This window comes from Burkholderia sp. IT-111MI5, from assembly GCF_949752865.1.
Taxonomy (GTDB): domain Bacteria; phylum Pseudomonadota; class Gammaproteobacteria; order Burkholderiales; family Burkholderiaceae; genus Burkholderia; species Burkholderia pyrrocinia_C.
On record NZ_CATKIF010000071.1, the window covers coordinates 1 to 57,187 of the forward strand.

At 66.2% G+C, this 57,187-nt stretch carries 48 protein-coding genes and 2 pseudogenes; 30 read left to right on the forward strand and 20 right to left on the reverse strand.

Features of this window, described 5'->3' with window-relative positions; genetic code table 11:
• A partial coding sequence (locus tag ACM6JT_RS31365; protein WP_414857877.1) for a hypothetical protein occupies positions 1–568 on the reverse strand: 568 nt, incomplete at its 3' end.
• 160 nt (positions 569–728) lie between these two features.
• Positions 729–1,580, reverse strand: coding sequence for a WYL domain-containing protein (locus ACM6JT_RS31370; RefSeq protein ID WP_414857878.1), 852 nt, complete (start codon positions 1,578–1,580; stop codon positions 729–731).
• Between the two features lie 215 nt (positions 1,581–1,795).
• Here ACM6JT_RS31370 and ACM6JT_RS31375 point away from each other — a divergent pair, with 215 nt between their 5' ends.
• The 4 genes from ACM6JT_RS31375 to ACM6JT_RS31390 all read left to right on the forward strand — a co-directional run bounded on the left by ACM6JT_RS31375 (position 1,796) and on the right by ACM6JT_RS31390 (position 5,004).
• Positions 1,796–2,041, forward strand: coding sequence for an AbrB/MazE/SpoVT family DNA-binding domain-containing protein (locus ACM6JT_RS31375; RefSeq protein ID WP_124595155.1), 246 nt, complete (start codon positions 1,796–1,798; stop codon positions 2,039–2,041).
• Positions 2,038–2,433 (forward strand): PIN domain-containing protein, encoded by a 396-nt coding sequence (locus tag ACM6JT_RS31380; protein WP_060330910.1) that lies wholly within the window; start codon positions 2,038–2,040, stop codon positions 2,431–2,433. The genes ACM6JT_RS31375 and ACM6JT_RS31380 overlap by 4 nt, the downstream gene beginning before the upstream one ends.
• Before the next feature lie 358 nt (positions 2,434–2,791).
• On the forward strand, positions 2,792–3,514 hold the full coding sequence (locus ACM6JT_RS31385; RefSeq protein WP_034185037.1) for a response regulator transcription factor: 723 nt from the start codon (positions 2,792–2,794) through the stop codon (positions 3,512–3,514).
• A complete protein-coding gene (locus ACM6JT_RS31390; protein ID WP_105391471.1) occupies positions 3,511–5,004 on the forward strand; it encodes a sensor histidine kinase in 1,494 nt (497 codons plus the stop codon). Before ACM6JT_RS31385 ends, ACM6JT_RS31390 begins: the two co-directional genes overlap by 4 nt.
• Before the next feature lie 25 nt (positions 5,005–5,029).
• On the opposite strand, the gene ACM6JT_RS31395 is transcribed toward ACM6JT_RS31390, so the two are convergent.
• On the reverse strand, positions 5,030–6,130 hold the full coding sequence (locus tag ACM6JT_RS31395; RefSeq protein ID WP_414857879.1) for an AraC family transcriptional regulator: 1,101 nt from the start codon (positions 6,128–6,130) through the stop codon (positions 5,030–5,032).
• A gap of 344 nt (positions 6,131–6,474) precedes the next feature.
• On the opposite strand from ACM6JT_RS31395, the gene ACM6JT_RS31400 reads away from it, so the two are divergent.
• On the forward strand, positions 6,475–8,109 hold the full coding sequence (locus ACM6JT_RS31400; RefSeq protein WP_414857880.1) for an AMP-binding protein: 1,635 nt from the start codon (positions 6,475–6,477) through the stop codon (positions 8,107–8,109).
• On the opposite strand, the gene ACM6JT_RS31405 is transcribed toward ACM6JT_RS31400, so the two are convergent.
• A complete protein-coding gene (locus ACM6JT_RS31405; RefSeq protein ID WP_414858021.1) occupies positions 8,093–8,305 on the reverse strand; it encodes a hypothetical protein in 213 nt (70 codons plus the stop codon). The two genes, ACM6JT_RS31400 and ACM6JT_RS31405, sit on opposite strands and share 17 nt — an antisense overlap.
• Here ACM6JT_RS31405 and ACM6JT_RS31410 point away from each other — a divergent pair.
• The 5 genes from ACM6JT_RS31410 to ACM6JT_RS31430 all read left to right on the forward strand — a co-directional run bounded on the left by ACM6JT_RS31410 (position 8,208) and on the right by ACM6JT_RS31430 (position 15,274).
• Positions 8,208–9,269, forward strand: coding sequence for an AraC family transcriptional regulator (locus ACM6JT_RS31410; RefSeq protein WP_349686816.1), 1,062 nt, complete (start codon positions 8,208–8,210; stop codon positions 9,267–9,269). The two genes, ACM6JT_RS31405 and ACM6JT_RS31410, sit on opposite strands and share 98 nt — an antisense overlap.
• A 375-nt stretch (positions 9,270–9,644) precedes the next feature.
• Complete coding sequence (locus ACM6JT_RS31415; RefSeq protein WP_131946068.1) at positions 9,645–11,435, forward strand: acyl-CoA dehydrogenase; 1,791 nt, start codon at positions 9,645–9,647, stop codon at positions 11,433–11,435.
• An 81-nt stretch (positions 11,436–11,516) separates the two neighbouring features.
• Positions 11,517–13,145 carry an electron transfer flavoprotein-ubiquinone oxidoreductase gene (locus tag ACM6JT_RS31420; RefSeq protein WP_374955234.1) on the forward strand — a complete coding sequence of 543 codons (1,629 nt, stop codon included), beginning with the start codon at positions 11,517–11,519 and terminating at the stop codon, positions 13,143–13,145.
• A 42-nt stretch (positions 13,146–13,187) separates the two neighbouring features.
• The gene (gene bktB, locus ACM6JT_RS31425) at positions 13,188–14,381 is read left to right on the forward strand and encodes a beta-ketothiolase BktB (RefSeq protein ID WP_034184640.1); all 1,194 of its coding nucleotides are present in this window, start codon (positions 13,188–13,190) and stop codon (positions 14,379–14,381) included.
• 38 nt (positions 14,382–14,419) lie between these two features.
• Positions 14,420–15,274, forward strand: a complete 855-nt coding sequence (locus ACM6JT_RS31430; RefSeq protein WP_034184639.1) for a 3-hydroxybutyryl-CoA dehydrogenase — start codon at positions 14,420–14,422, stop codon at positions 15,272–15,274.
• A 65-nt stretch (positions 15,275–15,339) separates the two neighbouring features.
• On the opposite strand, the gene ACM6JT_RS31435 is transcribed toward ACM6JT_RS31430, so the two are convergent.
• Complete coding sequence (locus ACM6JT_RS31435) at positions 15,340–16,005, reverse strand: TetR/AcrR family transcriptional regulator (protein ID WP_034184638.1); 666 nt, start codon at positions 16,003–16,005, stop codon at positions 15,340–15,342.
• Between the two features lie 96 nt (positions 16,006–16,101).
• On the opposite strand from ACM6JT_RS31435, the gene ACM6JT_RS31440 reads away from it, so the two are divergent.
• Positions 16,102–16,926: an NmrA family transcriptional regulator gene (locus ACM6JT_RS31440; protein ID WP_414857881.1), complete on the forward strand. Its 825-nt coding sequence runs from the start codon at positions 16,102–16,104 to the stop codon at positions 16,924–16,926.
• 2 nt (positions 16,927–16,928) lie between these two features.
• Positions 16,929–17,414: a DUF1772 domain-containing protein gene (locus tag ACM6JT_RS31445; protein WP_414857882.1), complete on the forward strand. Its 486-nt coding sequence runs from the start codon at positions 16,929–16,931 to the stop codon at positions 17,412–17,414.
• A 284-nt stretch (positions 17,415–17,698) separates the two neighbouring features.
• On the opposite strand, the gene ACM6JT_RS31450 is transcribed toward ACM6JT_RS31445, so the two are convergent.
• Both ACM6JT_RS31450 and ACM6JT_RS31455 read right to left on the reverse strand, forming a co-directional pair.
• Entirely contained in the window at positions 17,699–18,280 is a 582-nt protein-coding gene (locus ACM6JT_RS31450) for a hypothetical protein (RefSeq protein WP_414857883.1), read from the reverse strand.
• Between the two features lie 31 nt (positions 18,281–18,311).
• Positions 18,312–18,902, reverse strand: a complete 591-nt coding sequence (locus ACM6JT_RS31455) for a dimethylsulfonioproprionate lyase family protein (protein WP_414857884.1) — start codon at positions 18,900–18,902, stop codon at positions 18,312–18,314.
• A 558-nt stretch (positions 18,903–19,460) separates the two neighbouring features.
• Between ACM6JT_RS31455 and ACM6JT_RS31460 the strand changes: the two genes are divergently transcribed.
• The 3 genes from ACM6JT_RS31460 (at position 19,461) to ACM6JT_RS31470 (ending at position 24,736) form a co-directional block, all read left to right on the forward strand.
• Positions 19,461–22,916, forward strand: a complete 3,456-nt coding sequence (locus tag ACM6JT_RS31460; RefSeq protein WP_414857885.1) for an adenylate/guanylate cyclase domain-containing protein — start codon at positions 19,461–19,463, stop codon at positions 22,914–22,916.
• A gap of 92 nt (positions 22,917–23,008) precedes the next feature.
• The gene (locus ACM6JT_RS31465; RefSeq protein ID WP_414857886.1) at positions 23,009–24,058 is read left to right on the forward strand and encodes a patatin-like phospholipase family protein; all 1,050 of its coding nucleotides are present in this window, start codon (positions 23,009–23,011) and stop codon (positions 24,056–24,058) included.
• Between the two features lie 138 nt (positions 24,059–24,196).
• Positions 24,197–24,736: a hypothetical protein gene (locus ACM6JT_RS31470; protein WP_414858015.1), complete on the forward strand. Its 540-nt coding sequence runs from the start codon at positions 24,197–24,199 to the stop codon at positions 24,734–24,736.
• Between the two features lie 70 nt (positions 24,737–24,806).
• On the opposite strand, the gene ACM6JT_RS31475 is transcribed toward ACM6JT_RS31470, so the two are convergent.
• Entirely contained in the window at positions 24,807–27,233 is a 2,427-nt protein-coding gene (locus ACM6JT_RS31475; protein WP_414857887.1) for a hypothetical protein, read from the reverse strand.
• A 38-nt stretch (positions 27,234–27,271) separates the two neighbouring features.
• Complete coding sequence (locus ACM6JT_RS31480; protein ID WP_235212579.1) at positions 27,272–28,834, reverse strand: SLC13 family permease; 1,563 nt, start codon at positions 28,832–28,834, stop codon at positions 27,272–27,274.
• A gap of 156 nt (positions 28,835–28,990) precedes the next feature.
• Here ACM6JT_RS31480 and ACM6JT_RS31485 point away from each other — a divergent pair, with 156 nt between their 5' ends.
• From ACM6JT_RS31485 to ACM6JT_RS31495, 3 genes are all read left to right on the forward strand, one after another.
• The gene (locus ACM6JT_RS31485) at positions 28,991–29,776 is read left to right on the forward strand and encodes a GntR family transcriptional regulator (protein ID WP_414857888.1); all 786 of its coding nucleotides are present in this window, start codon (positions 28,991–28,993) and stop codon (positions 29,774–29,776) included.
• Positions 29,777–30,144: 368 nt separating this feature from the next.
• Complete coding sequence (locus ACM6JT_RS31490; protein ID WP_034184630.1) at positions 30,145–31,500, forward strand: MmgE/PrpD family protein; 1,356 nt, start codon at positions 30,145–30,147, stop codon at positions 31,498–31,500.
• Positions 31,497–32,828, forward strand: a complete 1,332-nt coding sequence (locus ACM6JT_RS31495; protein WP_414857889.1) for an LLM class flavin-dependent oxidoreductase — start codon at positions 31,497–31,499, stop codon at positions 32,826–32,828. The genes ACM6JT_RS31490 and ACM6JT_RS31495 overlap by 4 nt, the downstream gene beginning before the upstream one ends.
• Before the next feature lies 1 nt (position 32,829).
• On the opposite strand, the gene ACM6JT_RS31500 is transcribed toward ACM6JT_RS31495, so the two are convergent.
• The 4 genes from ACM6JT_RS31500 to ACM6JT_RS31515 are packed head-to-tail and all read right to left on the reverse strand — an operon-like array spanning position 32,830 to position 36,004.
• Positions 32,830–33,669: an amino acid ABC transporter ATP-binding protein gene (locus ACM6JT_RS31500; RefSeq protein WP_034184628.1), complete on the reverse strand. Its 840-nt coding sequence runs from the start codon at positions 33,667–33,669 to the stop codon at positions 32,830–32,832.
• Positions 33,656–34,441, reverse strand: coding sequence for an amino acid ABC transporter permease (locus ACM6JT_RS31505; RefSeq protein ID WP_006481076.1), 786 nt, complete (start codon positions 34,439–34,441; stop codon positions 33,656–33,658). The genes ACM6JT_RS31500 and ACM6JT_RS31505 overlap by 14 nt, the downstream gene beginning before the upstream one ends.
• The gene (locus ACM6JT_RS31510) at positions 34,431–35,165 is read right to left on the reverse strand and encodes an amino acid ABC transporter permease (RefSeq protein WP_046423283.1); all 735 of its coding nucleotides are present in this window, start codon (positions 35,163–35,165) and stop codon (positions 34,431–34,433) included. The genes ACM6JT_RS31505 and ACM6JT_RS31510 overlap by 11 nt, the downstream gene beginning before the upstream one ends.
• On the reverse strand, positions 35,162–36,004 hold the full coding sequence (locus ACM6JT_RS31515; RefSeq protein WP_414857890.1) for a transporter substrate-binding domain-containing protein: 843 nt from the start codon (positions 36,002–36,004) through the stop codon (positions 35,162–35,164). Before ACM6JT_RS31515 ends, ACM6JT_RS31510 begins: the two co-directional genes overlap by 4 nt.
• 414 nt (positions 36,005–36,418) lie before the next feature.
• On the opposite strand from ACM6JT_RS31515, the gene ACM6JT_RS31520 reads away from it, so the two are divergent.
• From ACM6JT_RS31520 to ACM6JT_RS31555, 8 genes are all read left to right on the forward strand, one after another.
• Positions 36,419–36,619: a hypothetical protein gene (locus ACM6JT_RS31520; protein ID WP_243567052.1), complete on the forward strand. Its 201-nt coding sequence runs from the start codon at positions 36,419–36,421 to the stop codon at positions 36,617–36,619.
• A gap of 14 nt (positions 36,620–36,633) precedes the next feature.
• Positions 36,634–37,551, forward strand: coding sequence for an AEC family transporter (locus ACM6JT_RS31525; protein ID WP_034184623.1), 918 nt, complete (start codon positions 36,634–36,636; stop codon positions 37,549–37,551).
• Positions 37,552–37,874: 323 nt separating this feature from the next.
• A complete protein-coding gene (locus tag ACM6JT_RS31530; protein ID WP_414857891.1) occupies positions 37,875–38,678 on the forward strand; it encodes a transporter substrate-binding domain-containing protein in 804 nt (267 codons plus the stop codon).
• Positions 38,679–38,682: 4 nt separating this feature from the next.
• Positions 38,683–39,417, forward strand: coding sequence for an ABC transporter permease (locus ACM6JT_RS31535; protein WP_414857892.1), 735 nt, complete (start codon positions 38,683–38,685; stop codon positions 39,415–39,417).
• The gene (locus ACM6JT_RS31540) at positions 39,414–40,181 is read left to right on the forward strand and encodes an ABC transporter permease (protein WP_414857893.1); all 768 of its coding nucleotides are present in this window, start codon (positions 39,414–39,416) and stop codon (positions 40,179–40,181) included. The genes ACM6JT_RS31535 and ACM6JT_RS31540 overlap by 4 nt, the downstream gene beginning before the upstream one ends.
• 27 nt (positions 40,182–40,208) lie before the next feature.
• Positions 40,209–41,591 (forward strand): LLM class flavin-dependent oxidoreductase, encoded by a 1,383-nt coding sequence (locus tag ACM6JT_RS31545; protein ID WP_414857894.1) that lies wholly within the window; start codon positions 40,209–40,211, stop codon positions 41,589–41,591.
• 357 nt (positions 41,592–41,948) lie between these two features.
• Positions 41,949–43,457: a sugar ABC transporter ATP-binding protein gene (locus ACM6JT_RS31550; RefSeq protein ID WP_414858016.1), complete on the forward strand. Its 1,509-nt coding sequence runs from the start codon at positions 41,949–41,951 to the stop codon at positions 43,455–43,457.
• A 15-nt stretch (positions 43,458–43,472) separates the two neighbouring features.
• Positions 43,473–44,531: an ABC transporter permease gene (locus ACM6JT_RS31555; RefSeq protein ID WP_407972664.1), complete on the forward strand. Its 1,059-nt coding sequence runs from the start codon at positions 43,473–43,475 to the stop codon at positions 44,529–44,531.
• A gap of 24 nt (positions 44,532–44,555) precedes the next feature.
• Here the strand turns inward: ACM6JT_RS31555 and ACM6JT_RS31560 are convergent, their stop codons facing one another.
• The 4 genes from ACM6JT_RS31560 to ACM6JT_RS31575 are packed head-to-tail and all read right to left on the reverse strand — an operon-like array spanning position 44,556 to position 49,069.
• Entirely contained in the window at positions 44,556–45,515 is a 960-nt protein-coding gene (locus ACM6JT_RS31560) for an ABC transporter permease (protein ID WP_034184617.1), read from the reverse strand.
• Positions 45,508–46,545, reverse strand: a complete 1,038-nt coding sequence (locus ACM6JT_RS31565; RefSeq protein ID WP_034184688.1) for an ABC transporter permease — start codon at positions 46,543–46,545, stop codon at positions 45,508–45,510. The genes ACM6JT_RS31560 and ACM6JT_RS31565 overlap by 8 nt, the downstream gene beginning before the upstream one ends.
• A complete protein-coding gene (locus ACM6JT_RS31570; RefSeq protein ID WP_131946864.1) occupies positions 46,542–48,101 on the reverse strand; it encodes a sugar ABC transporter ATP-binding protein in 1,560 nt (519 codons plus the stop codon). Before ACM6JT_RS31570 ends, ACM6JT_RS31565 begins: the two co-directional genes overlap by 4 nt.
• Positions 48,098–49,069: a sugar ABC transporter substrate-binding protein gene (locus tag ACM6JT_RS31575; protein ID WP_131946873.1), complete on the reverse strand. Its 972-nt coding sequence runs from the start codon at positions 49,067–49,069 to the stop codon at positions 48,098–48,100. The genes ACM6JT_RS31570 and ACM6JT_RS31575 overlap by 4 nt, the downstream gene beginning before the upstream one ends.
• A gap of 291 nt (positions 49,070–49,360) precedes the next feature.
• Here ACM6JT_RS31575 and ACM6JT_RS31580 point away from each other — a divergent pair, with 291 nt between their 5' ends.
• Together ACM6JT_RS31580 and ACM6JT_RS31585 are read left to right on the forward strand one after the other, a co-directional pair.
• Complete coding sequence (locus ACM6JT_RS31580) at positions 49,361–50,437, forward strand: substrate-binding domain-containing protein (protein ID WP_034184614.1); 1,077 nt, start codon at positions 49,361–49,363, stop codon at positions 50,435–50,437.
• 72 nt (positions 50,438–50,509) lie between these two features.
• Entirely contained in the window at positions 50,510–51,040 is a 531-nt protein-coding gene (locus ACM6JT_RS31585) for an OsmC family protein (RefSeq protein ID WP_034184613.1), read from the forward strand.
• A 390-nt stretch (positions 51,041–51,430) separates the two neighbouring features.
• On the opposite strand, the gene ACM6JT_RS31590 is transcribed toward ACM6JT_RS31585, so the two are convergent.
• The 3 genes and pseudogenes from ACM6JT_RS31590 to ACM6JT_RS31600 form a co-directional block, all read right to left on the reverse strand.
• Complete coding sequence (locus ACM6JT_RS31590) at positions 51,431–52,522, reverse strand: IS5 family transposase (protein ID WP_034184612.1); 1,092 nt, start codon at positions 52,520–52,522, stop codon at positions 51,431–51,433.
• Positions 52,523–52,663: 141 nt separating this feature from the next.
• A pseudogene (locus ACM6JT_RS31595) lies at positions 52,664–52,777 on the reverse strand (IS5/IS1182 family transposase); the annotation flags it as partial.
• A gap of 52 nt (positions 52,778–52,829) precedes the next feature.
• Positions 52,830–53,270, reverse strand: coding sequence for an RICIN domain-containing protein (locus ACM6JT_RS31600; RefSeq protein ID WP_034184611.1), 441 nt, complete (start codon positions 53,268–53,270; stop codon positions 52,830–52,832).
• Positions 53,271–53,619: 349 nt separating this feature from the next.
• On the opposite strand from ACM6JT_RS31600, the pseudogene ACM6JT_RS31605 reads away from it, so the two are divergent.
• Together ACM6JT_RS31605 and ACM6JT_RS31610 are read left to right on the forward strand one after the other, a co-directional pair.
• A pseudogene (locus ACM6JT_RS31605) lies at positions 53,620–54,574 on the forward strand (IS5 family transposase).
• 1,198 nt (positions 54,575–55,772) lie between these two features.
• The gene (locus tag ACM6JT_RS31610; RefSeq protein WP_235212576.1) at positions 55,773–56,717 is read left to right on the forward strand and encodes a GlxA family transcriptional regulator; all 945 of its coding nucleotides are present in this window, start codon (positions 55,773–55,775) and stop codon (positions 56,715–56,717) included.
• Positions 56,718–57,187 lie beyond the last annotated feature (470 nt).

The following is a 57,187-nucleotide window of genomic DNA, read 5'->3' on the forward strand; positions in this document are numbered from 1 at the left end:
CACGTTTGCTAAGCCAGCCGATGTGCTTGGTCGTGCCAGTGGAGGTCTCTTCGCGGAGTACCTCGATGTCGAAGTCGAAGAACTCGCGATAGTCGTCCAGGGGGGACTTCATCGCGGCCGCCCCGGTGACCGTCTTTTCGCGCATCAGCTCTTCGAACTCCTTGGGCAGCTCTCCGGCACCGCCGAGCAAGTCCTCGGTCGGGCCGTATTGGGCGACGTCCTTGATGAACTTCAGCAGCACGGCGAAAGCGGGTCGCACATGTGAGCGGAACTGGTAGCGTTCGTTGTTGGTGAACATCGGCGCCAGGCGCAGGGCCTCGTTCATTCGGTTGACGGTGTCGCTCAACCACTCAAGGTGCTCGTGCAGAGCCACCGCAACGTCGTTGCGGAAGGTGCTCTTGGCGGCGCTCAGGGCATCTTCCATCCGAGCCTTATTTTCGCGCAGGCCCGTCTCGGTTAGGACTATGACCCGTGCGTCCAGCCAAGCGCGGGCGCTGCGCCAGTCGTCCTGGGTCCCGGCAGGCATGAACTCGTTATGCCTGACAAGGAACGCCGACAGCTTCTGCATGGCACTGGACCATTTCTGACGGGAGTCAGTCTCAGCGCGGTTGCCGCGGTGTTTGCAATCGGCGACGATCTCATTGAAAGACAGGCCCTGGCGTGTCAATAGCCTTTCCCATTGGTCTGATGCGTAGTCGGCGTCGTAGCCGTCAACCGCACGTGCTGCTTCAGCGATTCCGTTCTGGGTAGGTCATGAACAGCCATTGCTGGCACTCCTCCGTGTTCTCAACCGCCATTTGATAGTCGGGGGGCATCTGTCGATCGATGTCCGTCGCTGCCATGAGTTCCTGCACCATGTATTTCAGGAGGGCTGCTCTGCAGCTTTCGATTCGCGCCGAGGCCCCATTGAAGTATTCATTTCTGACAACCAGTTGCTGCGATGGGGCTAGGCTAGGGTGAGCGGTAATCCTGACCTGAAGAACTGTGGACCAGGCGACGTCGGTCGAGACATCTATCAAGCTGGGATCTGAGAGCAGTTTGATATTGCTCATTCGCCCTAATACGAAGTCACGGAAATCTTGCCGATGCAGACAGTAGCCGCGAACATGCCACCGTCGTCCCGCTCGTAACAGGCTGTGAGGCTCGACGATTCGCTCGTGTGGCTCCGGGTTATTCATGGAGCAATAGAGGAACTTCACTCTGAGGTGATCCGCGATGGCCAGGCTTAACCGGGAGAAGATACGTGGCGAGGTGTGGGCAAAGTCCCACGAAATTGAAAGTGGCTTGCCCGGCGCGTTCAGGGCATGTGGGACCAGCATGGCGCTAATGGCGCTTGACCGCGAGGCGTGCGCGGCGCGTTCGGCGTCCGAGTATGCCATGGAGGTCGCCACGTCCGCCTTGCGCTTGCTGTCCCAGGTCACCCAATCCGGATACGACTCACGGAAGTCGCGAAGCCACTCGCTGGCTCGTATAGGACTCAATCCAAACTCAGTGACGAGCCTGCCGCGACTGACCCGACCTTCCCAGAGAAGGATCCGGCCAACTTTGGCCTCTCTTTCCTGACGGCCCTCAATAGACATGTCGACGTTGTCTCCTACTGGTCATCGATATGGTATGCAAAAACATATGATATGTAAATCCATATCTTGTATGACTGGAGAGTGAGCGATCTAGGCATGGAGGTGGAAATAATGATCCAGGCTGAGGATTTAGGGTTGGCGGTCCGGTACGTATGGAAGTCATTCTTGCTTTTTGGTTTTCCTTACCATAAAGTAAGGAATTGGGAGGTGTCACCATGGCAGCAGCAACTATTACTTCAAAGGGGCAGGTCACGATCCCGGTGGACGTGCGTAATCAGCTTGGCTTGGAGGCCGGCGACCGGATCGAATTTAGCTTCAATGAGGCGACAGGCCGGTACGAGGTCTATCCAGCGACGCGCTCGCTCGTGGAGCTCAAGGGCGTTGTGAAGAAGCCTGAGAAACCGGTGTCGATTGACGACATGAATCAGGCCATCGCCGAGCAGGGGGCGTCAGCGCGATGATCGGACTGGATACAAACGTGCTAGTTCGCTACTTCGCGCAAGACGATGAGGTTCAGTCGAAGAAGGCGACGGCACTGATGGAGTCCCTGTCGCCCGAGCGGCCGGGATATGTTTCGCAGGTCGCATTAATCGAGGTTGTCTGGGTACTTGGGTGCTGCTACGGTGTCGAACGAGAGCAGATGAAGGACATCGTCGAATCAATGATCGGGACCAAAGAACTGGTCGTCGAAAGTGCTGACACGGTACGCAAGGCACTTCGCGTTTTCGCATCTTCAAAGGCGGATTTCGCGGACTGCCTGATCGAGCGTTCTGGGCATGTAGCCGAGTGCGAGTACACGGCTACTTTCGACGTGTCTGCCTCGAGGGTCGCGGGGATGCAGTTGATCAAGTAATCGTACCGATCACTAATGCACGACGAGTAGTTCGGATGCTGCCGAGAACGCTGCCGATTTCCCGCGCTCGCCGGATCTGGGGCTTCGTCGGGTCCGCTTTTTAGTGTTTTTTTAGTGTTCGGACTAGGGTAAGGGAAGTTCGATTTTTGGGGGCGGAGCGTAAAGCCTTACTGGCATTGCCTCGGGACACAGCCATGATCCAAAGTTAAATGATTTGTGATCACTCGCCGCCGCAAAATTTTGCACAATGGCGGCAGCGCGGCGTTGCGCCGCGATTCGCCCCCGGCAACCGACAATCCCGACAACCGTTGTCGCAACCGTTACCGAACCCGAGCCCGACCTGCCGCCGCCCACCGCCATGGACCATCCGAAACGCATCCTGATCGTCGAGGACGACGCCGACATCGCCGACGTGCTGAGCCTGCACCTGCGCGACGAGCGCTACGAAGTCGTGCACAGCGCGGACGGCGCCGAAGGGCTGCGCCTGCTCGAACAGGGCAACTGGGACGCGCTGATCCTCGACCTGATGCTGCCGGGCGTCGACGGCCTCGAAATCTGCCGGCGCGCGCGTGCGATGACGCGCTATACGCCGATCATCATCACGAGCGCGCGGTCGAGCGAGGTGCACCGGATCCTCGGCCTAGAGCTCGGCGCCGACGACTATCTGGCGAAGCCGTTCTCGGTGCTCGAACTCGTCGCGCGCGTGAAGGCGCTGCTGCGGCGCGTCGATGCGCTCGCGCGCGATTCGCGGATCGACGCGGGCACGCTCGACATCGCCGGGCTGTCGATCGACCCGATCGCGCGCGAGGCGAGCGTCGACGGCGCGCGCATCGACCTCACGCCGCGCGAATTCGACCTGCTGTATTTCTTCGCGCGGCACCCGGGCAAGGTGTTCTCGCGGATGGACCTGCTCAATGCCGTGTGGGGCTACCGGCACGAAGGCTACGAACACACGGTCAACACCCACATCAACCGGCTGCGCGCGAAGATCGAGGCCGATCCGGCCGAGCCCGTGCGAATCCTCACCGTGTGGGGACGCGGCTACAAGCTCGCCGCGCCGGGCCAGCGGGACGCGTCATGAAACTCACGCTCACCCAGCGGCTGTCGCTCGTGTTCTCGATCCTGCTGCTCGCATGCTCCGGCGCATCCGCGTGGCTGCAGATCCGCGCGAACGACATGCGCGAGAAGGAAGTCGTGCAGGGGCTGTCGCGCGACCTGGCCGCCAACATCGCCAACAGCGCGCCGCTGATGGACGCGAACGGGCTGCGCCCCGACGCCGTGCGCACGCTGTTCGGCCAGCTGATGGGCGTGAACCCGAGCGTCGAGGTGTACCTGCTCGACAACGCGGGGCGGATCAAGGGCGACGATGCGCCGCCTGGCCACGTGAAGCGCGATCGCGTCGATCTTGCTCCCGTGCAGCGGTTCATCGCGGGCCAGCCGCTGCCGATCCTCGGCGACGATCCGCGCAGCCCCGACGCGCGCAAGGTGTTCAGCGCCGCGCCGCTGCAGCGCGCCGGGCAGCCGCCGTCGGGCTATATCTACGTGGTGCTGCTCGGCGAGGCGCACGACCGGCTGGCCGCGCGCGTCGACGCCGGCAACGTGCTGCGCACGACGCTGTGGTCGATGGCGGTTGTCGCGCTGCTCGGCCTGCTCGCGGGCCTCACCGCGTTCAGCTTCATCACGCGCCCGCTGCGCCGTCTGACGGACGCGATGCGACGTTTCGACGCGAACGGCGTGCCCGACACGCAGCCGCCGGTGCCGCGCTCGCCGCCGGGCCGGCGCGGCGACGAAATCGCGGTGCTCGAATCCGCGTTCGCGCAGATGGCCGACCGGATCGGCGACCAGTGGCGCGCGCTGACGCACCAGGACCAGCAGCGGCGCGAACTGATCACGAACATCTCGCACGACCTGCGCACGCCGCTCACGTCGCTGCACGGCTATCTGGAGACGCTGTCGCTGAAGTCCGACGCGCTCGCCGAACCCGAACGGCGGCGCTACCTGTCGATCGCGCTCGCGCAGAGCGCGAAGGTCGGCCGGCTCGCGCAGGCGCTGTTCGAGCTCGCGCGGCTCGAATCGGGCGGCGTGCAGGCGGAGCGCGAGCCGTTCTCGCTGGTCGATCTCGTGCAGGACGTGTTCCAGAAATTCGAGCTGGCCGCGCAGGCGCGCGGCATCGTGCTGCATGCGCGGATCCCGCCGCGCGTGCCGGTCGTGTCGGCCGATCTCGGGATGATCGAGCGCGTGCTGACCAACCTGCTCGACAACGCGCTGCGGCACACGCCTTCGCACGGCGAGGTCGAGGTCGCGCTGGAGCCGCGGGGCGACCGCGTGGTCGTGACCGTGTCGGATACCGGCGAAGGGATTCCGGCGGCGCGCCGCGAAGGGCTGTTCCAGCGGCCGCAGCGGCCGATGAGCGGCGGCACGGTGACGAGCGGCGGGCTCGGCCTGCTGATCGTGCACCGGATGCTGGCGCTCAACGGCAGCAGCATCCGGCTCGTCGACCGGGCCGGGCGCGGCGCGGTGTTCGAGTTTGCGCTGGCGGTCGCGTCGCCGGCGGCCGGCGACGCGCGCTGAAATTCGTCAGCGTCGTCGTCCGCGTTCAGCCGCCGCGCTTGCGCCGCACGTCGCTCGGCGTGGTGCCGGTCCAGCGCTTGAACGCGTGACGGAATCCGACCGCATCGCTGAAGCCGAGCGTCAGCGCGATGTCCTCGATGCTGAGCGTGGTGGTGCTGAGATAGTCGATCGCGAGCGCCTTGCGCACGCTCGTCAGCAGTTCGCTGTACGACGTGCCTTCGGCTTCGAGCTTGCGGCGCAGCGTGCGTGACGTGATGCAGAGGAGGTCCGCGATCGCGTCGATGTCCGGGAAGTGTCCGGGCGTGCGGATGAGCTCCTGGTAGACGCGTCGCGTGATGCCCGACTGGCTGCGCAATTCGTCGAGCAACTGCGCGCAGTGCGACGATACCTGCGCGGCCGTGATCGGATTCGCGAGCTGCGGCGCGCGTGTCAGCCACGCGGCCGGATAACTGAGCGTGTGGTGCGGCTGGTCGAACGCGAGCGGGCATTCGAGCGCGTCGGACAGCAGCGCCGCGTGCGGCGGCTGCGGCTGCGCGAATTGCGCGCGCGCCGGCACGCACCACGCGCCCATCACGTCCTTGATGATCGTCACGTGCAGCGCGAACTGCATGTCGATCAGGAAGCGGTACAGCGCTTCGTCGAGATCGGGCAGCGCGACTTCGTGCCGGTCCGGAAACAGCCACGACGCGGTGTCGCCCTGTTCGACCCAGCGGATCGCGAGCATGCCGTTCGCGAGCCGGTGATACTTGACCGCCGAGTCGAACGCGTGCGCGAGCGATTCCGAACACAGCATCGCGTAGCCGTACATCCCGTAGCTCGACACGTGCAGCAGGCGGCCGACGCGCACGCCGAGATCCGTGCCGTCGTAACGGCCGATCGCATTGCGTGCGGCGCGCAGGAACTGCTCGGGCGACGTGAGCGTGAACGGATCGGCGACGGCGGCCGGATCGAGGCCCGTGCCGTCGAGCACCGTGGCCGGGTCGAGGCCGGCCTCCGCCGCGACCGCGACGAGCGCGGCCAGCTTGGCCGGCGAGAAGCGCTTCTCGCGCAACGCGTGGGCGGGCGGGGCGTCCGGCAGGCGGTCTGCGCGGGCAGCCGTCGGGTTCAAGAGCGCACTGCGCGGCATGACGGGTCCTGCGTCCGAATCGATATCGTTGACGGAACGTAATTCTGAGCGGGAACGGTTCCGGGCGCCACAGGGTTCACCCTGATGCCGGCCGGCGCACGTGGCCTGCCAGGGGCGGGCGGCTTGACGGATGGGGCTGGAGACCGGCCGGCCAGCGCCTATCGTGTCCGTTTCGATCATCTTTTCGGCCGGCCGGATCATTTTCAAAGCGCGTCGCGCGGGCGATAGTCGCCGATCAGGCGACGGCCCGCGCCACCCAGGCGTGCAGGCCGCCGTGCGAACGGCGCGAGGCCGGCCCGGGGCGGTTCCCGGCCGGGCGGTGCGCCGTCCCCCAGGAGCGAGACATGACGAACAGACACTGGACCGGGTCGTATGGCTCGATCCCCGCCGAGATCGACGCCGATCGCCATCCTTCCGTCAGCGCGCTGCTGGACGACGCGATGCGCCGCTTCGCCGATCGTCCCGCGTTCCATGCGTTCGGCCGCACGCTGACCTATGCCGATGTCGACCGCCTGTCGAGCGCGCTGGCCGCGTATCTGCAGCAGGTCGTCGGCGTGCGCAAGGGCGATCGCGTGGCCGTGATGCTGCCCAACGTGCTCGCGTTTCCTGTCGTGTTCGTCGCCGTCGCAAGGATCGGCGCGATCCAGGTCAACGTGAACCCGCACTACACCGCGCGCGAGCTCGAGCATCAGCTCAACGACGCTGGCGTCGAGGTCGCCGTGGTGTGCGGCGGGTCGATGGGCACGTTCGCCGACGTGGTCGGCGGCACGCGCGTGCGCTCCGTGCTGAGCGTGGGGCGCGGCGATCTGGGCGTGGTCGATGCGCCGGCCGGTGCGTGCGACGCGCTGCCGCCCGGTTCGATCGCGCTCGCGGACGCGATCGCCGCAGGCGAATCGCTCGCGTGCGAGCCGGCCGCGCTGGGCGGCGCGGACCTGCTGCTGCTGCAATACACGGGCGGCACGACCGGATTGTCGAAGGGCGCCGCGCTGTCGCACCGCAACCTCGTCGCGAACATCGAACAGTTCGCGGCGATCGTCGCGGACGCGCGGGTGCCGGGCGAGGAAGTCGTCGTCACCGCGATCCCGCTGTACCACATCTTCGCGCTGACGGTGAACTTCCTGTCCTACTTCGCGATCGGCGCGCAGAACTGGCTCGTCGCGAACCCGCGCGACATGGACGCGTTCATCGACGTGCTGAAGGCCGCGCGGCCGACCGTGTTCGTCGGCGTGAACACGCTGTACGCGGGGCTCGCCGGCCATCCGCGCCTGAAGGAAGTCGACTGGTCGCGGCTGAAGCTGTCGGCCGGCGGCGGCGCGGCGGTGATCGACGTGATCTCGTCGCGCTGGAAGGCGGTGACGGGCAATTTCATCCGCGAGGGCTACGGACTGTCGGAAACGTCGCCGGTCGTGTCGTTCAACCCGCAGTCGATCGACGCATTCACGGGCAGCACCGGCCTGCCGCTGCCGTCGACCGACGTGAAGCTGCTCGACGACCAGGATCGCGAGGTCGCGATCGGCGAAGCGGGCGAGATCTGCGTGAAGGGGCCGCAGGTGATGACCGGCTACTGGCAGAAGCCGGAAGCGAATACGGCCGCGTTCACGGCGGACGGTTATTTCCGCACCGGCGACGTCGGCGTGTTCGACGCAGCCGGCTTCCTGCGGATCGTCGACCGCAAGAAGGACATGATCATCGTGTCGGGCTTCAACGTGTACCCCAACGAGGTGGAAGCCGTCGCGACCGCGCTGCCGGGCGTCGCCGAATGCGCATGCATCGGCGTGCCGGACGCGCGCACCGGCGAGGCCGTCAAGCTGTTCGTGGTGCCGGCGCCGGATGCCGACGTGACGGAGGCGCAGCTCGTCGCGCATTGCCGCGAGAGCCTCGCGGCCTACAAGGTGCCGAAGCTCGTCCGCTTCGTCGACCGGCTGCCGAAGTCGACGGTCGGCAAGATCCTGCGCCGGGAACTCAGCCGTACCGACTGATGGCGCCGAAGCGCCGCGCGGCCGCGGCGGCGCGGCCCGGCGCGCCGAAGGCCCCGAAGCAGGCGCGCGGGCCGCTCAAGTACAATGCGAGCGGATCGATCGACGGGGACGCGATGACCGGCTCAGATTCACTTTCCGCCCAGCCCGGGCGTGCGCTGCCGTCGCCGAGCGCGACGGTGCCGATCTCGCTCGTCAACGGTTTCCTCGCGAGCGCGGGTGCGCAGCGCGACGTGGTCGAACGCTACCTGCGCGGGGCCGGCATTCCGATCGAGCTGCTCGGCGAGCCGCATGCACGCGTGACGGAGGAGCAGTTCTCGACGCTGTACCGCACGCTCGCGATCGACCTCGACGACGAGATGCCCGGCATCTTCTCGCGCCCGCTGCGCGGCGGCACGCTGAAGTATCTGTGCCTGAGCCTGCTCGATGCGCGCAACCTCGAAACGGCGCTGCATCGCTTCGGCCAGTTCTTCCATATCCTGCTCGACGACTTCTTCGTCGAATCGAAGCGCGACGGTCTCGTCGCGCAGGTGCTGCTGCGCCCGAACGACGCCATCGGCCCGATCGGCGCGCTCGGCCAGGAGCTGATGCTCAAGCTCGTGCACGGCGTATGTTCCTGGCTGATCGGGCAGAAGATCCCGCTGCTGCGGATCGAGTTCGCGTGCCCGCGGCCGCGCCATGCGGTCGACCACCTGTACTTCTTCACCGGCTCCGTGCAGTTCGACTGCGAGCGCACGCTGATGCGCTTCAGCGCGGACTACCTCGATGCGCCGATCCGGCAGAGCAAGCGCAACCTGCGCAAGTTTCTCGCGCGCGCGCCCGGCGACTGGATCTTCGAATCGTTCAGTGAACAGCTCGTGTGCCATCGCGTGCGGCAATACCTGTCGGCGGCGCTGCCCGACCTGCCCGTGATCGACCAGGCGGCCGAGCACCTGCATTGCTCGGTGCGCACGCTGAGCCGCCATCTTGCCGCCGAAGGGACGACGTTCCAGGCGCTCAAGGACGAACTGCGGCGCGACATCGCGATCCAGCGGCTGATCGGCACGCCCGACACGATCGCGGCGATCGGCGCCGATATCGGCTTCGACGATCCGAGCGCGTTTCATCGCGCGTTCCGGCACTGGACGGGGAGTACGCCGGGGACGTATCGGCGGCGCGCGTAGCGCGTCTTTTTTTTTCAAGCCGGTTCCCATAACCGGCTTCCTTCGTTCGCTCCCATGGCCGGCTCCCATAGGCGATTCCCATAACCGGCTCCCGTTGCCGCCGGCATGCTGCGCCGCTTCGACCCCATCGGCCGGCACGTCGATTGCTCACCGTTTTCATCGAAACCGGCTCCGGCCAAACCCTTATCCAGCCGGCCGTTTCCGGCCGCGCCCACGCAACCCGTGGCCGATTTTGTCACCATGTGGGCCGGATATGACAACGGGAACCGGCCATTGCGGCATTACGATGGGTCACGTCGTCGCCCGGGGCCGGCCGGTCTTGCCGTACCGGCCCGGTAGCGCGCCTCATTCACCGCCTGATTTGGAACATCGACCATGAGCTATAACGCCCCCGTCAAGGACATGCTGTTCGTGCTGAAGGAACTCGCGGGTATCGACGCCGTCGCGCAGTTGCCGGGTTTCGAGGATGCCGGTTACGACACGGCGCAGGCCGTGCTCGACGAGTCCGCGAAATTCTGCGGCGAGGTGCTGGCGCCGCTGAACGTCGAAGGCGACCGCAACCCGAGCAGCTGGAAGGACGGTGTCGTGACCGCGACGCCGGGCTTCGGCGACGCGTTCCGCCAGTTCGTCGAAGGCGGCTGGCAGGGGCTGCAGCATCCGGCCGAGTACGACGGCCAGGGGCTGCCGAAGCTGATCGCGACGCCGTGCATCGAGATGCTGAACGCGTCGAACCTGTCGTTCGCGCTGTGCCCGCTGCTGACCGACGGCGCGATCGAGGCACTGCTGACGGCCGGCACCGACGAGCAGAAGCAGCGCTACGTGCCGAAGCTGATCTCCGGCGAATGGACGGGGACGATGAACCTGACCGAGCCGCAGGCGGGCTCCGATCTGGCGCTGGTGCGCTCGCGCGCCGAGCCGCAGGGCGACGGCACCTACAAGGTGTTCGGCACGAAGATCTTCATCACGTGGGGCGAGCACGACATGGCGGACAACATCGTCCACCTGGTGCTGGCGCGCACGCCGAACGCGCCGGAAGGCGTGAAGGGCATCTCGCTGTTCATCGTGCCGAAGTTCCTGGTCAACGATGACGGCTCGCTGGGTGCGCGCAACGACGTGCACTGCGTGTCGATCGAGCACAAGCTCGGGATCAAGGCGAGCCCGACCGCGGTGCTGCAATACGGCGACCACGGCGGCGCGATCGGCTACCTGATCGGCGAAGAGAACCGCGGCCTCGAATACATGTTCATCATGATGAACGCGGCGCGCTTCGGGGTCGGGATGCAGGGGATCGGCGTGGCCGATCGCGCGTACCAGAAGGCGGCGGCGTTCGCGAAGGAACGCGTGCAGAGCCGTCCGGTGGATGGTTCGGCGAAGCAGTCGGTGACGATCATCCATCACCCGGACGTGCGCCGCATGCTCGGCACGATGCGTGCACTGACCGAAGGCGCGCGGGCGCTGGCGTACGTGGCGGCCGCGCACAGCGACATTGCCCACCGCCATTCGGACGAGGCGACGCGTGGCCGTCATCAGGCAATCTACGAGTATCTGGTGCCGGTCGTGAAGGGCTGGAGCACGGAGATGGTGAACGACGTGGCGAGCCTGGGCGTGCAGGTGCACGGCGGGATGGGCTTCATCGAGGAGACGGGCGCGGCGCAGTACTACCGCGATGCGCGGATCCTGGCGATCTACGAAGGGACGACGGCGATCCAGGCGAACGACCTGGTCGGCCGCAAGACGATGCGCGACGGCGGCGCGGTGGCGAAGGCGCTGATCGCGGAGATCGGCGACACGGTGGCGGCGCTGGGCAGGCTGGACGGCGCGGCGGCCGCATCGATGAAGGTGCAGCTGGAACAGGGCGCGCGCGCGCTGTCGTCGGTGGTGGACTACGTGGTGGCGAACGCGAAGCAGGACCCGAACGCGGTGTTCGCGGGCAGCGTGCCCTACCTGAAGCTGGCGGGCGTGGTGCTGTGCGGCTGGCAGATGGCGCGCGCGCTGGTGGCCGCGCAGGCGAACCGCGCGAGCGACCCGGCGTTCTTCGACGCGAAGATCGCGATCGCGCAATGCTATGCGGAGCACATTCTCGTGCAGGCCGGCGCGCTCGAAGCGTCGATCGTCGGCGCGAGGGGCAACGAGAGCGTGCTCGCGTTGACGGAAGACCAGTTCTGATCGGCTGACGGTCGGGACGCAGGAGGAGACAGGATTTTGACCATACAGGACTTGCTCGCGCAATACGGCCCGCGCGAATCGATGGAATACGACGTCGTGATCGTCGGCGGCGGCCCCGCCGGGCTGTCGGCGGCGATCCGGCTCAAGCAGCTGGCCGCCGAGAAAGGCACCGAGATCGGCGTGTGCGTGCTCGAGAAGGGTTCCGAGATCGGCGCGCACATCCTGTCGGGCGCGGTGATGGACCCGCGCGCGATCACCGAACTGTTCCCCGACTGGAAGGAACGGGGCGCGCCGCTCACCGTCGAGGTGACGGAAGACCGCTTCCTGTTCCTGTCCGAGAAGAGCGCGGTGACCACGCCGAACTGGGCGCTGCCCGAGAACTTCAAGAACCACGGCAACTACGTGATTTCGCTCGGCAACGTCACGCGCTGGCTCGGCCAGCAGGCCGAAGCGCTCGGTGTCGAGATCTTCCCGGGCTTCCCGGCCGCGGAGATTCTCTACAACGACGACGGCTCGGTGAAGGGCGTCGCCACCGGCAACATGGGCGTGGGCAAGGACGGCGAGCCGACCGAGAACTTCCAGCTCGGCATGGAGCTGCACGCGAAGTACACGCTGTTCGCCGAAGGCTGCCGCGGCCACCTCGGCCGCCAGCTGATCTCGAAGTTCAAGCTCGACGCGAACGCCGATCCGCAGGCGTACGGGATCGGCATCAAGGAGCTGTGGGAAATCGATCCCGCGAAGCACAAGCCGGGCCTCGTGATCCACACGGCCGGCTGGCCGCTGAAGTCGGATACCTACGGTGGTTCGTTCCTGTATCACATGGACAACAACCAGGTCGTGGTCGGCTTCGTGGTCGGCCTCGGCTACACGAACCCGTACCTGTCGCCGTTCGAGGAATTCCAGCGCTACAAGACGCATCCGTCGATCCGCGCGTTCCTGGAAGGCGGCAAGCGCGTGTCGTACGGTGCGCGCGCGATCACCGCGGGCGGGCTGCTGTCGCTGCCGAAGACGGTGTTCCCGGGCGGCGCGCTGATCGGCGACGACGCGGGTTTCCTGAACGCATCGCGGATCAAGGGCAGCCACGCGGCGATCAAGACCGGCATGCTGGCGGCCGACGCCGCGTTCGACGCGGTGCAGGCCGGCCGCCAGAGCGATGAACTCAACGCGTACCCGGACGCGTTCAAGCAGTCGTGGCTGTACACGGAGCTGTACCGTGCGCGCAACTTCAAGCAGTGGATGGCCAAGGGGCTGTATCTCGGCACGCTGATGGTCGGGCTCGAGCAGAAGGTGATGGGCGGCAACGTGCCGTGGACGCTGCATCACCAGCACGCAGACCACGAGACGCTGAAGCCGGCGTCGCAGTGCGAGCCGATCGAGTATCCGAAGCCGGACGGCAAGCTGACGTTCGACCGGCTGTCGTCGGTGTTCATCTCGAACACGAACCACGAGGAGAACCAGCCGGCGCACCTGACGCTGAAGGATGCGAACGTGCCGGTGAACGTGAACCTGCGCACGTACGCGGGGCCGGAGGGGCGCTTCTGCCCGGCGGCGGTGTACGAGTTCGTGAAGAACGACGACGGCAGCGATCGGCTGGTGATCAACGCGCAGAACTGCGTGCACTGCAAGACCTGCGACATCAAGGACCCGACGCAGAACATCGTGTGGGTCACGCCCGAAGGCGGCGGCGGGCCGAATTATCCGAACATGTAACGCATCAGCGCGCATGCGTGCGCGAACGAACCGGAGCAGACGATGAGCAATGCAGCGAAAGAAGTCGTGGTGGTGAGCGGTGTCCGTACCGCGATCGGTGATTTCGGCGGCAGCCTGAAGGATTTTTCGCCGACCGAGCTCGGTGCGAAGGTCGTGCGCGAAGTGCTGTCGCGCGCGAACGTGCCGGGCGATGCGGTTGGGCATGTCGTGTTCGGTCACGTCGTGAACACGGAGCCGAAGGACATGTATCTGTCGCGCGTCGCGGCGATCGACGGCGGCGTCGCACAGCACACGCCCGCGATGAACGTGAACCGGCTGTGCGGCTCGGGCCTGCAGGCGATCGTGTCGGCCGCGCAGACGATCATGCTCGGCGATGCCGACGTCGCGATCGGCGGCGGGGCGGAGAGCATGAGCCGCGCGCCGTATACCGTGCCGGCCGCGCGCTTCGGCCAGCGCATGGGCGACGGCAAGCTCGTCGACATGATGCTCGGCGCGCTGCACGACCCGTTCCAGACGATCCACATGGGCGTGACGGCCGAGAATGTCGCACGCAAGTACGACATCTCGCGCGACGCGCAGGATGCGCTCGCACTCGAATCGCATCGTCGCGCGGCGCGCGCGATCGCGGAAGGGCGCTTCAAGGATCAGATCCTGCCGATCGCGATCCGCACGAAGAAGGGCGAGGTCGCGTTCGACACCGACGAGCACGTGCGTCACGACGCGAGCGCGGACGATTTCACGAAGCTGCGCCCGGTGTTCGCGAAGGAGAACGGCACCGTGACGGCCGGCAACGCATCGGGCATCAACGATGCGGCCGCGGCCGTGCTGATGATGAGCGCCGACGCCGCCCGCGCGCAGGGCGTGAAGCCGCTCGCACGCCTCGTCGCGTATGCGCACGCGGGCGTCGACCCGGCCTACATGGGCATCGGCCCCGTGCCGGCCACGCAGAAGGCACTCGAACGCGCGGGCTTGAAGATCAGCGATCTCGACGTGATCGAGGCGAACGAGGCGTTCGCCGCGCAGGCCTGCGCGGTCACGCAGGAACTCGGCCTCGATCCCGCGAAGGTCAACCCGAACGGGTCGGGCATCTCGCTCGGTCACCCGATCGGCGCGACCGGTGCGTTGATCACGGTCAAGGCGCTGTACGAGCTGAAGCGCATCGGCGGGCGTTACGCGCTCGTGACGATGTGTATCGGCGGCGGCCAGGGGATTGCTGCGATCTTCGAGAACATCTGATAATCGGACACTCAGCACCCGAACACACAGGAAATTTCATGGCCATCGAAATCGTCGGCGTCGTGGGCGCCGGAACCATGGGCAACGGCATTGCGCAGACCGCCGCCGTTGCGGGATTCAACGTCGTGATGATCGACGTCAGCGACGCTGCGCTCGACAAGGGCATCGCGACGCTGAAGGGCAGCCTCGAGCGGCTCGTGTCGAAGGACAAGCTCGACGCGGCCGCACGCGACGCGGCGCTGGCGCGCATCACGACGTCGACCGACTACGCGAAGCTCGCGTCGGCCGACATCGTGATCGAAGCCGCGACTGAGAACGTCGAGCTGAAGGGCCGCATCCTGAAGCAGATCGAGGCCGTCGCGCGGCCCGACGCGATCGTCGCGACCAACACGTCGTCGATCTCGATCACCGCGCTCGCGGCGCCGCTCGCCGATCCGGCGCGCTTCGTCGGCATGCACTTCTTCAACCCGGTGCCGCTGATGCCGCTCGTCGAAATCATCCGCGGGCTGCAGACGAGCGACGCGACCGCGTCGGCCGTGCGCGAACTGACCGAGCGTTTCGACAAGTCGCCGATCGGCGTGCGCAATTCGCCGGGCTTCGTCGTGAACCGGATCCTCGTGCCGATGATCAACGAGGCGTTCTTCGTGCTGGCCGAAGGCATCGCGTCGGCCGAGGAGATCGACGCGGGGATGAAGCTCGGCGCGAACCACCCGATCGGGCCGCTCGCGCTGGCCGACCTCGTCGGCCTCGACGTGTGCCTCGCGGTGATGGACGTGTTCGTGAAGGACTTCGGCGATCCCAAGTATCGTGCTTGCCCGCTGCTGCGCGAGATGGTGTCGGCAGGGCGGCTTGGGCGGAAGGCGGGGCGCGGGGTGTACGACTACAGCAAGTAAGCGGCACACCATGCCACTTCGTCGCGCGGCCGCCTCAGGGCGGCCGCGTGCATTGAGCGGTGCGATTACGCGTCCAGCACCGCCAGATCCCGCGGCAACATGCGCTTGAACATCGCGAGGATCTGCCGCGCCGCCTTCGGCGGCAGCGTGATCGCGTGGCGCACGGCCGCTGCGATCTGGATCATCATCAGCTCGGCGAACGCGCGCCGCTGCGCGCGTGTCGTGTCGGGCGCCACGTCTCCCAACGCATCCGCGAACAGCGCGGCCAGGAACTCGCCGTCCGCCCGGTCGAGTTCCTGCAGCGCGCGGTCGGCCTGCGTCGCGCGCCAGATGTCGCGCATCAGCGGCTCGTCGACGAACATCCGGTAGTAGCTGTCCGTGATGCGCGCGAGCGTGCCGTGCAGGTCGTCGAGCGTCTTCATCGCGGCGAGATCGCGCCGCACGCAGTCGTGCCCGACGGCGTTGTAGCGCTCCGCGAGCGTGCCGATCACGGCAGACTTGTCCGGAAAGTACTGGTACAGCGAACCGAACGAGATGCCCGTGCGTTCGACGATGTCGCTCATCCGGAACGCGTCGCAGCCTTTCTCGATCATCACGTCCGACGCGCACGCGAGGATGCGCTCGAACCGCTCGCGGCTGCGCTGCTGCGTCGGCACGAGCCGCGCGCGCGCCGGCGCGTCCGCTGCCGCCGCTTCGGGCTCGTCGTTCTGCCCCGATTTTTGTCGGCCCATGCCGCCTCCGGAAAACTTGACGTTGCAAATGCGAGAGTCTATCGTGTTTTTCAAACGCGAGACATTCTCGCATTCAAGAGAGAAAAGGAGACGCACATGTCGGCACTTCCCATCCTCATCGTCGGCGGCTCGGGCAAGACGGGCGCCCGCGTCGATGCACGGCTGCGCGCACGCGGCATCGCTACCCGGCCCGTGTCGCGCACGTCGGCCGTCCGCTTCGACTGGACCGAGCCCGCGACCTGGCCCGCCGTGCTCGACGGCGTGTCGGCCGCGTACGTGACCTACCAGCCCGACATCGCCGTCGAAGGCGCGGTGGAAGCGATCGCCACATTCGCACGGCTCGCGCGTGAAAGCGGCGTCGAGCGGGTGGTGCTGCTGTCCGGGCGCGGCGAGCCCCGCGCGCAGGCCGCCGAGGCCGCGCTGCAGGCGTCGGGCGTGGGCTGGGGTGTGGTGCGCGCGAGCTGGTTCAACCAGAACTTCTCCGAGGGCTACCTGCTCGACGGCGTGCTGGCCGGCGAGGTCGCGCTGCCGGCCGGTGCGGTGCGCGAGCCGTTCGTCGATTCGGACGACATCGCGGACGTGGCCGTGGCCGCGCTCACCGATGCCCGGTGCGAGGATCGCGTGATCGAGGTCACGGGCCCGCGCGCACTGGCGTTCGCCGAAGCCGTCGGCGAAATCGCGCGGGCCGCCGGCCGGCCGATCGTGTATCGCGAGATTCCGCCCGATGCGTTCGTCGCGGGGCTGCGCGCGGTCGGCGTGCCGGAGCCGGTCGTCGAGTTGCTCGACGAATTGTTCGGCACGGTGCTCGACGGGCGTAACAGCGCGGTGGCGCACGGCATCGACGACACGCTCGGGCGGCCGGCGCGCGATTTCGCCGACTATGCGCGTGCGACGGCCGCAACCGGCGTGTGGAGCGCGTGACCATGATCGCTTTCGCGACTTCCGCATTGCTGTGGGGTTCGGCCATCGGCTGCGGGCTGATGGCCGGCGTGTACTTCGCGTTCTCGACGTTCGTGATGACGTCGCTCGGACGGATCGCGCCGCAGGCCGGCGCGGCCGCGATGAATGCGATCAACGTCGACATCGTGCGTTCGCCGTTCATGCCGCTGTTCCTCGGCACGACGCTGATGGCGCTCGCGCTGACCGTGCTCGCGCTGTTCGATCGCGATCGGCCGGGCGCGATGGCGGCGCTCGCGGGCGGCGTGCTCTACGTGTTCGGCATGTTCGCGGTGACGATGGCCGTCAACGTGCCGCTCAACGATGCGCTCGCCGCGGCCGATCCGGCGACCGCGCAAGGCGCGGCGCTGTGGACGCGCTACGTGCACGACTGGACGATGTGGAATCACGTGCGCACGGTGGCGTCGGCGGCCGCGTGCGTGTTTTTTATCGCGGGGATTGCGGCGCGGTAGTGTCGCGCTGGGCACGATGACGTTCCGATTCGCGCCGCGGTTCGAACGGCCGCTGCCTGATGTCGCGCAAGCCGTGCCGGAAGCGAAAACACCGGCGGCCTGCATGGCCGATGAAGGACGCCGGGAATCGGGGCCCGCGATACAGCGATTTCGTTTTCTTCATCCCGGCGTCCTGGACTCGCCGACGTGACAAGTGCCATGGAAGCTGCATATATTTCAGGTTTTCCGGAAATTTATTTTAATAAGACCCCCGGTTGCCGGAAGGAATGCAGCCCGGCCGACTTTTAGCTGATCGAGCCGATGACGACGAAGCTGAAATTCCGGTCGGTATATTTTCCGTTTGCGTCGCCGGTTTGAATCGTGGCTCCGCTGCCGGAAAGTGCCGGAAAGATCACGTTGTCCAGCGTGTTTTGTCCGCCGCCGTATCCCCATTGCGAGCCGACGATCGCGGGCGTTTTGATGAATGCGGTATTGAACGAAAGCTGGTACGTTCCGGTGCTTTCGCGTTTCACGGCGAATCCGCCCGAGCCATCCACGACCGTGCCGTTGCCCTGCACGCTGCCCCACAGTGTAACTTGAGCCATGATCGTTTCTCCTTCGCTATTTTTCTGAAACAATATCGGGAATTGAAACGGAATGTCGATCGTGTGTGGTCGGGATTCCCCGGATCGACAGCTGTATTGTATGTGATGGATTTTTAAAGTCAGGATCGACGGTAAATAATTTATTCGGGTTTCTATTTTAAATAAATCGAATTTGTAATGAGTGATGCGAATCGTTGCGAAATATCGGCGCGTGGCGTCGGCAACCGATAAAAGCCCGCATTTATCGGGCGCGGGCCGTGGTATGCCGATCGCGGCGGGCAATCCGCGAGCGGCTGCGAACCCGACGCCCGGCTCAAGGCAAGAGGCACCACATCGCGAGAAACGGCGCGCTGCCCGAGCGCATCGCATGCACGATATTGGGCGTGTTGTGCAGCCCGCCGCCGATGCCCGGATCGAACCAGGCGCCATCCCGCTGGCGAAATTCGCCTGCGGACAGCAGCACGTACGCCTCTTCCGGCAGATGCTGGTGATCGGGGTAGCGGGTAAAGGACGCGATCAACGAAAACCCCAGTTGAACGTCGTGACGGCTCTCCATCCCGCCCGGCCCGCAGATCATCCCGTTCACATGCTTCTCGACGTAATCTTCGCTCCCGTTCAACCCCGACGTTCGTCGTTGCCAGCCCAGCGAGGGTTCGAGCGTCTTGAGCGCGCGTGCCGCGGCGCGCAGGTCGGACGAATCGTCGAGAAGGGGCGCGAGCGCGGAATCGAGGAGGTCGCAGGCCGGATATCGTTTCGCGGCACGCATGCCGTCGTGAGACGGATGCTCGAGGCGAGCGAAAACTTGTGCCGCTGCGTGGCGGGCCGCATCCGGCAACCTGGGCGACTGAAACAGGGCCCGGGCGATGGCGATGAAATGTTCGAGGTCTTCGTTGCGCGTGTACATGGTGCTCCATGAATGCGGTGACGGCCGTGTCGCATGCGTTGCGACGCGTTGAGTGCGTGGCGATTTCCCGTGAATGCCATTGCACGCTCCCGGGCGTTGCCCTCGGCCCGAATCATAGGCCAGGCGCGCCATGTCCGGCACGGCTGCCGTGTCGCGTTCGGAAAGTCGATGCGGAAAACGGGCGGCTTTTCAGGATTTTCCCTTGATCCCGCGCTGTGTCGCGCTCGGGCGGAAAGCGCTCGTGCAGCAGCACCTCTCTCGCCGCGAAGCTCCGCCGCTATTGGCGTTGCGCGCCGGTCGGCACGCCGTCCGGGCGCCATCTCAACCCGTTGATCGACGGCGGCGCCGAATGCGGGCGTTCGGCCATGCGCCGATCGTCGAGTGTCGCATGCCGCGCCTTTCGAACTGGCGCTGACGTTTCTCGACCACCGCATCGACTACCGTCGAGCCGTTGGTTTCTTCTCTTGTCGGCATGCATGATCACGCCCGCCGGCCTGAATACCCGCAGATAGTGGCGCATAATGTTTTGATATCGACCCTTGGCTGGAAGAGGGTTTTATGCGCTGCACAACATGCGGATCCGAGAATCCTCCCGGTGCGAGGGTCTGCCAGGAGTGTCAGGCCGTGCTGCCCCGCACTTGTCCGCAATGCGGACATGAGGCCGAGCCGGCAGCCCGCTTCTGCAGCAATTGCGGGGCGTCGCTGGCTACACCCGCCGCCGCGCCGTCGTTTTCTCGACCATCGGGTCGGGAGCCGCCGCCAACCCCCATTCATTACACGCCCGATCATCTGGCCGAGCGGATCCGTGCCGAACACGCGGCCATGGAAGCGCGCGGCGAGCCCGCCGGCGAGCGCAAGACCGTTACCGCGCTGTTTGCCGACATGGCCGGGTCGACCGCGTTGATCCACGATCTCGATCCCGAAGTGGCGCATCGCCTGATCGTGCCCGTGGTCAAGCTGATGATGGAAGCGGTCCACTACTACGAAGGGTACGTAGCGAAATCGCTCGGCGATGGCATCCTCGCGCTGTTCGGCGCACCGATCGCCCACGAAGATCATGCGCAGCGAGCGCTTTTCGCGGCATTGCGCATGCAGCAGGCGATGCGGCAGCACGGTGACCGCATTCGTCTGCAGGAAGGCATTCCTCTGCAAATTCGCGTCGGCGTTCATACGGGCGAGGTCGTCGTCCGTTCCATCCGCACCGACGACTTGCACACCGAATACGATCCGCTCGGGCATACGATCCACATCGCGTCGCGGATCGAGGGAATCGCCACGCCCACGTCGATTCTCGTCAGCGAGTCCACCCATAAGCTGGCCGAAGGCTATTTCGAGTTCAAGGCGCTCGGGGCGACGCAACTCAAGGGAATTCCGGCGCCGCTGTGCGTATACGAAGTGCTTGGCCTGGGAGCGTTGCGCACGCGGCTGCAGCTGGCGGCGCATCGCGGTCTCGCGCGGTTCGTCGGCCGTGAAACGGAAATGGACCATCTGAACCGGGCGCTGGAGGCAATGAGGGGCGGGCATGGGCGCGTGGTCGGCGTGGTGGGGGAAGCGGGCGTCGGAAAGTCTCGCCTTTTTCACGAGTTCAAGGAGCGTTCACGGCGTGGCGCGCTGGTGCTGGAAACGTTTTCGGTCTCGCACGGCAAGGCGTTTCCCAATTTGCCGCTCATCGAACTCCTGAAGAACTATTTCCAGATCACGACGCAGGACGACGAGCGGCGCTGCCGGGAAAAGGTCATCGGCAAGGCGCTCACGCTCGAGCGCAGTTTCGAGGACCTCGTGCCCTACATCCTCTATCTGCTTGGAATCGGCGAGGGCGGGACGATACTGGTCGAGATGGATCCGCAGATCCGGCGCGACCGTACGTTCGACGCGATCAGGAATCTTCTCGCGCGAGAGAGCCGGAATCAGCCGGTCCATTTGCTGTTCGAGGATCTGCAATGGCTGGACCGTGAGACGGAAGCCTTCCTCACCTACCTGGTCGACCACGTGCCGGACGAGCGAATACTCCTGTTGGTGAACTACAGGCCCGAGTATCGGCCCGCGTGGGACCGCGCGGGTCATTGCAGCAAAATCCGTCTCGAACCGCTTGGTCCATCCGATGCTCAAGGACTGCTTACGGCGCTGCTCGGCGAAGATCGCACACTCGTGCCTCTCAAGCAGCTCATTCTGGAGAAGACGGAGGGCAACCCGTTTTTCATGGAGGAAGTGGTCCAGACGCTTGTCGAAGAGAAATCGCTGCTCGGCGATGCCGGGCATTACCGCATCGTGGAGACCCCGGCGACGCTGCACATTCCCACCACCGTGCAGGGCGTGCTGGCTGCCCGGATCGATCGGCTGCCCATCGAGGAAAAGGAACTGCTACAGGCGCTCGCCGTCATCGGCCACGAGTTTCCGTTCAGCCTGATCCGGCGAATTTGCAGCGAAGCGCCGGCGCGGGACGATGAACTGCGTCGTCTGCTCGCTCATCTGGAAGCCGCGGAGTTCATCTACGAGCGACCCGCCTTTCCCGAGGTTAATTATTCATTCAAACACGCGCTGACTCAGGAAGTGGCCGGGCGCTCGTTGCTCACGGAGCGGCGTACCACATTGCACGAGCGCACTGCGCAGGCGATCGAGGTGCTGTTCCCGACGCGCATCGCCGATTACTGCAGCGAACTTGCGCACCACTACAGTCAGAGCGGAAACGTTACCAAGGCCGTCGAATATCTGCATCGGGCAGCGCAGCAGGCGCTACGGCATGCCGCCCACCTCGATGCAATGAATCACCTCGGAGCGGCGCTTGCGCTGCTCGAGCGTTTGCCGGATACGCCGATGCGTGCGCATTGGGAACTGACGCTGCTGCTTTCCCTCGGGCCGGTCTTGATGGACGTCCGTGGGTATGGCGCGACGGAGGTGGGCGTGACATACAGGCGCGCGCTCGAGTTATGCGAGCGGACCGGTGAGGCATCGCAACGCTTTGCGACGCAGTTGGGCTTGCGGATACACCATGTGGTGCGCGGAGAGTATGCAATCGCGACCGATCTGAGCAACCAGATGCTCGGTATTGCCAGGGATGCGAACGATCCGGGCTTGCTCGTGGAGGCATATGGTGCGCTGGGCGTGTGCTTTTTCCTGCAGGGCGATTTCGGCGCTGCTCGCGCAAACCTGGAACAGGCCTGTGCGATCTACGATCCGAAGCAGCATCAGGCACACGTCTTCGCACACGGAGTGGATCCTGGTATTCGGGCGCTCAATTACCTCGTATTGACTTTGTGGTTTCAGGGCTATCCGGAACAAGCGCTCAAACGCAGCGCTGAAGCACTCACGCTCGCGCAGGGCCTTGCTTATGGGCCGTCTCTGGCGTTCAGCCTTACCTACGCAGCCCACTTGCATCAACTGCGGAGGGAGCCGGTGCTTGCCGGCGAGCGTGCCGATGCGGTCATTGCGGTATCGACCGAGCACGGATTGCCTTACTGGCTCGCGTGGGGGACGCTTCTGCGCGGCTGGGTGACGAGCGAGCAAGGAAACATCCACGACGGAATCGCGCAGATGCGGCTGGGCCTCGACGCGCAGCGGGCAACCGGCGGCGCAGACCTGCGGCCATATTCTCTCGCGTTGCTCGCCGACAGTTACTGGCGTGCGGGTGACAAGAGGGCAGCACGAGACACGCTGGAAGAGGCAATGGCGATCGTCGAGAAATCCGGCGAGCATTGCTACGAAGCCGAGCTCTGCCGGCTCACGGGAATCTATCTGGCTGGAGAGGCGATCAAGGACGGCACGGCACCTGCACGCGATAACGAAGCCCTGGACTGTTTTCACCGAGCGATCGCGCGAGCGCGCCGGCAGGGTGCCAGGGCGCTGGAATTGCGCGCGGCGTCGGACCTTGCGAGGCTGTTGCAACGGCAGGGGAAGACCGTGGAGGCAAAGCGGGCGCTGTCCGAGGCGTACAGCTGCTTCACGGAAGGATTCGACACGAGCGACCTGCGAGAGGCGAAAGCGCTGCTGGATGCTTTGGACGCGCGCGCAGGATGAATGGGCCTGCGGCGCACGACGACGTGTCGCATGACGAAGTATCGTCCATTACTTGCCGCTGCTCCGCATGACGGAGAGCTGGGGAGACGGGCATGACAACCACGCACGCAAGACGCCGCAATGATGGACCGCGCAAACAGATCGCACTGGCTTTGCAGGGGGGCGGGATGCACGGCGCCTTTACCTGGGGTGTGCTTGACAGTCTGCTCGAAGACAGCAGGCTCGAAATAGAGGGCGTCAGTGCAACCAGCGCCGGCGCGATGAACGCGGCTGTACTCGCATACGGGCTGCAAAAAGGCGGCGAAGACGGTGCGCGCCAGGCACTGCACGACTTCTGGCGGGCAGTCGCGCAATCGGCGGAACGCTACAACCCGCTGCGTTGGGTGCCCTGGCTGAAGGGCACGCACAGCTTCGGGCTCGATCATTCGCCGCTGTATGCATTCGCCGACATGATGCTGCGCGTTTTTTCGCCCTATCAGTTCAATCCGAACAACCTGAACCCGCTGCGCGAAGTGCTCGAAAGCCAGGTCGATTTCGACGCGCTGCGCAAGCACTGTCCGATCCGGCTGTACCTGTGCGCAACCAATGTCGAGACGGGGAAAATACGCATCTTCACGGGACAGGATGTCAGTGCAGACGCGGTACTTGCATCGGCATGCGTGCCGACACTGTTCCAGGCGGTCACGATCGATGGCGAGTACTACTGGGATGGCGGTTACATGGGTAATCCGGCCATCTATCCTCTCATCTACAATTGCGCGACGCGCGACGTCGTGATCGTGCACATCAATCCGCTCGTGCGCCGCGGCGTGCCGGTCACGGCTGCGGAAATTCTCAACCGTATCAGCGAGATCAGTTTCAACTCGTCGCTGATGCGCGAGATGCGAGCCATCTCGTTCGTCACCGACCTGATCCGGCAAGGCACGATAAAACGCGGCGAGATGAAGGAAATGCTGATCCATTCCATTCGTGCCGACGACGCTCTGTGCGCGTTGAGCGTATCGAGCAAGTACAACGCGGATTGGGGATTTCTCAGCGAACTGCATGACTACGGGCGACGCGAAGCGGATACGTGGCTCGCGCATCACTACGGAAACATCGGACAGCGGTCGAGTATCGACATCCGCAGTGAATTTCTCTGAGCGCATCGCGCTAATGTCGGCACCGGGCGATCATGCGCAGCCGTCCCGGGCCAAGGAGCGAACGTGAACCGGACGCGGGCGCGGTTCGTCGCGTTGTGGTCGTGCAGCGGCGGGACACATGCCGAGGATGTCTATCGCATGCTGGCGCGATGCTATATGGAGCCGGCGCGCCATTACCATACGCTCACGCATGTACGGCGATGTTTGCGTCATCTCGACCTGGCGCGCGACTCGATTCCCGAACCGGACGCCGTCGAGCTCGCGCTCTGGTTCCATGACGTGATTTTCGTTCCGGGCGCACAAGATAACGAGCCGCGTAGCGCGGACTGGTTCAGACGCCAGGCAGGGGAGCGAATCCGCGCGTGCGACCGTATCTGCGCGATGATTCTCGCGACGACCCACTTGGGGCTTGCCGCAGAACTGGATACCCGTTTCGTGTGCGATATCGACCTGGCAGTGCTAAGCGCTTCTCGCAGCCGGTTTCGCGAAGACGGCCGGCGCCTGCGGGCAGAGCGCCCCGATCTTGACGACCGGGCTTACGACCTTCATGAACGGACGATTCTTCGCGGGCTGCTCGCACGCCCGCGCATCTATCTGACGGATTTCTTCTACACACGCTGCGAGACGCGAGCGCGCAGAAATTTGAGCTGGCGGCTGGGCTTGCCGAGTCCGGAATAGCCAGGACAAGCTGCGGCGAACCAACGAAGGGGGCTAGCAGCGCATGCGGCTGGTTAACCGCCCCCTCAAATCATTTTGTTGGAGCTTCCTGGTCGAACGTGATGAACTGCGCCGACGACCACGCCTTGCTGTCGTTGCGCTGCCGTCCGAAGAAATACACGGGACGGCATCCGAACGGCGCATTGCCGGGCGCCACGTCGATGCTGCCCGCGAGATCGACGGGCAGCGGCCGGTCGGTCAGCCGCTCGACCGCGACGAACAGCTCGGTGCCGCCGAGCGCATGCGTTGCCGCGCCGCGCGCGAGCAGTTCCGCGCCGCTGATTTCGAAACGGAACGCGGGCGCATGCACGAACGGATTGCGCTGCAGCGGATCGCCGACCTTGGCGAAGCCGTCGATCGTGCCTTCGACCACGATCGTCGCGGCGGCGAGATTGCCGACGTCGAGTTCGATACTGTCGGCATCGCCGTAGGTGTCGCTGCGGAACTCGACGTCGGTCGCGCCGGTGCGCCATGCCGATTCCTCGACATGCTCGAACCCGTTCGATCCGAACCGATGGATCGTGCCGTTGACGATGCGGATCCGGCCGCGCCATGCGGCCCAGCGGTAGCGATCGCGAATGCGCGCGCCGCCCCAGCGGACACGAATCAGGCGCTCGGCGTAACCGAGTTCGGCATGCAGGTCGCGCTCCCACAGCAGGCCGTCGTGATCGTAGGCGGCCACGTATTCCCAGCCCGACTGGCCGAGCAGCCGGTAGTCGAGCCGCGCGGGCCCGCGGTGCGTAAACGCGTCGCCTTGCCAATGCTCGCCGCAGCGCACGAGCAGCGCGCTGTGCTCGCCGGTGGTCGCCCACGTGCGGCGCGCGCGCAGCGCTGCGCCGACGCTTTTCCGGTCGAGCGCGGGCGCGAGCACGCCGGTCAACCCGCCGTGCACGCCGAACACCTGCACGCCGGGCGCGCCGCCGCCCGGCCGGCCGCGATGCTCGTCGCCGCTGGCCGCTACGCCAAGCCGGTAGCCGCGCGCGATCACGTCCTGGTACAGCCAGCCGAAATGCCCCCATGAGGACGCGATCTCGACGAGCCGCTCGAGCTCCGGATGGTGCCAGTCGGGGATGTAGCGGCGGCCGCCGACATGCGGCATCACCAGATGCTGCGCGGCATCGTCCGCATAAGCGTCCCACAGTTCCTCGACGGGCCAGCGGCCGAGTTCGACCGCATGGCCTTTCATGTCCTCGTTCCAGACGAGCGTGCGGTTGTGTTCGCCGCGCGCGTTGTACGGGAAATCCGGCCGCGCGTCGCCGAGGAACACGACGTTGTGGTCGCCGCCCGCGGTCGAGCTGCCGCACCATTCCTGCACCGGATAGACGACGAAGCGGCCGGGCTCGTTGAAGCGCTCGACCGCATCGACGCCGAGCTGCCAGTTCTCGTCGGTGATCTGGAAATCGTTCGCCGTGTAGCCGAGCACGTCGATGCCGCCGATGTCGCGCGCATAGCGCGCGTTGTATTCGGGGCTGTTGGTGCCGACCGTGTCGTGCGCATGGACGTGCAGGTCCGCATACAGCGCGCGCGGCGCAGGCAGCGACGCGTCGACCGTGAGCCACGCTTCGGCCGCGCGCACGTCGGGCCGCGCGGGCATGTCGGCCACGATGCGCAGCGTGCCCGCATCGGTCGGGAGGTCGTCGAGCGCGCCGCTCGCGAACCCCGCGTCGGGCAGCGCGTGCTCGCGCCGGTAGACGGCTTCGCCGCGCGCGTCGTACGCGGTCACGCGTACCGCGCCGCCGACGTCGCGGCACGCATTGCCCCAGCGGTCCTGCAGCGACAGCCGGAACGGCGCGCGCGTGCCCGGCTGCACGAAGCGCGGGCCGTTCAGCAGCACGTCGGCCGGCGCGCCGGCGCGGATGTCGATCGATACGTCGCCGGGCACCGCGACGAAGCGCGACGTGCCGAGCGGATCGACGTAGAGCCGGAAGCGGAAGTTGTCCTCGGCGAAGGTCTGCACGCGCGTGCCGGGGCCGCGGCGGCGGTCGCCGAGGCGGATCACGATCCGGTCGCCCGCATTGACGTAGCCGTCGACGACATCGACGATCACGGCTTTCTGGAACGGCCGCTCGTGCCCCTTCTGGTCGAAGCGCACGTTCAGCGCCTGCACCGTGGCCGGGCTCTGGCCGGGCACGAGCGGCGCGGCGTGGTATTCGGCGCTGATGTAGTTGGCCGCGCTCGGATCGCTCGTCTGGAACAGCGCCCAGTCCGAATAGAACTTGAAGGTGGCCTTCAGCCAGCCGCCGTCGGCGATGCCGGACGAGCCGACCTCGTAATCGAGCACGATCTCGCTCCATTCGCCGGCTTCGACGCGCGCGACATTGCATTGCACGCGCCCGGCGAACGGCAGGCGCTTGTGGCGTTCGTACAGGCCTGCGGGTGCTACGTGCGGGCCGAGGCGGTCGCGCAGCGCGGCGGCGCGGGCATCAACGGTATCGAGGACGTCTTTGGATTCGTTCATCTGGAATGCAAAATGATGTCGATGGAAAGCGGCGTGCTTCAATGCGCGAACGGCCAGGGCGCGCTCGCGTCCCAGACCGGGACACCCATGTACGCGTACCACGGCGCGATCACGCAGAGGCCATAGACGATCGCGATCAGCACCGACACCACGCCGACCTTCGCGTAGTCGGCCGTCGAGAATGCGCCGCTGCTGTATGCGATGACGCCGGCGGTGATCTGCGTCGGCAGCAGGTACGCGAAGCTGTCGGTGTCGCTGACGAGCATCGTGAACGCGACCGGATGCAGCCCGAGGCGCGGTGCCAGCGCGAGTGCGATCGGCGCGATCATCGTGACGGCCGCGACGTTGGACAACATGCCGATGCGGATCACGTGCGTGCCGAGCATCACGATCGCGATCGTGAGCCACCAGCCGTGCCCGCGCGCGGCGACATAGATGTGATCGGCGGCCCAGCTCGCGAGGCCTGACGCGCTGATCGCCGCCGACATCGACAGCGCACCGGCCAGCAGGAACAGCGTGCCCCAGATCGTGCGCTGCTCGACTTCGGCCCAGCCGAAGCGCAGCACGCCGGGTGCGAACAGCAGCGCGAGCGCGATCAGCGCGACGATCTCCGACGGAAGGTGATGGAGCGGCTCGGTCGCCCACAACACGGCGACGGCCGAAAACAACGCGAGCACGGTCCAGTCGTTGCGTGTCGCCGGCGCCTGCGCGCGGCGCATCGCCGCGATCGCGCCGCGGCCACCGGGAATCGCGATGGCGCGCGAGCGGAAATAGAACTGCACCCAGCCCTGCGTGATCGCGAACATCCCGAGGTACGGCCACTGCAGCTTCAGCCACGTGAGATACGAGATCCGGATGCCGAGCTGTTTCTCGAGCAGCCCGGACACGACCATGTTCGGCAGGTGAGCCGTCAGGATGCACATGCCGCTGATCATCGCGCCGTACACGAGCGTCTGGATCACGATCGCCTTTCTGGCGGCGCGCTCGCGCGGCGATTCGCCGAACAGCCGGACGATGCCGTTCGTGACCGGCAGCAGCGTGGCCGCGCGCGCGTTTGCGGCGGGCACGACGAGCGCCATCACGCAGTTCACTGCGAACATCGCCCAGATCACGCCGTTGGCGGTGCGCACCTTCAGGCGGTCGAGCAGCAGCAGCGCGATGCGCCGGTCGAGGCCGCACGCCTGCATGATCGCGGAGAACAGGAACGCGGCGAGGCACAGGAACACGACGGGCGCGGCGAAGCCGCTGGCCGCCTTCGGAAACGACGGGCTCGCGTGCGACAGCACGAGCAGCATCGGCAGCAGGATGCCGCTCACGCCGACGGGAATCGCATCGGTAATCCATACGATCGCGACCCACGCGACGACGGCGAGCGTCGCGGTGCCTTCCGCGGACAGATGCGCGGGCGCGGGCAGCCACCACGCGATCGCGAAGAATGCCAGCCATGCGGCGACGAAGCCGATCCGTGCCCGCCATTGCGTAGCGCGTCCGTGCGCAGCCGCGTGCGGATCGGCCGGCGCGTGTGCCGCTGGTTCGGCCGGTGGCGGCCAGCCTGCACGCGTGCCATCGAGCGGCGGCGTGCCGATTGCGTTGTCGGTCACTGGTATGCTCCCCGTGCGTCAGGCCCTGCAGTGGCGGACCGGATGTCTGTCGAGATGTCATAATACGTATTAATACAAGTTGGGCGATCCAATTGCTTTTCATATCGATATCGGGAATCGCGCATAGCGCGGGCCGGGCACGGAAGGGAAAAACCGATGACGTTGGTACGTGACGATGCGACGTCGCTCTACGAGCAGATCGCGGCGACGCTGCGCGATGAGATCGAGCAGGGCATCTACGAGCCGACCGGCAAACTGCCGTCCGAGGCGCAACTGAGCGAGCGCTTCTCGGTGAGCCGCGTGACCGTCAGGCTCGCGCTCGATCGCCTGACCGACGCTCGCATCGTCGAACGCAAGCAGGGCAAAGGGACCTTCGCCGCGAAGCAGCGGCTGCGGCATCGGCTCGACGTGCTGCGCGGGCTCCACGATTCGATCGCCGGGCAGGGCGCACGCGCACGGATGGAATTGCTGCGAATGGAAACATGTGACGTACCGCCGGGCTTGCAGCAAGTATTCGCGGCCGACGTCACGCGCTGCATTTATCTCGAACGCCTGCACTGGGTCGACGACGAGCCGATCGCGCTCGCGCAGACCTGTCTGTTGCCTGAGGCACGTGACGTCGCTTATGCGCAGGCCGATAGCATGCCGACTTACGAACTGCTGGAGCAGTTGCTCGGCTGGCGCATTGCCGACGCCGACATGTCGGTGACGGCCGTGGCCGCGCCGGACGATATCGCCGCCCTGCTAAAGACCGGCAAGCAGGGGCCGTTGCTGGTGTTGCGGCGTACGTCTCGTCTGGCTGACGGCCGCACGTGCGAGTCCACGCTGTTTCATATTCGGCCGGAGCGCTTCGACCTGGTCGTGCGAAGCGGTGTCGAAGCACGATTTGTCGCCTGCGGCGCGCCTTCCGTCGTGGATCATGGCGATGGCGCCGCGCAGTAAATCGATTGGACAGTGCATTCAGACGCCTGGGAAATCCCGTCCTGATTCAGCTTTCCAATTGATTCTTCCTTGGAATTTCGTCGTTCCGCCATGTCGGCGGCACGGCTCGTGTCGACTGCCGACCTGACGCATCACGGCAGCAGCAAGCTGCCGGTCGGCAATCACCCGGTTCATCGACAGCGTCATGCACGGAGCGAAGTTATCTGGCTCCCCTCAGGCAGCGCTGAATACGCGATATAGAAAGCTCGAATACTTGGTTGGGCCCGTGCGAATGCTTCGCTAGTATCCGACGCTCCCATCGGAGCCGGAACCGGAAGGATCCGGCTGCGCCGCCCGTTGCGGCATTTCGCGACTTCCCAACTGCCGACATGTCTTCCCACTCGATTCCCGACGGCATCACGCGCCGGCTGGCCGCAGCGATCGCGTGCGCCGCGCCCGCGCGTGATCCATCCGCCATCGCAGCCGCGCGGCGCGGCCTGCTCGATTTTCTTGCCGCCGCGTTCGCCGGCGCGCGCGACAGCGGTTACCGCAAGCTGCTGGCGGTGTGCGGCCGCGATTCGGCCGGGGCGGCAGCGGTCATCGGTCGCGCGACTCCGGCGTCGCCGCACGATGCGGCACTGCTCAACGGCTATGCAGGCCACGCGCTCGACTACGACGACGTGCACAGCAGCGTGCGCGGCCATCCGGGCACCGTGCTACTGCCGGCGCTGCTCGCGCTCGCGCAGGTGCGCGCACGCAGCGCGCTGGACCTGCTCGACGCATACGTCGTCGGCGTCGAGACGATGGCGCGGGTCGGTCTCGCGCTCGGCAGCCGCCACTACGAACTCGGCTTCCACAACACCGCGACACTCGGCACGCTCGGCGCGGCCGCCGCCGCGGCACGTCTGCTCGGGCTCGATGCGGCGGCCACCGACAACGCACTCGGCATTGCCGCGACGCAATCGGCCGGGCTGCGGCTGCAGTTCGGCAGCGAGGTCAAGCCGTTGCACGCGGGCCTGGCGGCGCGCGCGGGCCTGTTCGCCGCCGAACTCGCGGAGGCGGGACTGGCCGGCGCACCGGGCGCACTCGACGGCCCGGAAGGATTCTTCGCCGTGTTCGGCGGCGGCGCGGCGCAGCCGGCGCGCGTGCTGGCCGACTGGGGCGCGCCGTGGCAGATCGTGTCGCCCGGCCTGTACTTCAAGCCGTGGCCGTGCTGCACGGCAACCCATTACGCGGTACAGGCCGCGCTCGATCTGCGCGCTCGCCACCGCATCGTGCCGGCGGACATCGATGGCATCGCGGTCACCTTCCCGCCAGGCGGCGACACGCCGCTGTCGAACCGGCTGCCGGCAACCGGCCTAGAAGCACGCTTCAGCGTGGAATACGCGGTGGCCGCCGCGCTGACGGACGGGCCGCCCGGTGTCGCGACGTTCGCCGACGTGCCCGTGCGCGACGACCTGATCGCGCTCGCCGCACGCGTGACGCGGCGCCACGATGCCGCGGCGCCGCGCGCGTCGACCGATCCCGCGACGCGCTTCTCGGTCGTCGAGATCGCGCTTCGCGGCGGCGACACGCTGCAGCGGCGCACCGAGCGCCTCGTCGGCACCGACGATCTCGCCGCGAAGTTCGCGGATGCAACTGCCCACGATCCCGCGCTCGCGTTCGTGCCGGAACTGATCGACACGATGCGAAGCACGGCCGATCTCGCACGCCTTTTCCATACCTTTACGTCGCTTCAATCATGAGCACCGATCGCAGCACACCTTCCCGCCGCCAGATGCGCCTGGGGCTGTTCCTTCAGGGCGCCGGGCACCACGTCGCCGGCTGGCGCCACCCCGACGCCGAATCCGGCAGCGAGAACTTCGACCTGCTGCGCCGCGTCGTGCAGACCGCCGAGCGTGCGAAGTTCGACACGGTCTTCCTCGCCGACGGCCTGACGAGCGGCCCGGACGCGCACCCGTCGATGGCGATGCGCTTCGAGCCGCTGAGCCTGCTGTCCGCGCTCGCGATGCATACGCGGCACATCGGCCTCGCGGCGACCGCGTCGACGACGTACAGCGAGCCGTACCACATCGCACGCGTGTTCGCATCGCTCGACCACCTGAGCGGTGGGCGCGCGGCATGGAACGTCGTGACGACCTCGTACGACCGCACCGCGGCGAACTTCACGCGCGGCAACCATCCCGATCACGCGCAGCGCTACGAGATGGCCGGCGAATTCGTCGACGTCGTGAAAGGGCTCTGGGACAGCTGGGACGACGACGCGGTCGTCAGGGACAAGGCGCGCGGCGTATATTTCGACCCGGCGAAGGTGCACGTGCTCGATCACGCAGGACGCTTCTTCAACGTGAAGGGGCCGCTGAACGCGTCGCGCCCGCCGCAGGGTCATCCGGTCGTGATTCAGGCCGGCTCGTCGGGCCCCGGTCAGGAGCTTGCCGCGCGCACCGCTGAAGTGGTGTTCACCGCGCAGCAGACGCTCGAGGAAGCACAGGCGTTCTATCGCGACCTGAAGGGGCGGCTCGCGGCATACGGCCGCGCGGAGGACGCACTGGCCGTGATGCCGGGCGTATTTCCGGTGATCGGTCGCACCGAGCAGGAGGCCAAGGACAAGTATGCGCAGCTCCAGCAATGGACGGACACGTCGGGCGCGCTGACGCTGCTGTCCGACCGTCTCGGCCACGACGTGTCGAAGTATCCGCTCGACGGCCCGCTGCCCGACTTGCCCGAATCCGATCAGTTGAAGAGCCGCGCGAAGCTGCTGACCGATCTCGCACGCCGCGAGAACCTCACGCTGCGCGAACTCTACTATCTCGTCGCCGGCGCACGTGGGCACCGGATCGTGTGGGGCACGCCGACGCAGGTCGCGGACGCGCTGGAGGAATGGTTCGAGGGTGGCGCCGCGGACGGCTTCAACATCATGCCGCCCTACTTCCCGGGCGGACTCGACGATTTCGTCGAGCATGTCGTGCCGGAGTTGCAACGGCGCGGCTTGTTCCGCACCGAATACGAGGGCACGACGCTGCGCGACCATCTCGGGCTCGCGCGGCCGCCGAGCCGCTACGCAGTGCGTTGACTCAGACCGCGAAGCGCGTCAGGTCGAGTGCGATCGGCGCGCTGTCGCGGCTGGCGTGCGGGCTGCCGGCCGGGCCGAGCGCATGCGCGAGGAAAGCCCGCGTGCGCGTGCTTTGCGGCGCCCGGAACAGTTGCGTGGCCGGCCCGTGCTCGACGATCACGCCCGCCTCGGTGAAGTAGACGACGTCGCTGATTTCCTCGGCGAACCGCATCTCGTGCGTGACGAGCACGCAGGTCATGCCGTCGCGCACGAGATCCCGGATCACCGCCAGCACGTCACCGACGGTTTCCGGATCCAGCGCGGACGTCACCTCGTCGAACAGGATCAGGTCGGGCTGCATCGCGAGCGCGCGAGCGATCGCGACGCGCTGCTGCTGGCCGCCCGACAGCTCGCCGGGGTACGCATGCGCCTTGTCGCCGAGGCGCACGCGTTCGAGCAGCGCGTGCGCGGTGCGCACGGCTTCGGTGCGATCGCGGCCGAGAATCCTGACCGGCGCGGCGACGAGGTTGTCGAGCACGCTCAGGTGCGGAAACAGGTTGTACTGCTGGAACACGAAGCCGACGCGCTTGCGCAGCGCGATTTCGTCGCGCTCCGATGCGAGCCGGTCGACGCGCGTGCCGTCGACGTCGATCAGGCCGCGCTGCGGCCGCAACAGCCCCGTGATGCAACGCAGGATCGTCGATTTGCCGGAGCCGGACGGACCGATGATGGACACGGCCTGGCCGCGGTGCACGTCGAGATCGATACCGCGCAGCACGGGCGTCGTGCCGTAGGACAGATGCACGTCGCGCAGGCGGACGAGCGGCTCGTCCGCGCCGCGCGGAGTTTCAGTGGAATGCATGACGTCGTTCGAGAAGGCGGGTGAAACGGGCAATCGGGTAGCAGTACGCGAAAAACAGGCCGAGTACCGTGAAATAGACGACGACGGTGAAGTCGGCGCGCGCGACGGTATTGCTCGCGACCTGCGCGGTGTCGAGCAGGTCGTGCACGCCGACGAGCGACGCGAGCGCGGTGGCCATCGTGATGCTCGCGTACAGGTTCATCCACGGCGGCAGCATGCGGCGCACGCATTGCGGCAGGATGATCCAGCGGAACACCTGCACGCGGCTGAACGCGAGCGAGCGTGCGGCGTCCCACTGCGCATGCGGAATCGACTGGATCGCGCCGCGGAAGATTTCCGCGAAGTTCGCGCTCGCCGGCAGCGCGAGGCCGAGCGTCACCTTGAACCAGTCCGGAAACGGCAGCGACGCATGGCCGAACCTGATTTCGAACGGGAATACATACGTCGAGAAATAGATCAGCACGAGCAGCGGCGCATTGCGGAACACCTGCACGTAGGCGCGCGCCGCAACGCGTGCGATGCCGAGCCGCGACAGCGTCAGCGGGCCGAGCACGAGGCCGGCGAGCGTGCCGAGCGCGATCGCGAGCGCGCTGATGCCGATGTTGACGAGCATCGCGTTGCCGAGCGCGGGCAGCCACGTGACGAGCGCGACGAGCGTCGGATGGCGGCGACCGGCAACGGCCAGCGCGACGACCGCCAGCGCGGCCAGTGTTGCCGCGACCGCGGGCCAGCGCACGAGGCGCGCAGGCGAAGCGAGCGAGTCAATGGCCATAGCCGGGTATCCTCAAGCGGTGTTCGAGCCAGCGTCCCGCGAGGTTGACCGTGAACGTGAGCGCGCCGAAGAAGAGCAGGATCAGGATCATCAGCTCGAGCACGTTGTCGCGCTGCGTCCAGATCATGATCGACGCATAGGTGACGTCGCCGACCGCGATCGCCGACGCGACCGTCGTCATCTTCACGAGGTCGACCAGGTTGTTGACGAGCGCCGGTAGCGCGAAGCGCACCGCGAGCGGCAGCTGCACGTGCCAGAGCCGCTGGCGGCGGCTGTAGCCGAGCGACTGCGCGGCTTCCAGCGTGGCGCGCGGCACCGCTTCGAGGCCGGCGCGCAGCGCTTCCGCATGGAACGCGCCCTTGTGCAGCGAGATCACGATCACGCTCCAGATGAACGGCGTCAGCGGATTGCCGCCCAGATCGCGCAGTGCGGCGCTGATCAGCATGTTGACGACGAGGAATGCGCAGAACAACTGGACGAGCGTCGGTGTGTTGCGGGTGACTTCGACGAATGCGCGCGCAGGGCGCGCCAGTGCCGCGCTGGGCGACACCAGCAACGCGGCGAGCGCGACACCGCAGGCGAGGCTGCCGAGCGCGGTCGCGATCGACAGTTCGAGCGTCACGCCCATCCCGTGCACGAACGACGCGCGTTCGTCCGGGGCCAGCACGAAGCTGTAATCGAGGCCGAGCTTGCGGAGCGCATCGACTGCGGCGGCTGCCGTCATGTGCGCTGTGCCTTGAGCTTCGCGTTCAGGTCGAGCACGCCTTGCGACGGCGTCATGCCGTTCCTGCGCTCGACGTCGAGCAGCCAGCCGCTGCGATGCCAGTCCTGGACGATCCGGTCGAGCGCGTTCTGCGTATCGGTCTCGCCCTTGCGGACCCAGATCACCGCCGGCGACGGAATCAGGTCGGTCGGCAGCGGCGTCGCATAGTCCTTCCAGTCCGGATTGCGCGCGACGAGCATGCGCAACGTCGGCGCGACGTGCACGGCGGCCACGCAGTTGTTGCCGCGAAGCGCGAGCAGCGATTCGGGCTGGCCGCGGAACGCCTTCACCTGCGCGCCGTATTCCGTCGCGAGCGGCTTCGTGTAGTTGCTGCCTTGCGACACGCAGACCGGCTTGCCGCGCACGTCGGCCCAGGTCTTGATGCCGCTGTCCTTGCGCGCGATCAGTGCGCCGCCGATGAACTCGAACGGCGTCGGCGCATACGACAGTATCTCCGCGCGCTCCGTCGTCAGCTCCATGTTGGCGATCAGTGCGTCGACCTTGCCCTGCTGCAGGAACTGCACGCGGTTCGACGGCTGCACCGGTGTCAGCTCGACGTCGACGCCGAGCCGCTTCGCGACGTCGTTCGCCAGATCGACGTTGAAGCCGACCGGCTTTTGCGTCGCGGGATCGAGCGAGCCGAACGGCGGCCCCGACAGGATCACGCCGATCGCGATCTTGTGACGTTGATGGATGCGGTCGAGCGTGCTGTCCGCGCGAGCAACACCGGAAAAAGCGGCAAGAAGGGCGGCGACGAGCAGCGCGTGGCCCGACGTAGTGCGAAACGATCTGCTGAACATGGGAAAGAGGGACGTTGTTTGGGTGAAGCGGGGCGGCGCGTCGCGCGCCCGGTTGTCGGGAGCGTGTATTTTCTGGATGCGGTACGCATCCAAGAACCAAGAAATTCTCATACCGTTATCTGGTCCTCCGATTTACGCAGAGGAACACGACGCTCCCGCGGCCGGAATGGCGATGTGGCGGAGGGCTTTCACCAGCATGGGCGGCGACGATCTTCGTGAATCAGTGGTCCGCTCCTGCTACGCGGCCCGGCGTAGCGAGGCTGGAGGCGCGCGCCGTTCTGCCCTCGCGATCGTCCGATCATCCCGACGGTTGTCTAAATTACCTTTGGATCTGGATTTCGTATTTTTTATTCTTTTTATGAATTTCACGGTTCTGTCATATTTCTGGGCACCGCCTTTAATCGGACGAGAAAAATGTCAAAGACCACCATCGTCGCGACGATCGGGCCCGCGCCGAATACCGCTGAAACGCTGCTTGCGCTGCACCGTGCGGCGATCTCGCGCGACTACCTGCTGTTCGCGCGGGCCGGTGCGCCGTTGTACGAGCGCGCAATGGCCGCATTCATCGGCGTCTATCGCGCGGTCGTGCTGGCGAAGACGCTGGTCTTCGCGTGACGGGAGCGCAACCGATGCAGAATGTCCTGACCGCGCTGGTTCCGATCTTCGTGCTGATCCTGGCGGGATTCGTGCTGCGGCAGCGCCGCCTGCTGCCGGACGAATTCTGGTTGCCATGCGAAACGCTGAACTACTACTACATGTTTCCCGCGCTGATGTTCAGCCAGGTCGCGAAAGCCAATCTGACGCAGTTTCCGGTGCGGCCGATCGCGATCGCGATCCTCGGCGCGGTGGCCGCGAGCGCGGCGCTGCTGTATGCGTGGCGCGCGTGGAGCCGGCAGCCGGGGGCGGTGTTTTCGTCGGTGATCCAGGGGGCGTTACGGCCCAATACGTATGTGGGTGTTGCCGCGGCCGCGGCGTTGTATGGCAGCGTCGGTCTCACGCTCACGTCGATCAGCATCGCGGTCGCGATTCCGCTGCTGAACGTCGCGTCGATCATTATCCTGATGCAGCACGGCCGTGGCGGCGCACCATCGGCATCGCAGATCGGCGGCGCGCTGCTGAGGAACCCGGTCATCATGTCGGTCGTGCTCGGCGCCGCGTTCAATCTCGGCGGGCTGGGTTTGCCGGGCGTGGTGGCGAGCGTGCTGTCGATTCTCGGCGCCGCGTCGCTCCCGCTCGGACTGCTCGCGGTGGGAGCAGGCCTCGACGTGAAGGCCGCGAAGGCGGCGCGCGGCCCCGTGTTCCAGTCGTCGGTGATCAAGTTGCTGCTCGTGCCGCTGCTGACCTTCTGGATCGGTTTCAGCCTCGGCATCCGGGGCCCGGCACTCACGACGATCGTGCTGTTCAATTCACTGCCGTGCACACCGTCCGCGTACATCATGGCGAAGCTGCTCGGCGGTGATCACCGATTGTCCGCCGGCATCATTACGGTACAGACGGCGCTTGCTGCGGTCACGATGCCGTTGGTGCTGCTCGTGTTCCACGGCTGAACCGGGTTCGCGCACGCTTCGGCATGGCGAAAAGCAAAAGGCCGGCCGGGTTGCACCGACCGGTCTTTTGCATTTCCGATGGCCGTATTTGCGGAGGCCAGGAGGGGGAGTTGGTCGAGCGAACGGCACCTCGATACTGGATTGCTGGAGCGCCTCCGGATCCGGGCCGGCGGCGACAGGTGCATCAAGCGCCGCATATCGCCGGATCGGATATCGATCGCAAAAATAACCATTTGGTACACGCGTCGGCACGCATTACAGTCTCGCCTCCTGCTGCCGGCCGCGACGCCGGTGATTCCGACGTTATTTCAGAAGTCAGCCAAATGAATCGTTTGATGCGTTCCAGTGTCCGCGGCGCCGCGGCCGCGCTGTTCATGCTCGGCGCGGCGTGCGCCGCCCACGCGGCTCAACCGACGCTGCGCGTCGGCATCGACGCCGAGTCGTATCCGCCGTTCTTCTCGAAGGACGCCACGGGCAAGTGGAAAGGGTGGGAAATCGACGTGCTCGAGGCCGCGTGCGGCAAGCTGAACGTGCGCTGCGAACTCGCCGACATCGCGTGGGACGGCCTGATTCCGGCGCTGCAGAACCGCAAGATCGACGTGCTCTGGTCGTCGATGACGATTACCGGCGAACGGCAGAAGGCGATCGACTTCAGTCGTGCGTACTACGAATCGCCGACGGTGTTCGTCGGCGCAAAAAGCGATCGGCGCCGCGTCGATTGCGCGGTGCCCGCGAGCTTCAAGGGCCGCGTGATCGGCGTTGAGGCCGGCACCAATTTCTCGGCCTTCCTCGATGCGCGCTTCAAGCAGGACGCGCAGATCAAGGCCTTCGACAAGTTCGACAACGCGCTCGCCGATCTGGTCTCCGGCCGGGTCGATTACGTGCAGGAAGCGAAGGGCCTGTTCACGGCGTTCCTGTCGTCTCGCGACGGCAAGGATTTCGAGGTCAAGGCCACCTGCGCGGACAACCCGGTGCTGGGTCTCGGCATCGGCGCGGGCGTGCGGCGCGGCGATGCGCTGCGCGACCGGCTGTCGGGCGCGATTGCGCAACTGCAGCAGGACGGCACGTGGGATGCGATCACCGCGCGCTATCCGAACCTGAAAGGCACGATCGAGAAGGGCCGCTGAACCGATGGCCGCGGACGATTCGCTGCTGGCGCTGCTCGCATTCGGCGACGGCGGTTACGGCCGCATCTTCGCGAATGCATTCGCGCTGACGCTCGGCGTCGCGGCCGCGTCGTTCGGCGTCGGCACGCTGCTCGGCATCGCCGGCGCGCTCGGCAAGCTGTCGCGGCACGCGCCGCTCGCGTGGCTCATCCGGCTCTACACGACACTCGTGCGCGCGCTGCCCGAGCTGTTGTGCCTGCTGCTCGCGTTCTATGCGATCGCGCCCGCCGTCGAAGCCGTGCTGCGCCGCGGCGGCCTGGTGCCTGACGGCTTCGCGTTTCCGCCGTTCCTCGTCGCCGCACTGTCGCTCGGTTTCATCCAGGGCGCCTATCTGACCGACATCTTCCGCGCGGCGCTCGTCAATGTTCCGGTCGGCCAGATCGAGGCCGCGCACGCGTACGGGATGACGCCGTGGCAGACGCTGATGCGCATCCGGCTGCCGGCCGCGGCGCGGCTCGCGCTGCCCGGTGTCGGCAACGTATGGCTGAACGCGACCAAGGATGCGTCGTTCATCAGCGTGCTCGGATCGTTTACGGATCTGCTGAAGGCGAGCCAGCTCGCCGCCGGCGCGACCCGGCACTACGTGTTCTTCTATCTGGTCACGGCGGCGCTGTTCCTGCTGCTGAGCGTCACGTCGACGGGGCTGTTCGCCGCGCTCGAACGGTACGCGAACCGTGGCGCAACGAGCGCAACCGCATGAGCTTCTCGCTGCCGTTCCTGCTCGATACGGTGATGCCGAAGCTGCTCGCCGCGGTGCCGACGACGCTCGCGCTGATGCTGTTGTCCGGCACGGCCAGCGTGCTGCTCGGCATACCGCTCGCGCTCGCCGCCGGCGCTCGCCACGCGCCGCTTCGCTGGTCCGCGCGCGGCTGGATCATGCTGATTCGCGGCACGCCGCTGCTGGTGCAGCTTTATCTGCTGTACTACGGATTCGGCCAGATCGTGCCGCGCGAATGGATGCGCGACAGCTGGGCGTCGCCATTGTTGCGCGATGCGTTCTGGTATGCCGTCGTCGCGTTGAGCGTAAATGAAAGCGCGTATGTCGCGACGATCCTGCGCGGCGCGATCGCCGGCGTGCCGGCCGGCGAGATCGAGGCCGGCTACGCGTACGGAATGACGCGCGCCGGCGTGCTGCGCCGCATCGTCGGCCCGCGCGCGTGGCGGCTCGCGCTGCCCGCGCTCACCGGCGAAGCGATCCTGCTGCTGAAATCGACCGTCCTCGCGTCGACCATCACGGTGTTCGACGTGATGGGCACGGCCAACACGCTGCGCTTCGAGACGTTGCGCGTGTACGAGCCGCTGGCCGGCGCGGCGCTCATCTATGTCGTGCTGGTCGCGCTGCTGACGATTCCTGCCGCCCGTCTCGAGAGACGCCTCAACCGCTACCTGACGCGCGAGTCGGACGACCGCGCACCCGCGCGCGTACGTAACGCGTCGTCGGGCGTGTGGGCGGCACCCAACTGATTCCCCTGTTCCGCATTGAGCATGACGATGTCCGATCCTCGCCCCCTGCTGTTTTCCCTCTATGAACAAGCCAGCGTCGGCTGCGGCGGTGCGCCGAGCCTCTGGACCCATCCCGCCGACGAACGGCTGCGCGCCAATACGCTCGCGTACTGGTCGGACCTCGCGCGCAAGGCCGAGCAGGCCGATCTCGACATGCTGTTCTTCGCGGACGTGCTCGGCCTGTACGACGTGTACGGCGGGTCGGCCGACGCAGCACTGCAGTGGGCGGTGGAGTCGCCCGCGAACGATCCGATGATGCTGATCCCGGCGCTCGTCGCGCAGACCGAGCGGCTGGCGTTCGGCGTGACCGCGAGCACGACCTACGAGCATCCGTTCGCGCTCGCGCGCCGCTTCAGCACGCTCGATCACCTGAGCAACGGCCGGATCGGCTGGAACATCGTGACGTCCTACCTGACGAGCGCAGCGCGCAATTTCGGGCTAGACCGGATGATCGGCCACGACGAACGCTACGCACGCGCGGAGGAGTTTCTCGATGTCGTGTACAAGCTGTGGGAAGGCAGCTGGGCGGACGACGCGGTCGTCGCGGACAAGCACGCGCCGCGCTATGCGCGCGGCGACCGCGTGCGGCCGATCGCGCACGAAGGCGCGCACTATCGCGTGCATGGCCCGCACGTGTGTGCGCCGTCGCCGCAGCGCTCGCCGGTGCTGATTCAGGCCGGCTGGTCCGGGCGCGGACGGGAATTCGCGGCGAAGCACGCCGAAGTGGTGTTCGTCGCGAAGTCGAATCCGCACGAGATCCGCGCAGGCCTCGACGAGATTCGCCGGCTTGCAGTCGAAAACGGCCGCGCGGCGGACGACGTGAAGGCGCTCACGGTGCTGCGGATCGTGACGGCGCGCTCGTCGAGCGACGCGAAGGAGAAATACCATGCGCTGCAGCAGCACTATCACCTGCAGGCGCAGCTCGTCAGCTACGCGGGCGACACGGGCATCGACATCGATCGTTATGCGGACGACGAGCTGCTGACGACGCAGACCGAAGGGCTGACGTCCTACGTGGTGCGACCGGACGGCAGCGGCAAGCCGCTGACGGCCGGCGACGTGCGGCGCAAGTTCGCGAGCGTTACGCGCGGCACCGACCTGATTCTCGTCGGGTCGCCGGATGAAGTCGCGGACAGGCTTGCCGAGCACGCGCAGCAGTCGACGACGAGCGGCTACATGCTCAATCCGCTGATCAGCCCCGGTACGCTCGACGATTTCGCCGAACTGATCGTGCCGGAATTGAAGAAGCGCGGCCTGTACCGGACGCAGCCGCCGAGCGGGACGTTCCGCTCGCGCCTGGGCGGCGGCGATCGCCTGGCGGACAGTGCGTATGGCGCGTCGTTCCGGCAGTCCGCAGCGGCCGGGCGCTGACGGTCGACGGATATCGATTCCGCAAAACATTGGTAGGGCCGCGCGATGCCGGGCGGTAGAGTCGACTATCCGGTCGCGGACCGGCCGCATCGGGAGCAGCAGGCGCAGCATGCGGCCGTCCCGGCGGAACGACGAACCTGGGAGTTGCCTGACATGAACCGCGAGGTGCCGTTTCATCCGGAAGCAGGTTGCGCCGACTCGAAGCATGACGGCGAGCGTTTCGTATCCGCCTGCGGGAGCGCGATCGAAGGGCGGCCGTTCGCGAGCGATGCCGAACGCGGCTTCGAATGCGAACGGCCGGCCGGACGGACGGCGGCACGGCTTTCCGAAGCGGCACGGGCGTCGGCGGGCACGACCATGAGCGCAGGCGCCGCAAATCGACCGCGCCGATCACCGGCGCCGCCCGTCCTGAGCGCCGCCGGCATCGCGAAACGGTTCGACGCGACCGTCGCGCTGGCGGCGCTCGACCTGTCGATCGGCGCCGGTGAAGTCGTCGCGCTGATGGGCGCGAACGGCGCCGGCAAATCGACTTTCGTGAAGATCCTGAGCGGCGTGATCCGGCCCGACGGCGGCACGTTGACGCTGCGCGGCGCACCCTATCGGCCGGCTTCGCCGCACGCGGCGAAGCGGCTCGGGGTCGCCACCGTGCACCAGTCGGTCGCCGACGCCGTCGTGCCGACGCTGTCGATCGCCGACAACCTGCTGCTCGACCGGCTGTGCGATCCGGCCTCGCCGTGGCGCGTGCCGCCGGCCGCGCGGCGCGCCGCGGCGCGGCCGCTCGCCGAGCGCGTCGGGCTCGACGCCGATCTGTCGGCGCCGCTCGCGTCGCTGTCGCTGGCCGATCAGCAGCGCGTGACGCTGGCGCGCGCGCTCGCAGGGCAGCCCGGCCTGCTGATCCTCGACGAGCCGACCGCGAGCCTGTCCGCGCCGGAAGCGGAGCGGCTCTTCGGGCTGCTGGACGCGTTGCGCGACGACGGCGTCGCGATCCTGCTGGTATCGCACCGGCTCGGCGACTTGCGCCGCATCGCCGATCGTGTGGCGATCGTCCGCGACGGCCGGATCGTCGCCGATCTGGCCGCGCCGGTCGACCTCGATGCCGCGGTGGAAACGATGATCGGGCGGCCGTTGCCGAAAGCGCGCGCGGCTGACGCGGGCCGCGCCGCGTCGTCGCCCGAAGCGGGCCTCAGCCTGCGAAACCTCCGGCTGTTACCGACCAGCGCGCCGTTCGATCTCGACGTTCGGCGCGGCGAGATCGTCGCGATCGCGGGCCCGGTCGGCGGCGGCAAGTCGCGCCTTGCCAATGCGATCTTCGGCGCAGTGCGCGCGGCCGCCGGCGAGATGACGCTCGACGGCCGGCCATGGCGGCCGCGCTCGCCGGCCGACGCCATTCGCGCCGGCGTGTTCCTGGCCGGCGAGGACCGCTGGCGCACGTCGTTGTTTCCCGACAGCGTGCCGTTCGCGTCGATCGCCGGCACGATCAGCTTTCCGTTCCTGTCGCGCTGGTTTGCGGGCGGCGCGCTGCGGCCGGCCCGCGAACGCGCCGCCGCCGCGGCCGCGATCGCCGCCTTCGGCATCCGCTGCACGGGCCCGGACGACCGGCTCGTGCGCCTGTCCGGCGGCAACCAGCAGAAAGTCGTGCTCGCGCGCTGGCACGCGGAACGCGCGCGGCTGTTGCTGCTCGACGAACCGTTCCAGGGCATCGATGCCGGCGCGCGCGCCGATATCGTCGATACGCTGCGGCGCCACGCGCACGAGCGCGCGACGCTGGTGTTCGTCAGCGATCTCGAAGAAGCGGCCGAAATCGCCGATCGCATCGTGCGGTTCGATCGCGCCACGCTCGACCATCCGCTTTCGTCTTTCTCCTGAATGACTGCGCCTCCGATGAAACCCGTTTCCACTTCCGTCGTGCCCGATGCATTGCCTGGCGAACGGGCCGGCCGTCCCGCGCCGGCCCGCATTCGCACTGCGCTCGAACGCACGGGCATCCTGCTCGTGCTGGCCGTTCTCGTCGTCGTGTTCGCGTTCAGGGAGCCCGCGTTCCTGAACCTCGACAACCTGTTCAGCATCCTTCAGGCGGTGTCGATCGTCGCGCTGCTCGGCATCGGCGTGACGATCACGCTCGCGGCCGGCGGCTTCGACCTGTCGGTGGGCAGCGTGGCCGCGTCCGCGCAGATGGCCGCCAGCTACGTGCTGGTCGTCTGGCACGGCGGCACGCTCGCGGCGGTGGCCGCCTGCGTCGCGCTCGGCGTGGCCGCCGGGTTGTTCAACGGCCTGCTGATTACGCGGCTGCGCGTGCCCGACCAGCTCGCGACGCTCGGCACGCTGTTCCTGCTGGCAGGCCTGCAACTGATCCCGACCGGCGGCCGATCGCTCGCGACCGGTTCGGTGCTGCCCGACGGCACGGACGCGACGGGCGTGTTTCCCGCCGCGTTTCTCGCGCTCGGGCGCCTGCGCCTGTTCGACGTCGTGCCGTTGCCGGTGCTGCTGCTCGCGGCGGTGACGGTGCTGGCCTGCGTCGCGATGGAAGCGACGCGCTGGGGCCGCGTGATTTACGCGATCGGCGGCAACGAAACGGCCGCGCGGCTCGCCGGCGCGCCGGCCGCACGCTACCGGGTCGCCGCGTATGTCGTGTCGGGCGCGATCGCGTCGCTGGGCGGCGTGCTGATCGCCGCGCGGGTCGGACGCGGCGACGCGAGCGCCGGGCATTCGCTGCTGCTCGACGCGGTGGCCGCCGCGCTGGTGGGTTACGCCGTGTGGGGGGCCAAGCGGCCGAACGTGTTCGGCACGGTCGTGGGCGCGGTGTTCGTCGGCGTGCTGCTCAACGGGCTGACGATGCTGAACGCGCCTTACTACATGCAGGACTTCATCAAGGGCGTGTTGCTGGTGCTCGCGCTGGCGTTCACGTTCGGCATCGGTCGCCGTGCGGACGCGCGTGCATGACTGGTTGGGACGCGCGGCGCCGCGTCAAGCGGCGCGGCTGCGCCGTGTCGCGAAGCTCAGCGCGAGCACGGCGAGGATCAGCGCGCCGGTGGCCACCTGCTGCCAGTAGAAATTCCAGCCGATCAGCAGCAGCCCGTTGGCGACCAGGCTGATCAGCAGCACGCCGAACAGCGTGCCGGTCACGCCGGGGCGGCGCATCGGCGACAGCGTCGTGCCGATGAACGTCGCGCCGATCGCGTTCAGCAGGAAGCCGTTGCCGGCTTGCGGCACGTAGGCCTTGACCGTCGACGACAGCAGCAGGCCGACCACGCCGTAGACCAGTGCGCTCGCAACGCACGTCACGACGATGGTCGCCGCGACCGGCAGGCCCGAGTAGCGCGCCACGCCGGCCTGCGCGCCGAGCGCGATGCTGCGCCGCCCGAACGTGGAGTGCGCGAGCGCGACATGCACGGCGACGGCCAGCGCGCCGACGATCCACAGCGGCACCGGTACGCCGGCGAACGTGCCGTGCGCGAGCGCCCCGAACAGCGGCGGCAACGCCGCATTCAGCAGGTAGACGGGCTGGCCGCCGCCGGTGGCGAGTTGCTGGACGGTCTGGCCGATGAACAGCGTGCCGAGCGTCGCGAGAAACGGCGCGATGCCGAGCCCGGCGATCAGCGCGCCGTTGAACGCGCCGACCAGTAGCGCCGCGCAAAGACCGCCCGCGAGCGCGGGCAGCACGCCGACCTGCTGCGCGCACAGTTGCACGAACACGAGGCTGGCGAAGTCGATCGCGGTGCCGAGCGACAGGTCGACCGCGCCGATCGACAGCGCGAGCGTCATGCCGAGCGCGGCAATCGCCAGCAGTGCGAAGTTGTTGGTCAGCACGTCGGCAAGGTTGGCGGGCCGCGCGAACCCGGGCGCGCACACCGCGAAGAACGCGAACACCGCGACGAGCGCGGCCACGAGCGAGAACCGCTGCAAGCGGTCGGTCCATTCAGTCATGGGCATGGTCTTCCGTATGGCGGCGCCGAATCACGGCGGTCGTCGCGACGACGAACAGAATCAACGCGCCTTCGACGCCGTTGATCCAGTAGCTCGAGACGTTGTCGAGCTGAAAGCCGTTGCCGACGATGCCGACGAACAGCACGGCGAGCAGCGTACCCGGCACCGTCGGCACGAGCCGCCGCGAGAACACGACGCCGAGCAGCGCGGCCGCGACGACGGCCAGCAGGTTTTCGCCGGCGCCGGGCGCGCTGCCGCTCAGCAACGCGCTCGACGCGAGCGCGGCGAGTGCGGCCGCGATCCCGCTCAGCACGTAGCTGGCCGCGACATAGGCGTTCACGCGCAGCCCGGCGGCGCGCGCGGCGTGGCGATGCGCACCGGTCGCGGCGAGCCGCAGGCCGAAGCGGGTCCGGTGAACCAGCACGGTAAACAGCAGTGCGGCGCCCGGCAGCGCGTACGCGAGATGCGGGATATCGAACGGGCCGTTGTCGAGCAGGAAAGCCAGCAGCGGGCTTGCCGCCGCGACCGACGTGTTTTGCGTCAGCACCAGTTCGAAGCCGGCGCACAGGTTCATCGTCGTCAGCGTGGCGAGCAGCGGGAAGATGCGCAGCACGATCACCGCGAACGCGTTCAGCGCGCCGACGGCCGCGCCGGTGGCGAGCATCAGTGCGAGCGCCGCGCCATCCGTCGCGCCGTCGCGCAGCGCGACTGCCTGCACGGCCGCGCACAGGCCCAGGTTCGCCGCGACCGACAGGTCGAGGCCGCCGCGGATCGGGTCCGGGCCGCCGCCGATCAGCACGACCGTCAGGCCGAAGCCGAGCAAGCCGATCACGACGGATTGCTGCAGCACGTTCGCGAGATTCGCAACCGTCAGAAAGAGCGGCGAACTGGCGGCGAATGCCGCGAACACCGCCGCGAACGCCAGCAGTGCGCCCCAGCGCAGCCAGAATTGCGCGTCCGATGCAGCCGGCGGCAGCGCGAAAGCGGCGCCGCCGGCTGCCTGCGGCTGGCGGTCGAGCGGCCGGCTCATGCGGCGATCTCCCGTGGCGGCGTGCGGCCGCGCGCGCCGCTCGCCCACGCGAGCAGGTCCTGGCGAGTGGTGTCGCGCGTCGCGACCTCGTGCACGATCCGGCCGCGCGCCATCACGAGCACGCGGTCGGTGAGCTCAAGCAGTTCGAGCAGGTCGCTGGAAAACAGCAGGATTGCGGCCCCGTCGCGCGCGAGCCGGTCGAGCAGCCGGTAGATTTCCGCCTTGGCGCCGATATCGACGCCCACCGTCGGCTCGTCGAGCAGGTACACGGGGGAGGTCCGCTCGGCGCCGCGGCTCAGCCATTTTGCGAGCGCGACCTTCTGCTGGTTGCCGCCGGACAGTTGGCGCACCGGCGCGTCCGGGCCCGGCGTCCGGATGCCCAGGTCCGCGATCAGCCGCCGCACCGCGTCGTCCTCCCGGCGCCGCGCAAGCAGGCCGGCGCGGCTGAACCGCCCGAGGCTCGCGAGCGTGACGTTCTCGCGCACCGACAGCGCCGGCGCGACGCCGTGCGAGCGGCGGTCTTCGGGCACGAACGCGATGCCGTGCCGGACCGCGTCGCGCGGGCCGCGCAGCCGGGCCACGCGGCCGTCGATGCCGATCTCGCCGCGCATGCCGCGCTCCAGGCCGAACAGGCTGCGCACGACCTGCTTGCCGCCGGAGCCAAGCAGCCCCGTCATGCCGACGATCTCGCCGCGCCGCACGTCGAACGACACGTCGTCGAAACGACCGCGCACGGATAACCCGGTCACCTGCAGCACCGGCTCACCGGGCACGCGGGACGGCCCGCGCGGGCGCGACGCGGCATCCGTGCCGAGCATCGCCGCGACGAGCGCTTCCGTCGACGTGGTGCGCGCGTCGACGTGCTCGACGTCGACGCCGTCGCGCAGTACGGTCACGCGATCGCACAGCGTCGCGATCTCGTCCAGGTAGTGCGATACGTAGAGGATCGTCAGTCCGCGCTGCCGCAGACGGTCCAGTGTCTGCAGCAGCCGGTCGACCTCGCGGCTCACGAGCGCGGCGGTCGGCTCGTCGAGCACGAGGATGCGCGGGTCGCGCATCAGCGCACGCGTGATCTGCACGATCTGCTGCTCGGCGACGCTGAGCTCGGCGATCAGCCGGTCCGGCGGCAGCGCGATGCCGAAATGCCGCTGCAACGCATCGTGCGCCGTGCGTCGCATGCGCCGCATGTCGAGCAGCCCGGGCACCCCGGCGCCGAACGCCGGCTCGCGGCCGAGCGCCAGCGCTTCGGCGACCGTGAAGGTGGCCGGCAGCAGGCGCTCCTGGTGAATGAATTCGATGCCGGACGACGGCGCGTGCGACCCGTTGGCGGCGAGCGGCCGCGCGACACCGTCGATCTCGAGCGTGCCGGCGTCGGCCGCGTCGATGCCGGCGAGAATCCGGATCAGCGTCGACTTGCCCGCGCCATTCTGGCCGATCAGGCCGTGCACGGTGCCGCGCGGGACGTCCAGCGACGCGCCGCGCAACGCCGGCACTCCGTCGAAGCGCTTGACGATCCCGCGCAGCGCCAGCGCGGACGGGCCCGCGCCGGTGCTCATTGCGGCCCCGTCTGCCCGAGCGTCTGTTGCGCCGTGCCGGCGTTGTCCTTCGTGACGAGCAGCGACGGCACGTACGTATAGGGCGGCAGCGCGCGGTCTCCGGCCAGGTAGCGCGCGACGTTGTCGACCGCCGTCTTGCCGATCAGCGCGGGCTGCTGCGCGACCACGGCGGCCGCGCTCGATTTCGGGTCCTTCACGAGCGCGACGACGTCGGGGCTGCCGTCCACCGCGTAGGTCTTGATCTCGCTGCGGCGCGCGGCGTCGACGGCCTGCGTCGCGCCGACCTGCGGCACGTCCCACGCGGCCCAGATCGCGGCGATCTGTCCTTTCGGATACTTGCCGAGCAGCTGGCTCACCTGCGCGTACGCGCTCTGGACCGTGTTCGGAATTACGTCGCGCAGCTCGGGCTGGATGATCTTCACCTTCGGGTAATACTTCAGCACGGCCTTCAACTGGTCGTAGCGGATCGCGCACACCGGCACGCCGTAGAAGCCGTTGAACACGAGGATGTTGCCTTCGCCGTGGATGTCGTTGACGAGCTTCAGCGCGAGCTGCTCGCCGATGAAGAAGTTGTCCGAGGTCGTGACGTTCAGGCTCGACGGCGAGGCCGTGTCGATCGTGAACAGCGGAATGCCGGCCTGCCGGATCTTCTGCAGCCACGGCTCCAGCACGGTCGCCGTGCCGAGCTGCTCGATGATGGCGTCCGGCTTCTGCGCGATCAGCGTCTGGATCTGCGCGATCTGCCGGTTGTCGTTGCGGCCGGCATCGAGCGCGATCGGCGTGCCGCCCAGGCGTTTCACTTCGTCGATCGCGCCCTGGTAGGCCTTCAGGTCCCAGTAGTGATCGGTGCCGATCGCGGTGATGCCGATCCGCTTGCCTTTCAGCGACGGCACCGCGGCGCCGGCCGGCGCGTCGCCTTGAGCGCGGACCGGAGAGAAGGCGCCGGTGGCCGCGAGCGCCAGTAGCATGCCGGCAAGCGAGCGGCGGATTCGATGGGGACGTGTCATGGCGTCGAAGGATCCGAAGGAAATGAGGGGGCTGAATCGTGCGACTGTAGTCAACGCGGGGTGCGCTGCCCAACCATCGATTCCTGCGACGGTTATCACGCGCGCGCTCGATTGCTTATTCCCGGATCGAAGCGTTGCCGCCGCAACCGATTTGACATCCGAAGGAATATCCATTGCCGAATCGCTCGGTTTGAGCGCGCATGTCGCGCTGATAGATTGTGCGGATATCGTTCCCACGGAGACAGGCAGACCATGCGATCGTCGCTTCGCCGCAAGCCGCGCATCGACCGGAAGGTCGGCGTGCTCACGCTGTTTTTCGCAGCTGCATTGGCTGCGTTCGCACCCGCGGCGCACGCCGGCCCGCTCAAGGGCGCGCCCGCACCGTTCGACAAGGGCGGCGTGAAGATCGCGCTCGTCAACTATCTGTCGACCGGCGACTTCTTCCAGGCCTACGAGGCCGGCGCGCAGAAGCAGGCGAAGGCGCTCGGCGTCGATTTGCGCATCTACGAGGGCCGGCAGGACGCGGCCGAACAGCGCGAGCAGATCCAGCAGGCGATCGGCATCGGCGTGTCCGCGATCATCGTCAACCACGGCTTGCCCGAATCGTTGAAGGACGTCGTCCAGCGCGCGCTGGACAAGGGGATCAAGGTCGTCGCATTCGACGTCGATCTCGGCAATCCGAAGGTGCCGCAGATCGAGCAGAGCGATCGCGACCTGGCCAACCTGCTGCTCGGTCAGGCGGTCAAGGACAACGGCGACGCATTCGCGGCCGGTTATGTGTATGTCGCCGGCTTTGCGCCGCTCGACCGGCGCGATGCCGCATGGCGCGACTTCAAGCGCGCGCATCCGAAGGTGCAGGAAAAGGCGCGCTGGGGCACCGTCGACAATCCGATCGCGCAATCGGTCGCGAATCAGGCGGCAGCGGCCTATCGCGCGAATCCCGACATCCGCGTCGTGTTCGCGCCTTACGACGAGTTCGCGCGCGGCGCGAAGCTCGCCGCGGACGAAGCGAAGCTGTCGTCGAAGATCCGCATCTACAGCGCGGATATCTCGACCGCCGACATCGAGGCCATCCGCGCGCCGAACAGCGCGTGGGTCGCGACGGCCGCGACCAATCCGGCGATCGTCGGCGCCGTGTCGGTGCGGGCCGCCGCGCTGCTCGTCGCCGGCCAGGACCCGGGAGCGCGCATCGTCGTCAAGCCGACGCTGATCACGCGCGACGATCTCGTGAAAAACGACATCCGGACCGTGGCCGAACTCGGCGCGAAGTTCCCCGCGTTCCGTGCGAGCGACGCGGCGACCGCCGCTTGGATTCCGAAGGCGGACTGAGCGCCGCCGACAGCGGGCGGCGGACGCCGCCCTGCGCGAAGTACAACCGACTGACGCACCGACGACCCGGCCATGACGACCCTGAACGACTATCTCGCCCAAAAACGCGACGCCTGGCGCGCGAAGCAGGAAGCGGCACGCAACGATCCCGATTTCAAGGCGACGCCGCTGAAGGCGACCGTGCGCGCGCTCGGCCGCAGCGGCGTGCGCGAGATCCGCATTCGCGACTTCCAGGTGATCAGCGACAGTCCGCCCGACTTCGCGGGCTACAACCTCGGGCCCGCGTCGCCGGAGTTGCAGCTCGGCGTGCTGGGCAGCTGCCTCACGCACATCACGCTGATCCAGGCCGCCGAGCGCGGCCTGAAGATCGATGCGATCGAGGTGGAGGTGACCGGCGACCAGCATCCGCTCGCGCAGCAGCCGGGCTTCGAGCATGTGCCCGTGTTCCCGCACAACCTTCGCTATACGCTCGACATCGTGTCGCCCGAGCCGCCCGACGCGATTCGCGCGCTGCATCAGGCGGTCGAAGCGGTCTGCCCGATCTTCAACCTGCTGAGGTTGCCGCAGACCATCGACGGCGAATTGCGGCACACTCGTGCATGACGCGCGGGGGCGCATGCTTGCAGGACTTGCCGGCTCATGGCGGGGAATTTCAAGCCCCTCGGAATCCGGATGCGGATGTTTGAGGATGGGTCGTTGGTGAAAATTAAAATAATTCAATAAGATACTGGTTGATTTTCGATAAAAATGTCCGGTGCTTTGTGTATAGGCGGCATGTAGGCGTTTAGGATCTACATCGATCCTCGGTACAATTGACAACTAAGTTCATAATAAGATGGCTGTTAACAGGCCGTTGAATTACTGTCCGTCCTGACGTATTTTCCCTTCCGCCGTTCACGACGATCACCGCGAAGCGTTCGATTTCGGCTCGCTCTGCCGATTTCAATGCGAATGGATCAACGTCGTGGGCTTCCCGGTGCCCACTCTGGTACCTCAGGCGCTCTGCGGGCGCAACGCGGCCAGCGATCTCAACCGCGTCAGGTTGTAGGCTGCCATCGTCAGAGTCAGCAGTTGGTCCACTTTCTCGAGACCACGAACCATGACCTGTCGCAGCGGGCCTATCGTCTTGCCCCAGCCGAAGCACTGCTCAATGCATTTCCGTTTGCGCTGGCTCAGCGCGTAGCCCAGGTGCCGCGTCGTGCGTTTATCGATCGCGCTGCCGCCGCTGCGTTTCGTGTTCCGCGCCACATGCGGCGTCACGTTCGCGTCCCGGCAAGCCTTGATGAACCCGCGCGTGTCGTAACCCTTGTCGGCCCCGACCGTGATGCGTCGATCTGGTCGCGCGACGTCCTGCAACATCTCGGCGGCAACATCGCGTTCGGCTCGGCCATTCGCCCGGCTGGCCTGTACATTGACCACCAGACCGTGCCGATTGTCGGTCAGCACATGACCGAGATAGCTCGGCAGCGCCGGTGCAACATTGCTCTTTCGGTACAGGCGGCTGTCACCGTCGCTCTTCGATTCATGCGTTTCGTTGCTGCGCGGCTGGCCGTGCCAGTTGCCTGGCGGCCGGTCGTCGTCGCTACCATCTTTGCGACGGATGCTCTTATGGCTAGCCCAGGCCTGAATCAGTGTGCCATCGACGCTGAAATGTTCGCCCGACAGCAGGCCCCGTTTCTGCGCCGTTTCCACCGTCGCGTTGAACAGCTCCGTCACCGCGTCGAATTCCAGTAGCCGATCCCGGTTCTTGCTGAACACCGAGTGGTTCCAAACCGCATCCTCGATCGACAGGCCTACGAACCACCGGAACAGCAGGTTGTACGAGATCTGCTCGACCAGTTGCCGCTCGCTGCGGATGCTGTACAGCACCTGCAACAGCATCGCCCGCATCAGTTTCTCAGGCGCGATGCTCGGTCGGCCTCCCTTCACGTCGACTTCGTACATCGCCGAGAACTTCGCATCCATCTTCGACTGTGCTTCGTTCAGCCACGTCCGGATCTGGCGCAGCGGATGCGCCTGCGGAACAAATTCCTCTAGCCTCACCGTGCTGAACAACGATTCGTTGTAACCGTCCGCGCCTCGCATCTGCCTGCTCTTCCTTGATCTCGGGAGCCTACATCGTGCAGGACGGACCGACGTATTTCAACGGTCTGCTAGCTGCGGTCGAAATTGGCGTTGTTGCATTAATCGGGCGTAGTGACGAGGTAAGGGCCTATGGTCATGATTTCAGGCAATGCGAACGGATTGCGGACGTGTGAGGTCCGCCATGCGGTTCAGCACGCCCACGCGGATGGCAACCTCGGCTGCCTGCGATTCGGTGCGTCGTGCCCACAGGCAGTTACGATGGTGCGCCGAATAAGTAAATCGGCGCACCATCGAAGCCTGGGTCAGGTCACTTCTTGAAAGAATCCTGGGGGACCGGAACCGGGCTCCAGATCTCCGCATCCGATGCGTTTGCCGCGAATGTCCAGATGGGCGTGCCGTTCGCGACCTTTCTCCATTGGAGGTCGAAGACAAGTTGCGAATTGGTCACGTTTTCGATGTAGCCCGATTGCGTGTCGTCCGATTGCGGGTCGAATTGCCATTGCTGAGAGGCCGACGCGTGGTTTTTCACGTAGGTGTTCAGGGCAAGGTATTGTTCGTCGGATACCGTTCCGCAGTCGATGGCGAGCGTGGGGTCGCTGTGCAGCGTGATTCCGCCATCCGATTGAAAGTCCCACTCGGTATACAGGTGGTCCGTACTGGCGGGAACGAGCACCACCCTGTTGCCTTTGACGCGATCGGTGACGCCGATGAGCCAGTTGGTATCGGCCGTGTAGTAAATTTTTGCCATTTTTTCCTCTGAGGGGTAATTGGATGAGTCGATAAATGAATGCTTCCTTCCCGACAGCAGCCTCACACGGAAATCATCCTTTCCACAAGATCCTTGATGTATCTGCATATAATCGACTAAGAATCGTCGACGCTTTATTGGCAAGGTTTGAGGATGGGCTTCTGCCTGGGATAAACATTAGGCCCGTCACATCGCTGAATCAATTACATGCGATTACACGACAGGATGGCGTTGTCGCATAAATCGGGCGAGCAAGCGGCCGGCTGACGTTTACGCACAACAGCCGGTCCGGCACCCTTTTTAACGATTCGGGTTCCAGCGTAGATTATCGATTTTTGGCTTCGAGAAGATGCGCAGGGACAAGGGCAAGACGAGCGGACCGAAGGCTCGCTACCGTGTCAGGAACTGGTCGACCTACAACGCTGGCCTGATCAACCGAGGTAACGTCACGATATGGATCGATGAAGCCGCCCTTGCGGGCATACCGGAGGCCGAGCCAACGCGCGGCCGTCCGCGTCTGTACAGCGCCGCGCTGATCCAGGCGCTGCCGGGCATCAAGACCATGTTCCGCCTGCCGCTGCGCGCGCTGCAAGGCTTCGCGCAAAGCCTGCGCGAGCTGGCTCGTCACCTTGCCCGTGCCGAATTACACGACGCTCTGCCGCCGTGCGCAAACGCTTGAGGTCCAACTGCCGATTGTTGACGACGGCGAGCCGATCCATCTGGTGGTCGACAGCACCGGCGTGAAGGTCTACGGCGAAGGCGAATGGAAGGTGCGCCAGCACGGTTACTCGAAGCGCCGCACGTGGCGCAAGGTGCATCTCGGGCTCGACGCGAATACCGGTCAGGTGCGCGCCGCGTTGATGACGCATCAGGACGTCGCCGATGGTGACGTCCTCGCCGAACTGCTCGACCAGATCCCGGACGATGAGCTGCTCGATGTCATCGGCGGTGACGGGGCCTACGACACCAAGCCATGCCATGCCGCGATCGCCGCGCGCGGTGCAACGCCATCGATCCCACCGCGCGAACGCGCTGCTCATTGGCCCGCGAACAGGTCGGGCGCGACATGGCGCAACGACGCGGTCGATGCGATTGCTCGACTCGGCCGCCGCGAATGGAAGAAGGACAGCGGCTACCATCGACGCTCGCTCGCGGAGAACGCGATGAATCGCTTCAAGACGCTCACGGGTAACTGCCTGTGGGCACGACGCACCGAATCGCAGGCAGCCGAGGTTGCCATCCGCGTGGGCGTGCTGAACCGCATGGTGGATCTCGCACGTCCGCAATCCGTTCGCATTGCCTGAAATCATGACCATAGGCCTTACCTCGTCACTACGCCCGATTAATGCAACAACGCCACGGTATGTACCGGCATAGCTTCGACCATGTGATCGCGAAGCTGTTTTGATTTGCGGTAGAGACATTACGGACCGGCACGGGCGTCGTGACGTCGCCGTGTCCGACGCGCGATCTGCCGTTACTGTCGAAACGAACCTGGGCGCAGATCCGCGTCGCGCTACCTGTCGACTGCGACATCAATATGTCGAATACGTCGTTGGCTCGACATCGGTGCACCAATTTCGCGCATTCGTTCATGGATAAATTCCAATTCAACGAGAACGTTTGCGCGGCACTGTATCGGAATATTCGACGACTACACCGACATTCGATCGTCGATACACGGCAGGGCGGCTGCACGAATTTTCAATAACATTCGATGAATATTTCTGCGGCGAACGTTTGCGCGAAATCGAAGCGTATACGCATTCCCATGCGGCGCCGTCGATTCGTGTTCAGCGATCGTCGGACAGAACACACACAATTCCATCGATTGTGGTCTGCATTGTGTTTAAGGCCGGTGCGCTCGACATCGACTTAACCGTGCTGCCAGAATGCACGAATAATCGGAATAGCCGCCCGGGTTTGCGCCCGGCGGCATGCAAGTATCGCCGCTCTGGCAGTGGGCGCCGGCTTCATCCGAACGTGGGCGGTATCTGACAACCCACGATCGAAACGGGTTCCACAGTGTCGGTGCATGGTCGCCGCTACACCGTCCCTCATCCGCTCCTGCGGTGCCAGCCGGCATTTGCAGCGCATCGGACGGTCCCAATTCCTTCGCAATCGTCCGAAGCCGGAAGCGCCTCGCGTTATCCCGTTTGGTATCCCTGGTCAATGATTTACGTCAATTTTGCGTCGGATCTTATGAATACATTCACAGCGGATCCGACGGTTGTCAATAAATAGTGTCACATCGTCGGCTTGATTGATTCCGACAACAACACGGCGAAAACAGACATTGATAAATCGGCGAATGAAGGTCGCCGCATATGATGCAGCGCAGAATTCAAGAAATGTAAGAAATTGTTAAAGGGCCGCAAGATGCAAACAGTGTCGAATCATTCATCGACGGGGTTAAGCGTGAATCGTGGTAGAGGCCCCGGAAACGGGCATCAACGAGCAAGCGTAATCGTACTGTTGCTCGAAGGTTTTTCGATTATGCAGATGGGCAAGCTGGCTGCGGTTTTCGAACTTGCCAATCAGCTCGGTCGAGCCGACGGTGCATTCGTCGACCACTACGAATTGCGGCTTTATTCGATTCATGGCGGCCCGGTACGTTCGTCGTCCGGTGTCGGGATCTGGACGGACGCAGCCCGCACGCTCGAGTCAAGCACGGTTCACGCAATGTTCGTTCTGAGCGGTCAAGGCGGGATCGACGAACTCGACGAGCAGTTGATAGCGTGGCTCAGGCACGCGCATCAGCGCGCGCGTGTCGTCAAGGGCAGCAGTGGTGGCCGGAAGTTGCTGGCGCAGATTCATCTGGCCCAAAAGGAGGTCGACAAGGAGTCGTTGGCGGTGAGCGGCGACGGTTCTTCGCACGCCGGACGCGATGACGTCGAACATGCCGGTGATGAGGACGACGGGCCGTTCTCGGATGCGTTGTCGATCGTTCGCGTCGACATGGGTTATGAAATCGCGCAGGAAATCGTGACGTGCATGGTGTCCGGTGCGAATCGCAAGCTGACCGACGTGCTATTCGGCGCACGTGTCGCGCGGGCCAGCACGTTGATCCGGAGGGCGGCACATCACCTGCGCGTCAACAGCGAGAATCGAATCTCCATCGCGGACGAGGCGCAGGCCGCTGCGATGAGCGAGCGTAATTTCCTGCGGCGTTTCAAGAACGAGATCGGCGTCACGCCGACCGAGTTCGTACTGAGAATCCGCCTGGAAAAGGCCTGCCGCATGCTGATCGAGACAGATCTTCCGGCCGACAAGGTCGCGAGACGAACCGGCCTTGGCAGTGGCGACCGGATGGCCAAGCTGTTTCGCCAGCACTTGCAGACTTCACCGACCGAATACCGGGCCGTCGCTCGAAAAGGCGGCGACGCTTCGGCGGAGATGCTGTATGCGTCGGACCTGAGCGGCTGGATGAACGGCGTGACATCCTAGACGCGCGATCGCCGTTCGCCACTCGAAGTCGATTCGCATAAATTCATTGCGATGAAAATAAAAAACATCCGGATAGTAATATTTCATTCGAATGACGCGATGACCATTCCGGAATAAAAAATACGGATATCCGTCAATCGCCATGCGACGAAGGTGGATTCGGCCACAATCGTGGCGCGGTCCGACACGAGCTGTCCAAAACACGCTTCCACTCGATTAATTTATCGACTGGCCTTTCGAGGAGGCGGCACCCCGGCACTCCTCGGAATTTTGCCTGCCGTGTCGTCGTGAGCGCACAGTGCAGGCCTTTTTATTCCTCGAGCCAGCATTCGCGTCGACGGTATCCGGCCGATGCTCGCTCGCATGTTCCGGGCGTTGATCAGGCGATGCAATCTCTGCACGGTGTGACGGACAAGGCCGGCAAGATGAATCACGAATTTGCGGAAATGGCGTGTCGCCATGGCGATCGG

Coding starts and splice junctions, on each gene's coding strand:
- bktB (WP_034184640.1), top strand. CDS start 13,188: ATGAGCAATGCAGCGAAAGAAGTCGTGGTGGTGAGCGGTGTCCGTACC.
- ACM6JT_RS31530 (WP_414857891.1), top strand. CDS start 37,875: ATGAATCGTTTGATGCGTTCCAGTGTCCGCGGCGCCGCGGCCGCGCTG.
- ACM6JT_RS31460 (WP_414857885.1), top strand. CDS start 19,461: ATGCGCTGCACAACATGCGGATCCGAGAATCCTCCCGGTGCGAGGGTC.
- ACM6JT_RS31500 (WP_034184628.1), bottom strand. CDS start 33,669: ATGCATTCCACTGAAACTCCGCGCGGCGCGGACGAGCCGCTCGTCCGC.
- ACM6JT_RS31610 (WP_235212576.1), top strand. CDS start 55,773: ATGGGCAAGCTGGCTGCGGTTTTCGAACTTGCCAATCAGCTCGGTCGA.
- ACM6JT_RS31380 (WP_060330910.1), top strand. CDS start 2,038: ATGATCGGACTGGATACAAACGTGCTAGTTCGCTACTTCGCGCAAGAC.
- ACM6JT_RS31580 (WP_034184614.1), top strand. CDS start 49,361: ATGCGATCGTCGCTTCGCCGCAAGCCGCGCATCGACCGGAAGGTCGGC.
- ACM6JT_RS31485 (WP_414857888.1), top strand. CDS start 28,991: ATGACGTTGGTACGTGACGATGCGACGTCGCTCTACGAGCAGATCGCG.
- ACM6JT_RS31435 (WP_034184638.1), bottom strand. CDS start 16,005: ATGGGCCGACAAAAATCGGGGCAGAACGACGAGCCCGAAGCGGCGGCA.
- ACM6JT_RS31525 (WP_034184623.1), top strand. CDS start 36,634: ATGCAGAATGTCCTGACCGCGCTGGTTCCGATCTTCGTGCTGATCCTG.
- ACM6JT_RS31535 (WP_414857892.1), top strand. CDS start 38,683: ATGGCCGCGGACGATTCGCTGCTGGCGCTGCTCGCATTCGGCGACGGC.
- ACM6JT_RS31370 (WP_414857878.1), bottom strand. CDS start 1,580: ATGTCTATTGAGGGCCGTCAGGAAAGAGAGGCCAAAGTTGGCCGGATC.
- ACM6JT_RS31585 (WP_034184613.1), top strand. CDS start 50,510: ATGACGACCCTGAACGACTATCTCGCCCAAAAACGCGACGCCTGGCGC.
- ACM6JT_RS31375 (WP_124595155.1), top strand. CDS start 1,796: ATGGCAGCAGCAACTATTACTTCAAAGGGGCAGGTCACGATCCCGGTG.
- ACM6JT_RS31550 (WP_414858016.1), top strand. CDS start 41,949: ATGAGCGCAGGCGCCGCAAATCGACCGCGCCGATCACCGGCGCCGCCC.
- ACM6JT_RS31415 (WP_131946068.1), top strand. CDS start 9,645: ATGAGCTATAACGCCCCCGTCAAGGACATGCTGTTCGTGCTGAAGGAA.
- ACM6JT_RS31505 (WP_006481076.1), bottom strand. CDS start 34,441: ATGGCCATTGACTCGCTCGCTTCGCCTGCGCGCCTCGTGCGCTGGCCC.
- ACM6JT_RS31565 (WP_034184688.1), bottom strand. CDS start 46,545: ATGAGCCGGCCGCTCGACCGCCAGCCGCAGGCAGCCGGCGGCGCCGCT.
- ACM6JT_RS31420 (WP_374955234.1), top strand. CDS start 11,517: ATGGAATACGACGTCGTGATCGTCGGCGGCGGCCCCGCCGGGCTGTCG.
- ACM6JT_RS31445 (WP_414857882.1), top strand. CDS start 16,929: ATGATCGCTTTCGCGACTTCCGCATTGCTGTGGGGTTCGGCCATCGGC.
- ACM6JT_RS31495 (WP_414857889.1), top strand. CDS start 31,497: ATGAGCACCGATCGCAGCACACCTTCCCGCCGCCAGATGCGCCTGGGG.
- ACM6JT_RS31475 (WP_414857887.1), bottom strand. CDS start 27,233: ATGAACGAATCCAAAGACGTCCTCGATACCGTTGATGCCCGCGCCGCC.
- ACM6JT_RS31400 (WP_414857880.1), top strand. CDS start 6,475: ATGACGAACAGACACTGGACCGGGTCGTATGGCTCGATCCCCGCCGAG.
- ACM6JT_RS31555 (WP_407972664.1), top strand. CDS start 43,473: ATGAAACCCGTTTCCACTTCCGTCGTGCCCGATGCATTGCCTGGCGAA.
- ACM6JT_RS31390 (WP_105391471.1), top strand. CDS start 3,511: ATGAAACTCACGCTCACCCAGCGGCTGTCGCTCGTGTTCTCGATCCTG.
- ACM6JT_RS31470 (WP_414858015.1), top strand. CDS start 24,197: ATGCTGGCGCGATGCTATATGGAGCCGGCGCGCCATTACCATACGCTC.
- ACM6JT_RS31570 (WP_131946864.1), bottom strand. CDS start 48,101: ATGAGCACCGGCGCGGGCCCGTCCGCGCTGGCGCTGCGCGGGATCGTC.
- ACM6JT_RS31490 (WP_034184630.1), top strand. CDS start 30,145: ATGTCTTCCCACTCGATTCCCGACGGCATCACGCGCCGGCTGGCCGCA.
- ACM6JT_RS31510 (WP_046423283.1), bottom strand. CDS start 35,165: ATGACGGCAGCCGCCGCAGTCGATGCGCTCCGCAAGCTCGGCCTCGAT.
- ACM6JT_RS31545 (WP_414857894.1), top strand. CDS start 40,209: ATGTCCGATCCTCGCCCCCTGCTGTTTTCCCTCTATGAACAAGCCAGC.
- ACM6JT_RS31385 (WP_034185037.1), top strand. CDS start 2,792: ATGGACCATCCGAAACGCATCCTGATCGTCGAGGACGACGCCGACATC.
- ACM6JT_RS31440 (WP_414857881.1), top strand. CDS start 16,102: ATGTCGGCACTTCCCATCCTCATCGTCGGCGGCTCGGGCAAGACGGGC.
- ACM6JT_RS31600 (WP_034184611.1), bottom strand. CDS start 53,270: ATGGCAAAAATTTACTACACGGCCGATACCAACTGGCTCATCGGCGTC.
- ACM6JT_RS31520 (WP_243567052.1), top strand. CDS start 36,419: ATGTCAAAGACCACCATCGTCGCGACGATCGGGCCCGCGCCGAATACC.
- ACM6JT_RS31540 (WP_414857893.1), top strand. CDS start 39,414: ATGAGCTTCTCGCTGCCGTTCCTGCTCGATACGGTGATGCCGAAGCTG.
- ACM6JT_RS31560 (WP_034184617.1), bottom strand. CDS start 45,515: ATGACTGAATGGACCGACCGCTTGCAGCGGTTCTCGCTCGTGGCCGCG.
- ACM6JT_RS31395 (WP_414857879.1), bottom strand. CDS start 6,130: ATGCCGCGCAGTGCGCTCTTGAACCCGACGGCTGCCCGCGCAGACCGC.
- ACM6JT_RS31590 (WP_034184612.1), bottom strand. CDS start 52,522: ATGCGAGGCGCGGACGGTTACAACGAATCGTTGTTCAGCACGGTGAGG.
- ACM6JT_RS31430 (WP_034184639.1), top strand. CDS start 14,420: ATGGCCATCGAAATCGTCGGCGTCGTGGGCGCCGGAACCATGGGCAAC.
- ACM6JT_RS31465 (WP_414857886.1), top strand. CDS start 23,009: ATGACAACCACGCACGCAAGACGCCGCAATGATGGACCGCGCAAACAG.
- ACM6JT_RS31575 (WP_131946873.1), bottom strand. CDS start 49,069: ATGCTACTGGCGCTCGCGGCCACCGGCGCCTTCTCTCCGGTCCGCGCT.
- ACM6JT_RS31455 (WP_414857884.1), bottom strand. CDS start 18,902: ATGTACACGCGCAACGAAGACCTCGAACATTTCATCGCCATCGCCCGG.
- ACM6JT_RS31515 (WP_414857890.1), bottom strand. CDS start 36,004: ATGTTCAGCAGATCGTTTCGCACTACGTCGGGCCACGCGCTGCTCGTC.